This is a genomic window from Streptomyces sp. ISL-43, assembly GCF_018614195.1.
GTDB lineage: Bacteria > Actinomycetota > Actinomycetes > Streptomycetales > Streptomycetaceae > Streptomyces.
This window is the reverse complement of record NZ_JAGGOT010000069.1, coordinates 1-40,689: the sequence shown is the minus strand read 5'-3', so window position 1 is coordinate 40,689 and position 40,689 is coordinate 1. Positions and strand designations below refer to the sequence as shown.

The following is a 40,689-nucleotide window of genomic DNA, read 5'->3' as shown; positions in this document are numbered from 1 at the left end:
GCCAGGCGGCGGCCCAGGATCGACTCACCCGGTTTCCCGGGGCCGAACACCGCGTCGATCACCGCCCGTGTCCCGCAGGCCACCAGAGCGACCAGCAGGACCTGCGGGTACCCCGAGGCGGCGGTGTACTGGTTGGACGCCTTGCCCAGCTTCGCACGGACCTCCTGGTCGTCAGCGACGTCCAGATGTGTCCCGTCGACCGCGACGACCAGCAGCCCCGCCCACCGGGCCCCGGCCGTGCGGACCGCCGAGGCCGGTCCGCGCAACAGGTCGAACAGGGCCCGCATCGGACGCACCCCGAGCCGGCAGCGTGCCTGCCACAGTGCCGTGGCGGTCACCCGCGGCACCGGCAGCCAGGACAAGGCGCCCGTCAGCTTGAGCCATACCGCGGGGTATCCGCACTCCTCGAACAGTCCCGCCGCAAGCAGGACATAGACCACGACCCGAGCGGGGAGCTTGCGTATCCGTTCCTGGACGGACCCACACTCGACGAGCACCGCATCGACCAACTCGAACGGCACGATCTGGGTCAGCTCACCCAGATGCCCCGGCGCGAACACCCCTGCGGCTACCGACATTTCACGGCTGATGACACACTGATCCGACAGCGGAGCCTCCGGTGACGTGAACGGCTGTCTTGGTCGACTGCCAGTTCTACCGGGGCTCCGCTTCCTACGTCTCGACGACCACCGAACTCCCCACCCAACCCCCTTGACTACGCCGATCAGCCCTTAACTTCACGGCCTTGGCCTAAAGGCCGGGATTCCCTGCGAAGATCAAAGGATGGACGCGCGCGAGGCAGCGCTCCGACAGGCACACGACCATGCCGTCCGCTGGCTGGCGAGCCTGAACGACCGCCGGGTTCCCGCCCGCGCTTCGGTCGACGAGATCGTGCGCGTGCTCGGCCACGAACTGCCCGCCGCTCCGAGCACTCCCGCCGATGTCGTCGACCTGCTCGCCACGGCCTGCGAGCCGGGGCTCACCGCGTTTCCCAGTGGCCGCTTCTACGGGTTCGTGGTCGGTGGCACCGAACCGGCCGCGCTCGCCACGGACTGGCTGGTCAGCGCCTGGGACCAGAACTGCGTCATGCGCGCCGCCTCGCCCGCGTACGCGGCGGTGGAGGAGGTCGCCGAGGCGTGGTTGCTGGATCTGCTCGGCCTGCCGGGCAACAGCGCCGTCGGCTGCACCACAGGTGCCACGATGGTACAGGTTCCGTAGTGCCAGCATGACCTCACTCCAGCCCGCGGAATGAACGAATGAATACGAGGTCGGATGGCAGCCCGTCACGAGGTCGGTCGATACGTCTACTGGTCAGATCGAGCAGTCCAACAAGTTGCCGAGGAGAACGGCATCGAGCTCACGGGACGACGAACCTGGACCCTCGGCCTTTCGCTCATTGGCCTCCAAGGAGGCATCGGGCCCCAACAGCGCGTGACGCGGAACCGGCTGGGGGAGGCACGCCGCATCGAGCGTCACTTGGGGACCGCGGTCACGGAAAGCCTGGACCTGGAACCCGTGGCCTCCTACGTCAAAGGTGTCGGCAAGGTCGAGTTCGCGGAGTTCGCCGCATGGCACACCCGGGACGCCGCAGTCATGCACGTGCAGCTCCGAAATGCGCACGGCCGGCGGGTCGACCTCTGTCTCTTCGGAAGCAAGGACAACGTACGCGGCTTCGGTCCGAGCGACGGCTTTGCCGACGGCTGGACATCCTCGGCGGCACCGGCGATCGAGGAGCTGCTGCGCACCAGGGGAAGGCAGAACACCTCCCAATGGGACGACCCACAGTCCCGGTCGGTGGAGGCATTGAAGATCGCTTTGGACCAGGGATTCTCCAGCACCACCGACCACAGGGGCCACCCTGAGACCCGCGGCTTCACCATCGGCCACGGCGGCGACTGCGAGTTCGTCGCCGAGATCTACACCGACGTCGTACTCGATCCCACGCGGTGGCACCTCGAAGGCGAGTCGGCCGGCGCCGAACGCATCATGGTCGGAAGGCCGCTGTGGATCCGGACGATGACCCCTGACGCGGTCGTCCGCTACGCCGAGCTGCGCAACGGACCGGGCTGGGCTCGCCGGCGCCGGCTGCGGGCGTTGCGCTCGCTGACGCGGCGGCCACAGGCCGAGATCACTCCGCCGGAGGTCTCAGCAGCAGCGCTTGAGACGACGGAGGCCGGCTCGCCCGACCCAGCTCGGCGGCGGAGGTTTTCCCAGGCCCAGGACTGATATCGCAGGGTCAGCGCGGGAGGTACCCGGTGGGCGCGCCTCTACTGTCGCCTCCACTGCCCGTCCACCTCCTGGGAGAGGCTGACCGGCTGCGGGTGTGCGCGACCGATCCTCAGGCGGGTACGGCGCCGATCAGGCCGCCGTCGATGACGAGGTCTTGGCCGTTGACGTAGGACGCGTCGGACGAGGCGAGGAATGCCACGGCCGATGCGATCTCCTCCGGGCGTCCGAAGCGGCCTGCGACGATTCCGTCGGTCAGCGCCTTCGCCTCCGTTGTGCTCAGTGCGGCGGAGGGGTACATCGGGGTGTCGATGTATCCGGGGCTGATGGAGTTGACGCGGATGCCGCGTGGGGCGAGTGCGGCGGCGAGGGTACGGGCCAGGTTGTGCGCGGCGGCTTTGGTCGCGGAGTACAGGGTGAGGACGCTGTTGCCCCGGTGCAGGGTCCAGGAGGCGTTGACGACGACGGAGCCTCCGTCGGCCAGGAGCGGCAGTGCCTTTTGGACGGTGAAGAACACCCCTTTGAAGTTGACGTCGACGCCGTGGTCGAAGTCCTTCTCGGTGATGTTCTCGAACGGCAGGAACGTGCCGGTGCCCGCGTTCGCGAAGAGGCTGTCGAGACGGCCGTGACGGTCGCGGACCGTCTCCATCAGCGCGTCCACCGCGTCGAGGTCGGTGGTGTCGGCGACGACTCCCGAGGCATGGGGGCCGAGTTCCTGGACGGCGGCGTCCACCCGTGCGCGGGTGCGGCCGGTGACGATGACGTGGGCGCCTTCGGTGATGAGGCGGTGTGCGGTCGCCAGGCCCATGCCGCTGGTTCCGCCGGTGACGAGGACGGTCTTGTCGGTGAAGCGGTTCATGCCTGTGCTCCCGTCAGGGTGTGCGTGATGTGGTCGGTGAGGTGGGGGAGCCAGTCGGGCCGTGCGTTGCCCAGGAGGTGATCGCCGTGTGGGACGGACAGGTAGGTGCCGTGCGGTGCCAGGCGGGCGAGTGGCTCGCCGTTCGTCACGCCGGGAATGACGTCCTGGCCTCCGTCCACGACCAGCAGCGGGGCCGCGATGCGCGGCGCCAGGGCGGCGAGGTCCACGTGGTGGGCGAACTCGCGGGCGGCGTCGGCCCCTCCGGTGCGTTGGGCCATGATGTCCCTCACCGGCGGGGGCAGTTCCTCCCAGTCGAGGCGGAAGGGGCCGCTGACGGTGGCGACCGCCGCCACCCGCGGCTCCAGCGCCGCGGTCCGGGCCGCGAAATAGCCGCCCAGGCTGAGGCCGACGAGCCCGATGCGTGCGATATCGAGGGCGTCGATGACCCGGCCCACGACCTGCTCGTAGTCCGGCCTGAAGGTCGTCGTGGCCGCGAGCACCCCCTGCCCTGGGCCGTCCATCGCGAACACCGCAAGCCCCCTGGCCAGCAGCGCGGACACCAGATCGAGGAACTCCTCCTTGGCCGAGTCCAGTCCGGGGACGACGACCACGGAGCCGGGGGCGTCGGCGGGGCCGCGCAGCCAGCCGGTGAACCCCTCGCCGCTCACGTGCCGCGCATCGGGTTCCAGCGCGGTGAGTGCTCGGCTCAGGGCGTGATCCGCCAGGACGGCGGCGCGGTGTGCCTCCGCGTACGGCGCGAGCGTGGCCACGTGGAACCACCGGGCCGCCATCAGCAGGTGCTCGCCCGCCGAGGCGGAGGATGCCGCCTTCTCCGCGCGCTGGAGGTAGGCGTCTCCGGTGTTCAGAAAGGCCGGCCCCCAGTCGGCGACGGAGGTGAGGCGGTCTGTGACGCGCCGGTATTCGTGGGGGTCGAGGCCCGCGCCGGTGGCCCGGGTCCATTGGGCGGCGGCGAACTCGGCGATGCTCATCGTGTTCCTCTCGTCAGCAGGACGGCCTTGCCGCGGATGCGGCGCTCTCGAAGGTCGACCAAAGTGTCGGCGGTCTCTGTCCAGTCCGTGATCCGGCCGATCTCCGGGTGCAGCCGCTCCTGTTGCACGAGGCCCACCAGCGCCGTGAGATCGGAACCGTACGGGGCGCCGGCGTAGTGGAAGTGCCGGATCGTGACGCGCTCGGGCCCGCCGAGGAGTTGGAAGAAGTCGAGGGTCACCGGGGTGCGGCTCGCCTGGCCGAACCAGACGAGCGTTCCACCCGGGCGAACCTTCGAGAGGGCGAGTGGAAGATCCGTCCCGCCCGTGGACTCCAGCACGACGTCGAACGGCCCTTGAGCCGCGGCGACCTCGTGCACCACCTGTGCACCCAGCTCCGCGAGCCGCTCACCGCGCGCCGCCGTGGCCGTCACCGCGCTCAGCTCGGCTCCGGCCCCGACGGCCAGCTCGGTGACGTAGTGGCCGACCCCGCCCGAGGCTCCGGTCAGCAGCACCCGCCGGCCGGCCACGGAACCGGCCGAACGCAGCAGGCGCAGGGCGGTGATCCCGGCCAGCGGCAGGGCCGCCGCCCGTACGCTGTCGATGCTGTCCGGGAGCACCGCGAGGGAGTGCGTGGGCACGGCCGCGTACTCGGCCCAGCCGCCCCACGCCGGATGCCCGACCACGCGGGTGCCGATACCAGGACCCGAGCCGTCCGCTGCGGCCTGCACGACGAGCCCCGCGATGTCCTTGCCGGGCAGAAACCCCGGCCGGGGGTTTTCGAGGAGGAACGTCTCGCCCCGGTTCGGTGCGAACGCCTCGACCTTGACCAATGCCTCACCGGGCTCCGGGACGGGCTGGGGGACCTCGGCGAAAGCGACCGGACGCGCCGCTTCCCCCGTGGGAATCAGTCTTTGCATGCCGACAATGCAACCCCTGCGGCCACCCCGTGATCCAACAACGAACAAGCAAGACCGACAACTTTCAGTTGTCACCTATGGTGAGAGCCATGGATCTCGACGTGGCGCAGGTACGTGCCTTCGTGCGCGCCGCCGAGGAACTGCACTTCGGCCGGGCGGCGGGGATGCTCGCCATCTCCCAGCAGGGGCTGTCCAAGCGGATCGCGCGGCTGGAATCCCTGCTCGGCATTGAGCTGTTCCAGCGCGATGGCAACGGGGTGCGCCTCACTGAGGCCGGGCTGCGTTTTCTCCCACCGGCCCGGCAGACCGTGGCCGCCGCCGACGCCGCGGTCGCAGCGGCGGTCGGGAAGGACCGTCCGCTGCGCGTAGACGTCTGGGGGCACCTCTACGCGCCGATGCGGACACTGGCCCAGGTCGCGGGCCGGAGCGGGGAGCTGGTGCTGGGGCACGGGCGCGATCTCCCGTCGGTGACGGATGCACTGCTGCACGGCGAGATCGACGCGGCCTTCGGCCGGGTCCACCCGCCTCTCCACACCGGACTGGTACACCGCCTCGTCCGCCTCGAACCGGTGGACGCCGTACTGAGCGCGGACCATCCGCTCGCAGCCGAGGCGGAACTGCGGCCCGACCAGCTGCGCGGCAGCCTGCTGTGGGCACCCGGTGCGCTGGAGCGGCTCGACTTCCTCCACCAGTTCGCCGACCGATTCGACATCCAGGACAGGGCCGCGAGCGTCAACCTGGGCCTTACCCACTTCTTTGCCGACGTGGCACAGGACCCGCGACGCTTCTCGCTGCTGCCCGCCGACGTGCCGCTGCCGGAGGTCCCCGGGCTGCGTTCCGTTCCCCTGGTCAACCCCACACCGCTGTACGCCTGGTCGCTGCTGTGGCGCAGAGGCAACGGACACCCGGGACTGGACGGACTCACCGCCGCCTGCGCGGGAGAAGCTCGGCAAAGGCGCTGGTTGGAGTACGACCCGGCGCGCGACTGGCTGCCCGAACCGCCAGCGAACGCACCTCGGGGCAAGCAGCCTTGAGGAGTACTGCCCCAAGCTGCCGCCCGAGACGCGGGCAACGACAGAAGCCGCGTCTCGGTACTTCTGTACGCCCCGTCGGGCAGCAGACGGATTCGAGGGGCCCTGCCCAGGGTGGGGGCCGGGCATCAACGGCTTCGGTCAACTGCGTCCGGGCGCAACGACCCTCGGCAGCCGCCGGATGAGCATCTTCGACCACAAGGTCGTCGATGGCCCCGTCCCAGACCATGGAACGCAACGGCACCCCGAAAGTTCGCTGACCTTGCATCCCGGAAACGACCAGCCGAAGAGAGCCCGGCACTTCGGCGGAGAACGTTCCTAACGGAGGTAGCGACGGGAGCTCCTGGCCGCTGCCGGCGGCAGAGGAGGCCGATCCTGGCGGATCGGGGTGCAGGGCGCGCAGGTGGGTCCGCGGCCGCCTTCGGCGCTCCCTCCGAATCACCTGAGGCCTACACCCCGCGAAATCGTCGCGCCAGTCGGGCGCCCTGCCGCCTATAACCGCGCAGCCGTGAACGAAACCCCCGACCGTCCGACGAAGACATCACATTCAAGTGGAAAAATGAGACAGAGCAAAGACGTTACCTGCTCGTTACGAAATCGAGGGTGGGGTGGAAATATCAGCATTCTTCATAGCCTTACGGGCACATTACTAGCGCTTCACGGTCCCGGGAAGGCGTCGGCAAGTATCACGAGCCATGCCAGTTCCGTAACCCCTTAGGGCCATGCAATTTGCTCCAGCCCTGGGTAACTTCGGCCCGCATGACTGCTCATGCGGAACTGACCCGTTACAGGAAGACCCTGCCGTCCACTCCGACCACCTCGACGACGCACATCGACCGCCCCCGCCCAGGTGACGGCCCCCTGCTGTGGCGCCTCGCTCGCGACTCCAGGACGCTGGACCTCAACTCGGCCTACAGCTATCTCCTCTGGTGCCGTGACTTCGCCGGCACGTCTGCGGTGGCCCGCGACCCGTCCGGGCGTGCCATCGGATTCGTCAACGGATACCTGCGGCCCGACAGCCCCGGAACCCTGCTCGTCTGGCAGATCGCCGTCGACGAATCCGTCCGCGGCCTGGGAATCGCCGGGTCCCTGCTCGACGGCCTCTCCGCCCGTGTGGCGGCAGAACACGGATTGAGCTCCCTGGAGACCACCATCTCTCCCGGAAACCTCGCGTCGGAGCGACTGTTCGCCTCGTACGCCGCGCGGCACAACGCCACGCTCACGCGCGAAGTGGTTTTCACCGCAGAGGAGTTCCCGGACGGCGGGCACGCCCCGGAGGTCCTGCACCGCATCGGGCCGCTCCACTTCTGATCGCGGTTCCGCCCGGCAGCCCGCCGGCCGCGAGCCGCGAGCCGCGCCGGCAGCCGTCCGGGCTACCACCCCGAACACCCCGTACAGAACACCCCCACGTTCATCGGAGAGTTGCCTTGACCATGACCGAGCCGGTCCTGTCCGTCTTCGAGACCGTGGAGTCCGAGGTGCGAAGCTACTGCCGCGCCTGGCCCGTCGTCTTCGAGCGCGCCACGGGAAGCCGGCTGTACGACGAACACGGCCGCGGCTACCTGGACTTCTTCGCGGGCGCCGGGTCCCTGAACTACGGCCACAACAACCCCGTCCTGAAGCGGGCCCTTCTCGACTACCTGGAGCGGGACGGCATCACGCACGCGCTCGACATGTCGACGACCGCCAAGAGGGCCTTCCTCGAGACCTTCCGATCCCACGTCCTCGAACCCCGCGCACTGCCCTACAAGGTGATGTTCCCGGGGCCCACCGGGACCAACGCCGTCGAAGCGGCGCTCAAGCTGGCGCGGAAGGCCAAGGGCCGCGAGTCGGTCGTCTCCTTCACCAACGCCTTCCACGGCATGTCGCTCGGCTCGCTCGCCGTCACGGGCAACGCCTTCAAACGGGCCGGCGCCGGCGTCCCCCTGGTCCACGGCACCCCGATGCCCTTCGACAACTACCTCGGCGGCAGGACTCCCGACTTCCTCTGGTTCGAGCGCCTGCTGGAGGACCAGGGCTCCGGCCTCAACCATCCGGCGGCGGTCATCGTCGAGACGATCCAGGGCGAGGGCGGGATCAACGTGGCCCGCGCGGAATGGCTCCGCGCCCTCGCGGACCTGTGCCGCCGCCGCGACATGCTGCTGATCGTCGACGACATCCAGATGGGCTGCGGCCGGACCGGCGACTTCTTCTCCTTCGAGGAGGCGGGCATCACGCCCGACATCGTCACGCTGTCCAAGTCCATCAGCGGCTACGGACTCCCCATGTCCCTGTGCCTGTTCAAACCCGAACTGGACCTGTGGGAGCCGGGCGAGCACAACGGCACCTTCCGCGGCAACAACCCGGCCTTCGTCACGGCGACCGCGGCCCTGGAGACGTACTGGGGCGACAGCGTCCTGCGCGAGCGGACCCTCGTCCAGGGCGGCCGCATCGAGAGCGCGCTGCGCGAGCTGTGCGGCGAACACGCCCGGCTGGGCGCGACGTACCGGGGCCGCGGACTGGTCTGGGGCGTCGAGTTCACCCACAAGGAGCGCGCCGCGGAGGTGTGCCGGAGGGCCTTCGAGCACGGCCTCCTCGTCGAGACCTCGGGCCCCGAGGGCCAGGTCGTGAAGCTGCTCCCGCCGCTCACCGTCACCGGCGACGAACTCGACGAGGGCCTTGTCATCCTCGCCCGCTCCGTCCGCGAAGCCGCCTGACCAGCACCCCCACACCACGAAGGGCACCACCGTGATCGTCCGCTCGTTCCGGGACATCGAGGGAACCGACCGCCACGTCAGGGCGGCATCCGGCACCTGGGAAAGCAAGCGCATCGTCCTGGCCAAGGAACGCGTCGGCTTCTCCCTCCACGAGACCGTCCTGTACGCCGGCACCGAGACGTCCATGTGGTACGCGAACCACGTGGAGGCCGTGGTCTGCACGGCGGGGGAGGCCGAACTCACGGACGAGGAGACGGGGCGGACCTACACGATCACGCCGGGAACCATGTACCTCCTCGACGACCACGAGCGGCACACCCTGCGCGTGAAGCACGACTTCCGCTGCCTGTGCGTCTTCAACCCGCCCGTGACCGGCCGGGAGGACCACGACGAGAACGGCGTGTACCCGCTGCTCACCGAACCCGACCACAGCTGACGTACGGAACGCACAGAGAGGAGAGGCAGGCAACACCATGACCCACGCATCCACCCGCACTGTGAACGACCTGTATCCGACCCGGGGCTCCGAGGAGGTGTTCACCGGCCGCACGGACCCCGTCGTGTGGTCCGAGCCCGGCACGCCGGGCCCTTTCTGGGCCCACGAGCTGGAGAGCTTCGAGCGCGACGGCTACCTGTCCGTCGACGAACTCATCGCGCCCGACGAGGTGGGCGCCTACCGGGCCGAGCTGGACCGGCTGCTCCGTGACCCCTCGACGCTGGCCGACGAGCGGTCCATCGTGGATCCGAAGTCCCGGAAAGTACGCTCCGTCTTCGAGGTCCACCGGATCAGCGAGGTGTTCGCGGCCCTCGCCGCCGATCCGCGCGTCGTGGGACGCGCGCGACAGATCCTGGGCTCCGAGGTGTACGTGCACCAGTCCCGGATCAACGTCAAGCCCGGTTTCGGCGCCAGCGGCTTCTACTGGCACTCCGACTTCGAGACCTGGCATGCCGAGGACGGCCTGCCGCACATGCGCACCGTGTCGGTGTCCATTGCCCTGACGGCAAACCACACCACCAACGGCGGCCTGATGATCATGCCCGGTTCCCACCGGAGCTTCCTGGGCTGTGCCGGTGCGACGCCGAAGGACAACTACAAGAAGTCCCTCCAGATGCAGGATGCGGGCACCCCGTCGGACGAGGCGCTGACCAAGTTCGCCTCGGCCTGCGGCATCAAGCTCTTCACCGGCACGGCGGGCTCGGCCACCTGGTTCGACTGCAACGCGATGCACGGCTCGGGTGACAACATCACGCCCTACCCGCGCAGCAACGTGTTCCTCGTCTTCAACAGCGTCGAGAACCGCCCGTCGAAGCCCTTCGCCGCCCCGGTGCGCCGCCCCGGATACATCGCCTCGCAGGACTTCACCCCCGTGCGCTGACGCGTCCGGCCGACCTCATCCGATCCGCCGTAACCCTTGTTCAGCGCACCCGACCTCGCGGTTTCAGGGGAACCGGCGGGAGGGCCGGGGCGGGGATCGGGGGGCCGTCGTAGCCCTTCACCTCTCCGTAGCGGGTGCCCTCCATCCAGTCCTGGCGGGCCGCCACGATCTCCTCGTCAGTGCGGCCGATCCAGTTCCAGAACAAGGCACTCGCCCGAGGTATGGGCACGTATGACAAGGACTGCGATCACCCTGCATCCCGTTGGACAAGGTGCCCGCACTTCTACAAGGTCCGCTACAGGGGGCCCGGCGGCAATCAGGTCGAGGAGTCGGGTTTCCTGGACCGAGACGCTGCCATCGACCGACTGACGTGTCACGCCTTTAGCGCCGCAGTGTCAGCAGACCCGGCCGGTAGGGCCATTGGCCGTACTCACCGCCGGAGTTGGGGTCGCGTCCCTGGTAGAGGAACTGCAGGTTGCAGGGATCGACGGTGAAGGTCTGATCGGCGGTGGTGCGGATCAGTTCGCCGTGGCTGATGTCGTTGGTCCAGGTGGCGCCGCTGTTGGCCTTGCCGGCGAAGGAGTTGCTCTCGGACGCGGCCTGGGGTGTCCAAGAGCCGTTCAGACTGGTGGCCGTGAACGAGCGGAAGTAGCGGCCCTGCGAGCCGTCCGCCTCGACGATCATGAGGTAGCGGTCCTGGCCCTGGAGCTTGTAGACCTGGGGGGCTTCGAACAGGTTCTTCGTCGTGTCGCTCATGACCACGGTCGAGGTCGAGCCGAAACTGCCCGGGAAGTTCCCGATCGGCATACTGGCGCGGTAGATCTTGCCGTTGTCACCGGCGAAGAACAGGTACATGTTCGTGCCGTCACCGATGAGCGTCTGGTCGATGGGTCCTGTTCCGGAGTCGGCGATGCTTCCGGAGAAGAGCACCTGCTGTGATGACCAGCCATTGGGGTTGGCGGGGTCGCTCGACGTCCGGTAGGAGAAGGCGCTTCCACCCCCCCACTGGTAGGCGAGCACCCAGATGTTCTTCGGCGCGAAGTAGAAGAGCGTGGGCGCGACGACGGAGTTCGACATCGTGTTCTGGCTGGCCGAGGCCATCTCCGACCAGTTGCCGAACAGGCCGAAGTTCATCGAACCCCAGCCCGTTCCCGGTCCCGCGCCGTGCGTCGTCGCATAGACGAGATGCTTGCCGTTGTAGGGGGCGACGGTGAAGTCCTTGAGCGACGCCCACCCGGACTTGGGCTGCGCCAGCGCGCCCGTCGAGGTCCAGCGGTAGGTCGACGGAAGAACGCACGCGCCGGGGTTGCCGGCACCGACCTTGACGAACTGCCACTGCTGGTTGGTGCCGCCCCAGTCTTCGTACTGGACGATGTTCGCGTTGTCGGCGGTGGAGCCGCCTTGCACTTCGAGGGCCTTGTCGCTGTGGCGCGCGATGAGCCTCACGTAGCCGTCCGAGCTGTCGGCCAGCCGCCACTGCTGGTTGGTGGCGTTCAGGTCGGCCCACTGGACGATCGAGCCGCCGTTGGCGGTGGATCCGTTGTGGACGTCCAGCACCTTGCCGGAGTGGCGGGACTTGATGCGGTAGTTACCGCCGCCGGAGTCGACGAACTGCCACTGCTGCTGGTTCTGATCGTTCCGGGTCCACTGGGTGATGCGGGCGCCGTCGCCGGTCGCCAGGTTGTAGACGTCCAGGGCCTTGCCGCTGTTGCGGTTGACCAGCACGTAGTAGGCGTTGGGGTCGACGGTCGCCGCGCTGGCGGGCTGGACGCTGAGGAAGGTGGCCAGGAGCAGCAAGGGCGCGAGGACGGCGAGCAGCCGTCTCACGTGCACCGGGGACGGATGGCGAAACCACATCAGGAGAGCTCCTTTGAGGGGTGGGGGTGAGGTGACCCCGACGGACCGCGCGGCGGCCGCGTTGTTGGGGGGTCGGGGACGGGATAGGTGTGAAGGCGGCCGCACATGCCGAAGCTCTGGCGCTCCGGGCGCTCCAGGCGTGACACTTCGCCGTGGCCGAGGTGGGCGAGGTCTGCGGCCTTCAGCCGTTCCAGCTGACGGCCGGTCGTGAGGGCCGCGGCCAGGGGGCCGTCACGCCAGCGGGTCCACCAGGCATCCAGCAGCTCGCTTTTCAAGCGGTGGGCCGCGATGTGGAACTGCGGCAGCCCGCCTTCGCGCAAGGCCAGGAAACCCTCGACCGCCAGGTCGCGGCGGCGGCGCGCTGCCGCGGAATGGTCGCCGGTCAAGGTGGCCGCTGCCTGGTAGGCGCCCGGATCGGCCAGCACCGGAGGGGGGAAGGTGAAGACGGCGTCGCCCGCCTCGGGGAGTCCGCCGTTCTGCATGAGCACCACGAGGCGCAGGCCGCCGTCGTTGACGAGGCGGTGGATCGTGCCGGGGGTGAACCAGACGACGTCGCCGGGGTGCAGCGGGGTGTCGGCGAAGCCGGAGGTGGTGAGCGTCTGGACGCTGCCCGCGCCGCCGGTGACTACGTAGGCTTCGGAGCAGACGAGGTGCATGTGGGGGGTGCCGCCGCACAGCCCGTCGGCGGCCTCCCAGTCGTACACGGTCAGCCCGGAGATCCCCACGCCGCCGGGGAACGGGGTCACCACGGGTGTTCCGCGATGTGGCGGGACAGGCGCCCGGGGGTCCATGCGCCGTCGGCCACGACGATCCGGTAGCGGCGCGACAGGGTCTCGCCCGGGGCCAGCGGCAGTTCCTCGTCGAACGCCAGGGACGGGTTGACGGCGGGGAAGGGCTCGCTGCGGACGAACCAGTCGCAGGGGGCGTCCGGATCGTCCAGGAACAGGAGCGTGGAGGAGCGGTCGACCTCGTCGTGCGTGCCGATGAAGGCCAGCCAGTCGCCCTGCTCACCCATCGCGGGGCCGATCACGTCGCCGCCGGTGAAATCGCGCGGGCCGCGCCAGAACAGGCCGGAGTACCCGGCGAGCTTTCTGCCCTGTGTGCCGGGGCTGCCGAACAGCAGACCGGTGCCCCGGACGTTGGTCAGTGCGGTGGCGACGTCCAGGGTCCAGGAGTCGGCCTCGACGGCGTGTGCGGTCAGCGTGCGGCGCTCGTCGATCCAGTGCTCCCCCGCCATCGTGTACCAGGCCAGGTCCTCGGTGATCACGGCGCGGCCGTGGCCCGTTTCGGCGGACACGGCGAGGCTGCGCATGGTGCCGAGGTTCGGCAGGTCCACGTAGCCCTGGCCGCGCAGGTAGGTGCCGCCGCCCCAGAAGTTCTGCCCCGACACCCACGACGCCGTGATCTGGACGCCCTTGTGCCAGCGGTGGTCGTGCGGCCGGTACCCGGTGACCACGTCGCCGGCGAGCGTGCGCACCGGATGCAGGTAGGGCTTCGGCGCCTCGAAGGGGTCCATGACCGGCCGGTGCACGTACCGGAAGAGGTCGACGCCGCGAGCTCGGACGGTCAGCGAGTCCTCGTCCTCCAGGAGTTCGAAGGTCATCGGAACACCTCCGGGCGGCCTCCGTTGAGCGAGCCGTAGAACGGGTCGGCCGCGTCGATCTCTCCGCGCCGGACCGGCAGCCCGGTGATCGCGGCCTTGTACAGGGCGGTGACCAGTTCCATGGTGGATCTGCCGAGGTCGGGCCGGATGCCCGCTTCGTAGCCGTCCAGGAAGGCCGCGAGCTGGGCGGTGTGCGAGCTGGGCAGGTCGTCCGGCGGCTCCCACTTCACGCTGGTCGATCCGGTGGTGAACGTCCAGTCCGCGTTGGAGTAGCCGTACAGATGCCGCAGTTCGACCGTGGCGTCGGTGAGGTCGAACCGCAGGTAGCTCTCCTCGCGCGGGGAAAGGACGCTGTTGACGACCGTCGCGATGGCTCCGTTCTCGAACCGGACCAGGGCCGCGGACACATCCTCGGTCTGGACGTCGCGTTCGAGGCGGCCGGCCATCGCGCGTACCTCGGCCCATTCGCCGAGCACCGCGAGCATCAGGTCCATCTGGTGGATGCCGTGCCCTAGCGTCGGGCCACCGCCCTCGCTCTCCCAGGTGCCGCGCCAGGGCATGTCGTAGTAGGCGTCGTCGCGGTACCAGGCCGTGACGCACTGCGCGACCAGGGGACGGCCCAGCGTCCCGGCGGCGATCCGGTCGCGCAGGTACCGGGCCCCCGAGCCGTACCGGTGCTGGAACACCGCGCCCGCGACGGCGGGCCCCTCGGCGGCGCGGATCCGGTCGAGCTCGGCCAGCGACAGCGCCACCGGCTTCTCGCACCACACCCACGCCTGCGACTCCAGACAGGCCACGGCCTGGTCGGCGTGCAGGAACGGAGGCGTGCACAGGTGCACGAGGTCCGGACTCTGCTCCTGGAGCATCGTGTGCAGGTCGGTGTAGACCGCGGGAATGCCGTGTTCGGCCGCGAACTCCTCGGCGCGCGCGGCGTCCACGTCGACGGCCGCCACGATCACGGCCCGGTGCGCCTGCGCCCGGAGGGCGGGTACGTGGCAGATGCCCGCGATCCCGCCCGTTCCGACGATCGCCGTCCTGATCATCCGCCCAGCACCTTCCTGATCGAGTGATAGGCGGGCTTGGGCATCAGGTTCTCGTCGTAGGGCAGGGCCGCACCCTCACCGGGGAAGACGGAGGGGATCCACGAGTACTTGTCCGTGTAGTCCCAGATGGTGATGCCTACGCATTTCCGGACCGCGAGGCAGGCCTTGACGTAGTCGGCGTACCAGGTGGCCTGCGTGGCGAGCTTCTCGGGGGTCGCGGGGAGGTTCATCCTGATGTCGAGCTCGGTGATCGCGACCTCGACCCCGAGGTCGGCGAAACGCTCCATGTTCTGCTGGACGTCGGCGGGGAAGCCGTACTGGAGCGCCAGATGGCCCTGGATGCCGAAGCCCTCCACCGGGACGCCGTCGGCCTTCAACTGCTTGATCAGGGTGTAATAGGCGTCGCTCTTGGGGCCGATCCAGTCGACGTTGTAGTCGTTGAGGTACAGCTTGGCGTGCCGGTCGGCCTCGTGGGCCCAGCGCAGGGCGTCGGCGATGTAGCCGGGGCCGAGCGTCTTGTAGAAGAGCGTCTCGCGGTAGGTGCCGTCTTCGTTGAAGGCCTCGTTGACGACGTCCCAGTGGATCACCTGGCCCTTGAAGTGCCGGACCACCGTCTGTATGTGGTGCTTGAGGATGGCGCGCAGCTCGTCGGCGGTCCAGGTGCCCTCGGTGAGCCAGGCGGGGAGCTGGTTGTGCCAGATGAGGGTGTGGCCGCGGACCTTCTGGTGGTGGGCCTGGGCGAACGCGACGACCTCGTCGGCGGCGGCGAAGTCGAAGACGCCGCGTTCGGGCTCGGTGGCGTACCACTTCATGGCGTTGCCGGGGGTGGTCTGCCCGAATTCGCTGCCGAGGAGCTTCAGATAGGCGGCGTCGGTGAACTCGGGGTTGTCGGTGGCGGAGCCGAAGTACTTGTGGTGCTTCTTGGCCAGTTCGCCGAGCGTCCGGGGACGGGGCTCGGCGGCTGCGGGCGCGGCGGCGAGGCCGGCCGACAGGCAGACGGCGACGGACAGAGCGGTGAGAATCCGGGACATGGACATGACGGACTACTCCTCCAGTGATGGGCGGTTCAGTCGAGGACGATCGTGGTCAGCGCGCGTGGGGCGAGCGTCGCCCTGAGGGTCGTGCCGTGCGTGGAGACGATGTCGGCCGGGGTGATCGAGCGGGTCTCGTCGGTGACGTAGGCGTCGGGGCGGCGGTCGTGCCCGCCGCGGAGTGAGAACTCGGTGGAGCTTTCGGTGGTCGCGGTGTTGAGGATCTCGATCACGCGGCTGCCGTCGGTGTTGCGGAAGGCCGTGATCCGCAGTGCCGGGTCGGCGTTCGTGACCGGCACGCGGACGGCGCCGGGGCGGATGAACCGGCTGAAGGCGGCCAGCGCCCAGTACCGCTTGGACACGCGGTAGTCGTCACCGGGGTTGGCGAGCTGGATGAGCCCTCGGGTCGCGCCGAGGGACGCGCCGGTCCAGTAGACGTAGGCATTGGCGTTGCCGACGGTCAGGGTGTTCTGGATGTCGGCCGCGACGGTGAGACCGTCGTAGCCGCTGCCGTCGTCCCAGTTCTCGTTCCAGGTGGCGCCGTCCGGCGACCATTCCGACATCCACACGTGCTTGTCGGTCGGCTGCGCCACCTCGGTCGGACCGCTGTAGCGGTGGCCCGTGATGGTCCGCACGGCCTTGCCGGCCGCGGGGTCCGCCTCGATGGCCTCGGTGTAGGCAACCTGCCGGTCCCAGCCCGCGGCGTCGCAGCAGACCACCCCGGTCTTCAGCCCGGACGCGCGGACGGTCGGCCCGAGCACCTTGAGGAAGTCGACGGCCTGCTGCGGGGTGAACCGCATCGAGGCGTAGGTCGCCGTCCAGTCGGGTTCGTTGGTGAACCCGAGGTCGGTGATCCCGATGCCCTCCTGCCGGTAGAACTTCGCGTACTGGACGAGGTAGTTCGCATAGGCCTGACGCCATTCGGGCCGCAGCTCGCCGCCGTCGTTCTCGCTTCCGTTGGTCTTCATGAAGGCCGGGGCGCTCCAGGCGTCGGCGAAGAACCGTTTGACGCCGTACTCCTTGGCCTCCTTGGCGAGCCAGACCTGACCGCCGTCCCAGCCGTCCCAGACGTACTTCGGCGTGGCCTGCGGCCCGCCGGGATCGGCCGGCAGGATCGTCGGCATGTGGTCGTAGACCCTCTCGGTCGACGACCCGATGCCCAGACGCAGGATCGAAAGGCCCGCGCCCTTGTCCTTACTGAGCAGCAGGTCGAGCACCTCGCGCTGCTTGGCCGGGCTGAGGCCGCGTGCGCCGTGCAGCAGGTCGGCCCGCTGGAAGGCCATCGAGAAGCCGAATCCGTCTATGGGCTGGAGCTCGGCGCGGAAGTCGATGACGGGTCGCGCGGGGGCGGCCACGGCCTGTGTTGTTAGCGCTAACAATATTGCGGTCAATGCGACCAGGCGTTTCACGGCGTCTCCTCGGGGGTGGAGGTCAGGCGGGACGGGTCAGCCCTTGGTGGCGCCCGCGGTGAGTCCGCCGATCAGCTGCCGCTCGGCGACGGCGTAGAAGGCGAGGGCGGGGACCATGGCGAGCACGATGTAGGCGAGGACGAGCGCGTAGTCGGTCGAGTACTGGCCCTGGAACTGCTGGACGCCGACCGGGATCGTCTGCCATCGGGGGTCGTTGAACACCAGCAGCGGCAGGAAGAAGTTGTTCCAGCTCGCGACGATCGCGAGCACCGAGACCGTGCCGAGCGCCGGACGCGCCATCGGCAGCAGGATCTTCCAGAAGAAGCGGAACTTGCCGCAGCCGTCCATGACGGCCGCCTCCTCGACCTCTGCCGGGATGGTCCGGAAGAAGCCGCGCAGAATGATGATCGTCATGGGGAGCCCGAAGGCCGCCTGCGGGAGGATCACTCCGAGCGGGTTGTCGAGCAGGTCGAAGTTGCGCAGCAGCAGGAACAGCGGCAGGACGGCCACCGCGAACGGGAACATCAGCCCGATCGTGAACAGCGTGTAGAACAGCTCCCTGCCCCGGAAGGCGTAGCGGGCCAGGACGAACGCCGCCATCGCAGCGACCGCCACCGTGCAGCATGCCGTGCCGATCGCGATTCCCGCACTGTTGGCGATCTGCCGCCAGAACATTCCGTCGCTGAGGATGCCGGTGTAATTGCCGGTCTTCCAGTGCTCCGGCAGCCCGAACGGGTTGGTCGTCAGCTCGCCGGTGCTCTTGAACCCGGAGATCACCGCGTAGACCAGCGGCACGACGACGAACGCGCCGATCAGCCAGACCACGGCGTGCAGCGACAGGCCGCGTGCCGTTCTGCGGGCGTTCATCGGCCACCTCCCGAGGTGACGGCCCCGCTCAGGTCACGGCGCAGTACGTAACGCTGGTAGAAGAGGGAGAAGACCAGACTGATCATGAACAGCACCACGCTGATCGCACTGGCGTAGCCGACCTGGTAGCGCTTGAACCCGAACTGGAACATCGAGATCGCCATCGTCTCGGAGGAGTGGTTGGGCCCGCCCGCGGTCATGACCCAGACGAGGTCGAAGAGCTGGATGGCACCGATGACCGAAAGGAAGACGCTGATCCGGATCGTCGGGCCGAGCAACGGCAGCGTCACGTGCCGGAAGCGCTGCCAGGCGCCGGCGCCGTCGATGGAGGCGGCCTCGAGGATCTCGCCCGGGATGCTTTGCAGCCCGGCGAGGAAGAGCATCATGTGGAACCCGAAGTACTTCCAGGTCATGACCACGAACAGGGTCGGCATGACCGTCGAGGGATCGGCGAGCCACTTGCCCTGCAGCCCCTCCAGGCCGAGGGCGCCCGCGAGATGGTCGGCCATGCCGCCACCGGGAAGGAAGATCATCGTGAAGAGGACCGCCGTGACCACTTCGGACAGGATGTACGGCGCGAAGAACAGCATCCGGTAGACGGCCCGGCCGCGCAGCCTCTGGTTGAGCAGGACGGCGGTGAACAGCGCGAACGGCAACTGCACCGTGATCGACAGCGTGATCAGGTACAGCCCGCGCTCCAGATCGCCGAGGAAGACCTGATCCCCGAAGAGGGTGGCGTAGTTCTCGAAGCCGACGAAGTCCTCCAGGGGGCCGACCCCGCCCCACTTGAAGAAGCCGGTGTAGACGGCGACCGCGATCGGGGCGAGGACGAAGACGAGGAAGAGGACCAGAGCCGGGACGAGGAACCAGGCGACCGACGCCCAGCTTCCCAACCGGCGCAGGAGCGGCCGTGCCGGGGCGGGCGGGCGCACCGGTCCGGTGTCCTGCGTCCGCTCCTTGGTCAGGGTGGACACGGAGCTAGGCACCCTTCGCAGCCTCGGTTATCGACTTGGTGACCTGCTCGGGCGTCTTCTTGCCCGCGATGAGGTCGGCGACGCTGTCGTTGACCTCCTGGCCGACCGCCGGCGGGTAGGCCTGGTCGAGGAAGAGCTGGAAGCCCGTCGCCTTGACCAGGCTGTCGGCCACCACCTTCCTGTTGGGGTCGGCGAGCTGGCTCTCCGCGCCCTTGACCACCGGGAGGTAGCCGTTGGAGGCCAGCAGCTTGGACTGGTTCTCCAGAACGAAGAACTTCAGGAAGTCCAGCGCCTCCTTCGGGGCGCCCTTGCGCAGCGCGAAGCCGCCGCCGCCTCCGAACACCTCGGTGACCTGGCCGACGCCGCCGTCGACCGTAGGGAAGGGGAAGAAGCCGAGGTCCGCTCCCAGGTCGGCGCCCGCGTCCTTCTGCACCGACGGCCCCCACTGCCCCATCAGCTCCATGGCGGCCTTGCCGTTGCCCATGGTCGCGGCCTGGCCGCCGGGGGTGGCGTAGCCGGCGCCGAGGAAGGCCGTCTGGAACGGCTGGAGGTCGACCAGCTCCTTGAGGTGGGCGCCTGCCTGGACGAAGCCCGCGCCGGTGAAGTCCTTGGTGGTCGCGGCCTGCTGCAGCGCGGGGAGGCCCGCGACGCGCATCGCGAGGTAGGCCCAGTAGTAGTGGCCGGGCCATTTCTCCTTGCCCGCGAGGGCGATCGGAGTGATGCCCGCCGCCTTGAGCTTCCTGACGTCTTCCAGGAGCTCGGCCCAGGTGGCCGGCGGAGCGGTGATCCCGGCCTTGGCGAAGAGCTTCTTGTTGTACCAGAAGCCGACCATGCCGACGTCGTAGGGCACCCCGTAGGTCCGGCCCTCGAACTGGTAGGCCTGCAGCGAGACCGGGGTGAGGTCGGACGACCAGCCGAACGCGTCGGTGAGGTCCTCCACCAGCCCCGCGTCGACCTGCTGCTGCAGCACGCCGCCGCCCCAGGTCTGGAAGACGTCGGGGAGCTTGCCCGAAGAGGTGGTGGCGGTCAGCTTGGACTTGAACGCCTCGTTCTCCAACGAGGTCGTCTTGATCGTGATGTCCGGGTGGGCGGCCGTGAACGCCGAGGAGATCTGCGGGAAGAGGGACTTGCCCGGTTCCGTCGTGGCGATGTTCCACCACGCGAAGGTCACCTTGCCGCCGGCCGCCGGCTTGCCGCCCGAGTCGTCACCGCCGCAGGCCGCGGTCAGCGAGACGGACAGAGCGGTCAGACCCGAGAGCGCCAGGAAGCTTCGTCGGCTCGGGGGGGGTGCTGGCCATGGGACCTCCGGGTTAGGAATGCCGGTTCAGGCGCGAAAACTTTTCGAAACAACCTCGAATTCGGTGCTGCCATAAACTAGGAAGGTGGGGCCCCTCGGTCAAGACCTGTCACCGATTTATCCGCCACAGCAGCACTCTTTGAGCTTGACAAGCAGGTCGCGCCGACCGGAAACTCTTCGAAAGTTTGCGATACATGTCGCCAGCCCATGGTCTGCGCAGAGGAGAGAAGTTGAGCGAGCAGCGTCCGACCCTGGCCGTCATCGCCGCGGAGGCAGGCGTCTCGCAGGCCACCGTGTCCAAGGTGATCAACGGCCGCTCCGACGTCGCACCCTCGACGCGCGAACGCATCGAGAGCCTGCTGCGATCTCACAACTACCTCCACCCCGGCCGGCAGGGCAGGGCCCGCAGGTCGGGCCTGGTCGACCTGATCATCGGCGGTCTGGACAGCGCGTGGGCGGTGGAGATACTGCGCGGCGTCGAGGCCGAGTGCGCCCAGCGGAGCGTCGGCACCGTCGTGTCCCTCCTCCCACCGGGCGAGGCCACGCCGTCGAGCTGGGCCGCACTGCCGGTCCTGCACCACAGCGACGGCGTCATCCTCGTCACCGCCTCGGTCACCCAGGCCCAGCGCGCCCAGGTCGAACAGGCCGGGGTGGCGCTGGTCGTCATCGACCCGATCGACCTGCCGGGCAACGGTGTGCCGAGCATCGGCGCGACCAACTGGGCGGGCGGCCTCGCCGCCACGGAGCACCTGCTGGAGCTGGGGCACCGCCGGATCGCCGCGATCGGCGGGCGCAAGGAGATGCTCTGCAGCCAGGCCCGCATCGACGGGTACCGGGCCGCGCTGGAGCGGGCCGGGATCGAGGTCGACCGCGACCTGATCCGGTTCGGCGACTTCCGGCACGAGGGCGGGTTTCAGCGCGCCAGGGAACTGCTCGCCCTCCCCGAGCCGCCGACCGCCGTCTTCGCCGGCAGCGACCAGCAGGCGATGGGCGTCTACGAAGCCGCCCGGCAGGGCGGGCTGAGCATCCCGCAGGACCTCAGCGTGGTCGGCTTCGACGACCTGCCGATGTGCGAATGGCTGTCACCGCCGCTGACGACGGTGCGTCAGCCGCTGGAGGAGATGGGCCGGCTCGCCGCACGCACGCTCTTCCAGCTCCTGGACGGCCAAAACCTGGTCAGTCCCCGGATGGAGCTCTCGACCGAGCTCAAGGTCCGGCTCTCCACCGCCCCGCCCCGTCTCTAGGAGAACTCCTTGACCGAGCCCTGGCGTGACCCCCTCCTGCCCGTGTCCATACGGGTCGCCGATCTGCTGAAACGGATGACGCTGGAAGAGAAGGCGGGTCAGCTCGCCGGCTTCTGGGCGCTGCCCTCGGATCCGGGGACGCCGGTCGCGCCGATGGAGGACGACTCCGGCGAGTCCGCGCCCGGCCTCGACGACATCGTCGCCCACGGGCTCGGCCAGCTCACCCGGGTGTACGGCACCGCGCCGATCACCGTGGAAGCCGGGATGGAGCGGCTCGCCTCGCTCCAGCGGCAGGTGACCGGAGCCGGCCGGTTCGGGATCCCGGCGGTCGCTCACGAGGAGTGCCTGACCGGGTTCATGACGTTCGGGGCGACGGTCTTCCCCGGGCCGCTGGCCTGGGGTGCGTCCTTCGATCCCGGGCTCGTGCGCCAGATGGCCGCCGCCATCGGCACGGGGATGCGGCGGGTCGGCGTCCACCAAGGGCTGGCCCCGGTGCTCGACGTGGTCCGCGACTACCGGTGGGGCAGGACCGAGGAGTGCATCGGCGAGGATCCCTATCTCGTCGGAGCGATCGGCACCGCTTATGTGCAGGGCTTGGAGGGCGCCGGGATCGTGGCGACGCTCAAGCACTTCGCCGGGTACTCGGCCTCGCGCGGCGGCCGGAACATGGCCCCCGTCGCCTCGGGGCCGCGCGAGTTCGCCGACGTGCTGGTGGAGCCTTTCGTACGGGCACTGCGCGAGGGAGGCGCCCGGTCGGTGATGAACAGTTACACCGACGTGGATGGCGTCCCGGTGGCCGCCGACGAACGGCTGCTGACCGAACTGCTCAGGGGTGAGCTCGGTTTCAGCGGTGTGGTCGTCGCCGACTACTACGCCATCTCCTTCCTGGAGACCCGGCACGGCGTCACCGGATCGCGCGGCGCGGCCGGCGCGCTGGCACTGACCGCCGGAATCGACGTCGAGCTGCCCACGGCCCGTTGCTACGGCGAGCCGCTGACCGCACTCGTGCGGTCAGGAAGCGTACCCGAGGAGCTCATCGACCGGGCCGCGGAACGGGTCCTGCTGCAGAAGGCCGAGCTCGGCCTCCTCGACCCCGACTGGGAACCCGCCGACCCCGGGCCGGTCGACCTCGATCCGCCGGAAAACCGGGCACTGGCCAGGCTCCTGGCCGAACGGTCCACCATCCTGCTCGCCAACGACGGCACCCTGCCGCTGCGGCCGTGCCGGGTGTCGGTCAGCGGGCCGTACGCCGACGACCCCCGGTCCTTCCTCGGCTGCTATTCCTTCCCCAACCACGTCGCGCTGCCCGGCGACCTCGGGCTGGAGATCCCGACGCTCGGCGAGGCGCTCACCGCTGCCGGATTCACGGTCACCGCGGACGATCCGGACGTGAACGTGCTGGTGCTCGGGGACCGGGCGGGCATGTTCGGCCGGGGCACCTCCGGAGAGGGCTGCGACGCCGAGACCCTCGACCTGCCCGGCGATCAGGCCGCGCTCGCCTCCGCCGTTCTGGACTCCGAGGTGCCGACCATCCTGGTCCTCGTCTCCGGACGGCCCTACGCGCTCGGCACGCTGGCCGAGCGCGCATCGGCCGTGGTGCAGGTCTTCTTCCCCGGCGAGGAGGGCGGGACGGCGCTGGCCCGGGTCATCAGCGGGGCCGCGGAACCGTCCGGGCGGCTGCCCGTCTCCATCCCCCGTCAGGTCGGCGGCCAGCCCGGCACCTACCTGCACGGCAGGCTCGGCGGGCACACCGACTGGAGCTCGGTGGACCCGACGCCTCTGTTCCCCTTCGGACACGGGCTGAGCTGGACCAGCTTCACCTGCTCGGAGCTCTCGGTGGATCCCGTCGCCGCGACGGACGGGGCCGTCGCCGTTTCGGTCACGGCACGCAACGTCGGCGAGGTGACCGGGACCGAGGTGGTCCAGCTGTACCTCTCCGACCCCGTGGCGTCCGTCGTCCGGCCGCAGCGGTGGCTCGCCGGATTCGCCAGGGTCGAGCTGCAGCCGGGCGCGGCCGCCCGGATCACGTTCTCCGTCCATGCCGACCGGACCTCTTTCACCGGACTCGACCTGCGCAGAAGAGTGGAGCCCGGGGAGATCGGCGTGGCCGTCGGACGGTCCAGCGGCGATCTTCCGCTCCGGGGCTCCTTCACTCTGGAGGGCCCCGTACGCCACCCGGCGGCCGACCGGGTGCTGTCCGTGCCGGTCGAGATCGTCCCGGTTCCGTGACCGGGTTCTTCGGTGATCCCGTGCTGCCCGGGTTCCGGCCCGACCCGTCCGTCTGCCGGGTGGGAGCTGACTACTACCTGGTGACGTCGAGCTTCGAATGGTTCCCGGGCCTTCCCGTGTTCCACAGCCGCGATCTCGTGAACTGGCGGCGCATCGGCTCCGCGCTCGACCGGGCGTCCCAGCTCGACCTCGACGGGTGCGAGCCCTCACGGGGTTTGTTCGCACCGACGATCCGGCACCATGACGGCGTCTTCCACCTCGTCTGCACGCTGATGGACGGCCCCGGCCATTTCGTCGTCACGGCGACCGACCCGGCGGGGCCGTGGTCGCAGCCGCACTGGCTGGACGGCGAGGGCTTCGACCCGTCGCTGTTCTTCGACGACGGGCCGGACGGCGGCGACGGCCGGGCCTGGTTCACCGCCGCCCGCGTGCTGGACGAGGCCGCCGGCCGCACCGAGATCTGGATGCGCGAATACCTTCCCCGTGAACGACGGCTCACGGGACCCGAGCATGCCCTGTGGTCGGGAAGCCACCCGGATGCCCGGTGGTCGGAAGCCCCGCACCTCTACAAGATCGACGGCACCTATGTCCTGCTCACCGCCGAGGGCGGCACCGACGTGGACCACAGCGTGGTGGCCGCCCGCGCCGACCGCGTGACCGGCCCCTACGAGGGCGCCCCCGGCAACCCGGTGCTCCCACCCGCCAAGGGCCCTGTCACCTGCACCGGGCACGCCGACCTCGTCCAAACCCCGTACGGCGACTGGCGGGCCGTCCTCCTGGGCGTCCGTCCCGGCTCCGCCCTCGGCCGCGAGACCTTCCTCAGCCGGATCACCTGGGAAGAGGGCTGGCCGGTCTTCTCCCCCGTCGTCCACACCGGCCTTCGCCGCCCCCTCCACGACGGCTTCGCCACCCTCTCCGCCGACTGGAGCACCCTGCGCACCCCGGCCGCGCCGTTCTGGACCACCGGCGACGGGCTCCGCCTCCGGCTCCGCCCCGACCGCCTCGGCGAACGCACCACCCCGTCCCTCCTGGCCCGCCCCCAGGAACAGCCCGACTGCGACGTCTCCACCGAACTGCACTTCGCCCCCGCCGCACCGGACGAACAGGCAGGCCTCGCCGTGGTCCTCGACGACGACACCCACCTCCTCTTCCTGCGCACCACGGAAGGACTCAGCCTCCATCACGGGCCCGAGGTCCTGGCCGGCGTTGCCGTCCCCCCGGGCCCCGTTCGCCTGGGAGTCCGCATCCGCGGCTTCAGCCACACCTTCGCCCACGCGGCACCCGACGGTGCCTGGCAGGACCTGACCACCGTCGAAGCCACCTTCCTCACCCCGCTGTTCACCAGCATCCAGCTCGGCCTCTACGCCACCTCCCACGGCCGCCCCTCCACCAACCAAGCCCGCTTCGCCTGGTTCGACATCACGTACCCGGGCCGGCAGGAACCGCCTGGACACCAGGGAGTGTCGTCAAAGTAGCTCCGGCCGCCCGAAGGGCGGGGCCGGTGGGGCCTGGTGCGTGCGATCGCAAGGCGGAGGAGAGAGTCGACGCGGAGCGTCGGCGACCGACGACAACGCGGCCGGGGGTCCCCCCGGACGGAGTCTGGGGGAGTGCGTGCCAGGCCCCACCGGCCAGGAGGGACTTTGACGACACGACCTGGGGCTCTCGTCGCCGATGCGCGCGGGCGTCTGCACACGCGCCGGTCGACCAGGCCCTGGGCCCCGGTACGGGGCCGTGCGCGACCCTGCCGGAAGCGACCGCCGATCAGGCCGACGCGGGCAGGCCGGGGGCGGACTCGCGCACGGTCAGGCGGGTAGGGAGGATCAGCGGGCTGGGACGGTGGCCTTCGATGGCGCTGACCAGCATCCTGGCCATCTCCTGCCCCAGCGCCCGCACCGGCTGATGGACCGTGGTCAGCGGCGGGCTGGTGTGCCGGGCGCTCGCCAGGTCGTTGAAGCCGATCACCGCGACGTCCTCGGGCACCCGGAGCCCCCGTTCCCGCAGGGTGCGCAGAGCGCCGATGGCCATCGCGTCGGAGGCCGCGAACACCGCGTCGGGATCGGTGTGCGCCCGGAGCAGTCGCTCCATCGCCTCGGCGCCGCCCTCCTCGGTGAACTGCCCGGGCTCGACCCCGAGCAGCGGCAAGCCGGACAACGTCAGACCGTCGGTGAACCCCTGCTCCCGCGCGACGGAGGCCCTGGTGTCCACCTGCCCGGTGATCATCACGGGGCGTCGGCGGCCCGTGCGCGCGAAGTGCTCGGCGGCCAGGCGGGCACCGCCCCGGTTGTCGGCGTCCACGTACCACGTGGGCTCCCCGATGAGCGGGAGTCCGCCGAAGACGACGGGGAGATCGACCTCCTCGCCCAGGCGTCCCAGGGGATCGTCGCCACGCAGCGCCATCAGCATGACGCCGTCGGCCCGGCGGGAGCGCAGCAACCGCTCGAACCTCTCCCGGCCGCGGGGGGTGTTGGCCAGCAGCAGGATCAGTTCCAGTTCGGTCTGCTCCAGCGCCGCGCTGACGCCGACGATGACCTCCGCGAAGAACGGGTCCGCGAACAGCCCCGGCTCGTCGCTGGAGAGCGCCAGCACCACCGCTCCGACCCTGCGGGTCGCCAGGGCCTGCGCGGACGGATTGGGCACGAAATCCAGCTCGCGCACCGCCCGTTGGACCGCCTCCCGCTTGGCGCGGCTGACGTGCGGGGCGTTGTTGATCACCCGGGAGGCCGCCGTGCGCGACACACCGGCTCGTGCGGCCACCTCGTCGAGGGTCGGCATGCGCTTGGGTGACGGCTCCATGGAAGAACTGCTCCTCGGGCTCACGCGGTCGGCGAACAGCGGCCATGATTCCACGCACCGTCCCGACTTCGGACCTGCACGCGGATGATGCCCTTGGTTCGATTTGGTAGCGCTTCCAACCTATCGCGCCCTACCGGCCACCGCGGTACTTCTGTGTTCAACCTCTTGACACGCCCTGGCGGCCGACCCAATCATCCCATCAGTGCTGTCCGACCCCCATCAAAACTGGAAGCGCTTCCACTTCCCCACCCCAGCGGAGGAAGAACCATGCGCAAGCCCGTCCGAGCCGCATCCGCCCTGCTGGCCGGTGTCCTCGCCACCGGCCTCGCCGTGATCAACGCCGGCCCGGCGCACGCCGCCGACCCGACCACCATGACCAGCGGCTTCTACGCCGACCCCGACAACTCCGCCCTGCGGTGGACCAACGCGAACCCCGGCGACGGGCGGGCGGCGGCGATCCGGACGTCCATCGCCAACACCCCGGCTGCCCGCTGGTTCGGTAACTGGAGCGGCGACATCGCCGCGGCCACCGGCGCCTACGTCGGCCGCGCGGACGCCTACGACAAGCTGCCGATCCTGGTCGCGTACAACATCCCCAACCGGGACATCTGCGCCGGTCACTCCGGCGGTGGCGCGGGGAGCCGCGCCGCGTACGACGCCTGGATCGCCGCCTTCGCCAGTGGCATCGGCAGCCGCCCGGCCGTGGTCGTCCTCGAACCCGACGCGCTCGGTCACGAGAGCTGCATGACGGCCGGCCAGATCGCCGAGCGCAACGCCATGCTGAAGAACGCCATCGCCCAGTTCAAGGCCAAGGCACCCAATGCCTGGGTCTACCTCGACGCCGGGAATCCCGGCTGGATCGACGCCTCGACCATGGCGCGGCAGCTCGCCGCCGCCGGTGTCAGCGGGGCACGCGGCTTCGCACTGAACGTCTCCAACTACTTCACCGCCGACCAGAACACCTCCTACGGCAACGCGGTCAACTCCGCCCTGAGCTCCTACGGCTACACCAAGCCGTTCGTCGTCGACACCAGCCGCAACGGCAGCGGTTCCAACGGCCAGTGGTGCAACCCCGCCGGCCGCCGGATCGGTACTCCCAGTCAGCGCGGCGGCGGTGCCGAGATGCTGCTGTGGATCAAGATCCCCGGTGAGTCCGACGGCAACTGCGGCGTCGGGTCCGGCTCCTCGGCCGGGCAGTTCCTGCCGGAGGTCGCCTACAAGATGATCTACGGCTACTGAGCCCTTCCCTCACCGGAGGCCGGGCCCTGGCGCCGGGCCGACCCCCACGCGGTCCGACGCCCGGGCCCGCGACCCCAACACCCCCACCGAAGGAACCCCGTGCGTATCCCCCTGCACCGATTAGTCCTGGCAGCGAGCGCACTCACGCTGCTCCTCGGCGCCGTCGCCCCGGCCTCAGCCGAGGCGAGCTCCGCGCCGGCCTCCCACACGCTTCCCACGAACACCCGCTTCTACGTCGATCCCGGCAGCGACGCGGCCCACCAGGCCGTCACCGACCTCGTCCGCGGGGACTTCGAGGGCGCCAAGTCCATGGCGAAGCTGGCCAGTTGGCCGGAGGCCGTCTGGTTCACCGACGGCACCCCGGAGCAGGTCGAATCCCGCGTACGCGACCTGGTGCGCCGCGCCGAACGAACCCGGACGGTTCCCGCCCTGGTGGCCTACAACATCCCGCTGCGCGACTGCTCCCAGTACTCCTCCGGGGGTGCGCAGTCGGACGCCGAGTACCAGGCCTGGATCAGCGCCTTCGCCCGGGGGCTCGGCCGCAGCAAGGCCGTCGTCATCCTCGAACCGGACGGGCTGGCCAACCTCCCCTCCGACTGCGGTCCCGGCAGCGACCCCACCGGCGCGATCACCACCGGACGCTTCGCCGACCTCAACCACGCGATCGACGTCCTGGGGCAGCAGCCGAACAGCGTCGTCTACCTCGACGCCGGCAACAGCCACTGGCGCAGCGTCGGCGACATCGCGCAACGCCTCCTCCAGGCCGGTGTCACCCATGCCCAGGGCTTCTCGCTGAACGTCTCCAACCATCTGGCCACCGACCTGTCCACCCACTACGGCACCTGGGTCTCCCAGTGCCTGTGGTTCGCCACCAAGGGCCCGGACTGGGCCAGGGGGCACGCCGACTGGTGCGCGAGCCAGTACTACTCCCCCGCAGCACCGAACGACGGGCAGCCTGGAAACTCCGTGAACGTGGACGACCCGTCCACTTGGCACTGGACCGACCGCTGGTTCCAGCAGAACGTCGGTACCCCGCCCGCGCAAGAGCTCACCCACCTGGTCGTCGACACGAGCCGCAACGGCCGGGGCGCCTGGACCCCGCCCGCGGGCAAGTACAGCGGCGACCCGCAAACCTGGTGCAACGCTCCCGGTCGCGGCATCGGCGACCGGCCGACCGCGAACACCGGCGTCCCGCTCGTCGACGCCTATCTGTGGATCAAGACCGTCGGCCAGTCCGACGGCCAGTGCAACCGCGGCATCCCGGGCGGCACCATCGACCCGGAGTACGGCATCGTCGATCCCGCGGCCGGCGTGTGGTGGCCTGAGCAGGCCAAGTCCCTCGTCCGGAACGCCAACCCGGCACTGGAGTTCAACACGGTTCTGCGCTGACCGAGGCAGGGAAATATCCGATATGGCCTGAGCTTTCGGCGACAGCCCACCTTGGGCGATCCTCATCGAAATACTTTCGATGAGGATCGCCCAATTGAAAGGGGCTACCAGGTCACTTCAATGGGGCGAATTCTCGAAATCCTTTCGAAACTCTTGACTTGTTTCGGCGGGGTTTCCAGACTGATGCCCGAGGTGGTGCGGCCCGTCTGTGTCCGGGTTCCGGGTGCCGTCCTCGGATCTTTACGCCCTGGTGGTGAGCGTCCTTTCTCAATGGACGCGGGCGTCGTTCACGCGGATTCACTCTGCCGCGCTCCAATCCTTCCGTGATTTCTTTCCTGGAGGCCAATTCATGGGCTCACATGCCATTCCCTCACCCACCGTCCGCCGGAAGATCGGCGGCCTTTATATGGCCCTGGTCGTCGGCGTCCTCGGTTCGGCCGTCGCGCTGGTGGCGCCGCTGACCTCACACGCCGCCGAGAGCACGCTCGGCAGCGCGGCGACGCAGAGCGGCCGTTACTTCGGCACCGCCATCGCCTCGGGCAGGCTGGGCGACTCGGCGTACACGACGATCGCGGGCCGCGAGTTCAACTCCGTGACGGCCGAGAACGAGATGAAGATCGACGCCACCGAACCCCAGCGGGGCCAGTTCAACTTCACCGCCGGTGACCGCGTCTACAACTGGGCGGTGCAGAACGGCAAACAGGTGCGCGGCCACACCCTGGCCTGGCACTCCCAGCAGCCCGGCTGGATGCAGAGCCTCAGCGGCAGCACGCTGCGCCAGGCGATGACCAGCCACATCAACGGCGTGATGGCCCACTACAAGGGCAAGATCGGCCAGTGGGACGTCGTGAACGAGGCCTTCGAGGACGGCAGTTCGGGAGCCCGGCGCGACTCCAACCTCCAGCGCACCGGCAACGACTGGATCGAGGTCGCCTTCCGCACCGCGCGCGCCGCCGACCCGGCCGCCAAGCTCTGCTACAACGACTACAACGTCGAGAACTGGACCTGGGCCAAAACCCAGGCCATGTACACCATGGTCCGGGACTTCAAGCAGCGCGGCGTGCCGATCGACTGCGTCGGCTTCCAGTCCCACTTCAACAGCGACAGCCCCTACAACAGCAACTTCCGCACCACCCTGCAGAGCTTCGCCGCCCTCGGCGTCGATGTCGCCGTCACCGAACTCGACATCCAGGGCGCGTCGGCCACGACCTACGCCAACGTGACCAACGACTGCCTGGCCGTCCCGCGCTGCCTCGGCATCACCGTCTGGGGAGTGCGCGACACCGACTCCTGGCGGTCGGAGCAATCGCCGCTGCTGTTCGACGGCAACGGCAACAAGAAGCCCGCCTACACCTCCGTGCTCAACGCGCTCAACGCCGGCTCCTCCACCCCCACTCCGACGCCCACGCCCGGTTCCGGACAGGTCAAGGGCGTCGGTTCGGGCCGCTGCCTGGACGTGCCCGGTTCCAGCACCACCGACGGCACCCAGCTCAACCTGTGGGACTGCAACAACCGCACCAACCAGCAGTGGTCGTACACCGCCGGGGGCGAGCTCAAGGTCTACGGCGACAAGTGCCTGGACGCCGCCGGCACCGGCAACGGCACCAAGGTCCAGATCTACAGCTGCTGGGGCGGCGACAACCAGAAGTGGCGCCTCAACTCCGACGGATCCATCGTCGGAATCCAGTCCGGCCTCTGCCTGGACGCCGTCGGCACCGGCACCGCCAACGGCACCCTGATCCAGCTCTACTCCTGCTCGGGCGGCAGCAACCAGCGCTGGACCCGCACGTGACCTGCCGCAGTGAAGGGGTGAGCCGATGAAGACCTACGGCGCGGCTTCCCCCGCCCCTCCACACCGAAACCGGTGGTCCCGGTTGGCCGCCGTAGTGGCGGCGACCCTTGCGATCGGCATGCTCGTCGCGGTGAATCCGGCGCCCGCCCGAGCGGCGATGGTGGACGGCAATGCCTGGTACGTCCTGGTCAATCGCAACAGCGGCAAGGCACTGGACGTCTATGGCGTGTCCACCGCCGACGGCGCGCGGGTCAGCCAGTGGACGCGCAGCGACGGAGCCAACCAGCAGTGGCAGTTCGTGGACTCCGGCGGCGGCTTCTACCGGCTCAAGGCGCGGCATTCGGGCAAGGTCCTCGACGTGGCCGGCGCCTCGACCGCCGATGGCGCCGCGATCACGCAGTGGGCCGACGGCAACGGGTCCAACCAGCAGTTCCGCCTGGCGGACTCCGACGCCGGCCACGTCCGGCTGATCAACCGCAACAGCGGCAAGGCCGTCGAGGTGCAGGGCGGCTCCACCGCCGACGGCGGCAACGTCGTCCAGTACACCGACTGGGGCGGCGCCAACCAGCAATGGCAGATGGTCAAGCTGTCGTCCGGAGGCGGCGGATGCGGCAGCGCCCCGACCCTGGCAAGCGGTACGCACACGATTCAGAGCAGCGGCAAGAGCCGCAGTTTCATCCTCAGAATTCCCGACAACTACACCAGCAGCCAGCCCTACCGGCTGATCTTCGCGTTCCACTGGCGGGGCGGAACCGCCGGCGAAGTCGCTTCGGGCGGAACGAGCGGAAACGCCTGGTCCTACTACGGCCAACAGGAACAGTCGAGCAACAGCGCGATCCTCGTCGCGCCCCAGGGCCTCGGCAACGGCTGGGCCAATTCGGGCGGTGAGGACATCACCTTCGTCGACGACATGATCCGGCGAATCGAGGGCGGCCTCTGCGTCAACACGGCGCAGCGTTTCGCCACGGGTTTCAGCTGGGGCGGCGGCATGAGCTACGCACTCGCATGCACCCGGGCGAACGTCTTCAGGGCTGTCGCGGTCATTTCCGGCGCACAGATCAGCGGGTGCGGTGACGGCACCCGGCCCATCGCCTACTTCGGAATCCACGGCATCAGCGACTCCGTCCTCAGCATCGCGCAAGGACGGTCCCTGCGCGACAGGTTCGTCAGCAACAACGGCTGCACTCCCCAGAGCCCGCGCGAGCCCGCGCCGGGCAGCCGCACGCACATCACCACCACCTACTCGGGCTGCCGCGCCGGGTACCCGGTCCAGTGGGCCGCGTTCGACGGCGGCCACCTGCCCGGTCCGGTCGACGGCTCCCCCAACGAGAGCGGCGTCGCGACCTGGACCAAGACGGAGATCTGGAGGTTCTTCGCACAGTTCCAGTGACACACCCGCACCAGGTGAGTGGAGCCAGGATGATCCTGGCTCCACTCCGTCGTCGTCCCTCTCAGGTCCGGCGGCGGTGCGCATGACGCGCTTCCCGCAAGACACCTTCGATAGTACGGTCGCCCGCATCACCTGCGACCGCCGGAGGTTTCCGCATGTCCGCCCGCTATTTCGAGGACTACGCACCCGGCCACGGCAGGGCCGCACCGCGCGCGGCCCTGGACTCCGATGCCCCCAAAATCGACCTCAACGGGGACTGGGCGTTCCGGTTCTCACCTGCCCTGCGCCCGGAACCGGACGGATTCGAAGCCCCGGACTTCGACGACGGCTCCTGGGACGCCCTTCGCGTCCCCTCGCACTGGCAGCTGAGGGGCCACGGTCGGCCCGTCTACGTCAACAACGCCTACCCGATACCGGTCGACCCTCCCTTCGTCCCGGACGAGAACGAGACCGGGGACTACCGCCGGATCTTCGACCTGCCCCGCACCTGGGCGGGCACGCCGGCCGTGCTGCGCTTCGAGGGCGTGGACTCGTGCGCCCGGGTCTGGCTGGGCGGCCGCGAGCTGGGCGTCACCTACGGCAGCCGCCTGCCGACCGAGTTCGACGTGACCGGGCTGCTGCGGCCCGGCCGCAACGTGCTGGCGGTCCGGGTGCACCAGTTCTCCGCCGGCACCTACCTCGAGGACCAGGACACCTGGCGCCTGTCGGGCATCTTCCGCGACGTGTCCCTGCTGGCCCGCCCCGCGGGCGGCATCCGGGACGTCTTCGTACACGCCGGCTACGACGCGGACACCGGCGCGGGCCGGCTCCGGGTGGAGGCCGACGCCGACGCGCCGGTGCGGATCGACATCCCGGCCCTCGGGATCCACGACCAGCCGGCCGGAGCCGAGTTCGCCTTCCCGGCGGTACGGCCCTGGAGCGCGGAGGATCCTCAGCTCTACAACGCGTACCTGGCCACCGCCGCCGAGCGGGTCCAGATCCGGGTGGGCTTCCGCAGCATCGCCGTCGACGAGGCCGGAGTACTCCGGGCGAACGGCCGCCGGGTGGTGCTGCGCGGGGTGAACCGGCACGAGTTCGACCCTGACCACGGCCGTGCGCTCTCGCTCGGAACCATGCGCCGCGACGTGGAGTTGATGAAGCAGCACAACATCAACGCCGTGCGCACCGCGCACTACCCGCCGCACCCCGCGTTCCTCGACCTGTGCGACGAGCTCGGCCTGTGGGTCATGGTCGAATGCGACCTGGAGACCCACGGCTTCGAGCACGCCGACCCGGAGCGCTGGCAGCGCAACCCCTCCGACGATCCCCGCTGGCGCGACGCCTACCTGGACCGCATCGAGCGGACCGTGGAACGGGACAAGAACCACCCGAGCGTCATCCTGTGGTCGCTGGGCAACGAGGCCGGGGACGGAGGCAACCTTCGGGCCATGGCCCAATGGGTCCGGCGGCGCGACCCGTCCCGACCGATCCACTACGAGGGCGACCGGCTCGGCGAGTACACCGACGTACACGGCGAGATGTACCGCCCGCCCGCCGCCGTCGCCCGGATCGGCCGGGGAGAGCTACTGCCGGGCGAGGTCTCCTACCCGGCCCGCGCCGGCTCCGGCGACCCGGCGGACGACGCGCGCAACCGCAAGCCCTTCCTGCTCACCGAGTTCGCCCACGCCATGGGGAACGGGCCCGGTGGGCTCACCGAATACCTCCGGCTGTGCGGCGAGTACCCCCGGGTCCAGGGTGGCTACGTCTGGGAGTGGATGGACCAGGGGCTGCGCACCCGTGACGCCCAGGGGCGCGAGTTCTTCGGCTACGGCGGCGACTTCGGCGAGGACCTGCACGACGGCAACTTCATCTGCGACGGCCTGGTCCTTCCCGACCGCACCCCCTCCCCCGGTCTCCTGGAGTACGCCAAGGTGATCGCCCCCGTCCGGATCGGCCCCGGCCCGGAAGCGGACACCCTCGCGGTGGAGAACCGCTACGAGGTGCTGGACCTGTCCCATCTGCGGTTCACCTGGTCGCTGGCCCGCGAAGGGGTCGAGCTGGCCCACGGCGTACTGCCCACACCGGAGCTCGCCGCCGGGGAGCACGGACGGCTGCCGCTGCCCCGGCTGGACCCTCCGGGCGGGCAGGACGACGGGGGCGAGCTCTGGCTCACCGTCCAGGCGGAGCTGGGCAAGCTCGCGGACTGGGCCCCCGAAGGTCACGTGGTCGCCTGGGGGCAGCTCCAGCTCTCCTCGACGCGCCGCCGCCGGCCGGCCCGCCCGCCGGGGCCGGCCCGTAGCGAGGGCGAGCACATCCTGCTCGGCCCCGGCCGCTTCGACCGGACCACCGGAGCTCTGCTCGGCATCGGCGGACTTCCCCTGCGCGGACCACGGCTGAACCTGTGGCGCGCCCCCACCGACAACGACCGCGGCTGGTCCCAGCGCGACGCCGCCTACTGGAAGGACCGCGGGCTGGACCGACTGCGGCAGCGCACCGTCTCCGTCACCCCTGACGCACACGGCATGGCCGTCGTCGTCCGCAGTGGCGCCGCCGCGGGCAACTCCGGCTACCTCACCACCTACCGCTGGGACAGCGACGGTGACAGCCTGCGCCTGCGGGTGCGTGCCGAACCCGTCGGCCACTGGCCGGAGCGGGGCGACGACTTCCACGACACCATGGTGGACCCGGCACTCCCGCCGGAGGAACATCAGGAGCTGGCCCGCAGGAACAGGTCCCGCTCACTGGCCCGCATCGGACTCGCCTGGGAGGTTCCCGCCGACTGGTCCCAGGTGGAGTGGTTCGGTACGGGCCCGGGCGAGGCCTACCCCGACTCGCGTCAGGCAGTGCGCGTCGGACGTTTCCGCGCGACCGTGGAGGAGCTGCAGACGCCCTACGTGCGCCCCCAGGAGAACGGCAACCGTGCGGACGTCCGCTGGGCCACCTTCACCGACGGAGCAGGGAACGGACTGCGCGTCGGCGGTGAGGAGCCGTTCCATTTCGCCGCGCGCCGCTGGACCGACCGACAGCTCGACGCCGCACGGCACCACAGCGATCTCGTCCCGGGCCCGGTGATCCACCTCCACACCGACCATGCCGTCCAGGGCCTCGGCAGCGCCGCCGTGGGACCCGGTGTCCTGCCTCAGTACCGGCTCGAACTCGCTTCGGCGGACTTCACGTTCCTCCTGACTCCCCTGCCACGGAGCTGAGACAGCCGAGCAGCCCGCCGCACCAGGTTTCCTGGTGCGGCGGGCCGCTGCGTGCCTGGTCAGTCGGCGGGCGGACAGGGCGTGCTGATCGTTCAGGAGCAGAGTGCACCGTTGAGCGTGTAGCGCGCCGGGACCGCGTTGGTACCCGAATACGTCGCCTGGAAGCCGAAGCTCACGCTGCCGCCGGGCGCCACCGTACCGTTCCACCCGGAGTCCCGGGCGGTGACCGTGCTGCCCGACTGACTCACCGTGGCGTTCCAGGCGTTGCTGATCCGCTGATCACCCGCGAAGCTCCAGCCGAGGGTCCACCCGGAGATCGCCGACGTTCCGGTGTTCCTCACGGTCACCGTCGCGGTGAAGCCGTTGTCCCAAGCGTTGTCGATCCGGTACGCCACCGTGCAGGCGGCCACCGACGCGTCGTCGTCCGCCTCCGTCGCCGTGAGCGTCGCCGGCTGCACGCCGGAACCACCGACCGTGAACGTCGCGCTACCCGGCAGCGCGTCGGCATCCTGCGCGGCGAAGACCGAAACCTGCTGCGTCGTGGCCCAGTTGGCCGGGGTGAACACCAGGGTCGCGGCTGCCGACAGGTCCTGGTCGCCGGAGTCGCGGGCGACCGTCAGCGTGACGTTCTGCGCGGGCGCGGCCGACAACCGCACGCCCACCGGCGCCGAACCGCCCTCCGGGACCGTCAGCACCGCCGGTGACACCTGGACCGCGGGCACCGCCGGGGCGCCGCGCCGCTCGGCCGCGAAGGCCGCCAGCCAGGCCAGCGAGGCGTTCCAGTTGATGGCCACCTCGTTGGTGGCGTACGAGCCGATGTCATCCACGTAGCACGCCGCCGGCGCGCAGCCCGCGAGCTTCTCCTTGGCCACCGGGTCCTCCAGCCCCGCGTTCGGCCCGCCCGCGAAGGAACCGGCCGGCGGGTGCGGCAGCGAGGCGTCGTTCTGGTGCGCCCAGAACCTGTGGTGCTGGTTCTCGGAGTAGCGATCGCCGTAGCCGGTGACGTAGGAGAGGCCGAGCGCGTTCCGGCCGAGCAGGTAGTCCAGGGACTCCAGCGCTCCGGCTCGGTAGCGTTGCTGACCGGTGAGCTCGTAGGCAACGGCCAGCACCATCGCGTTGTTGGTGACGGAGCTGTTGGAGCCCCACACGTATCCGGTGGTGGCGAGTGGCACCGCGTAGCCCTGTCCGGCCATGGTGGACAGGTGGCCGTCGGCGGCCGAGGTCAGCAGTCCCCGCAGCCGGGCCGTGTCGTCGGCGGGCAGGGCCACGCCGACGCCGGTGGCGAGAGTGATCCGGCCGAGCGTCGCGGTACCGCCCCACCAGAACCCGTCGACGGGCTTGGTGTGGTGCGCAGAGGAGGTGACGGCGTCCCGGTACTGCGACTCACCGGTGGTGGCCAGGAGTTCCGCTGCCGCCCAGTAGAACTCGTCGGAGACGTCGGCGTCCTCGTACGCGCCGCCGCCGGTGTTGTCGGTCGCCGGGGCGAGCACGTTCGGGTTGCCCTTGGCAGCCGTCCAGGCGCGGCGGGACGCGTCCAGGCAGCGCGCGGCGAACGCGGCGTCGTACGGCGCGTACACCCGGGCACACTGCGCGGCCGAGGCCGCCAGATTCAGCGTCGCCGCGGTCGATGGCTTGTGCAACTCACGTTGCTCGGCATCGAGTTCGGGACGCGTCGGCAGAGCGGTCCACTTGGTGTCGTGCATCTTGTGGAAGGCCATCCCGGCCATCGGCTTCCCGGCCGGGACCTGCATCCGCAGCAGGAACTCCAGCTCCCAGCGGGCCTCGTCCAGCACGTCCGGCGTCCCGTTGCCACGCTCCGGCACCCGCAGCGTCGCGTCGCCGAGCGCCGCGTCGCCGCCCGAACGGCGTGCCCGCTCGTAGGAGTTGACCATTTCCCAGACGGAGATGCCGCCGTTGACCACGTACTTGCCGTGGTCGCCCGCGTCGTACCAGCCGCCGCGCACGTCCTGTTGGTAGTCGCACACCCCGGCCTGGCAGGGGACGCTGGTGTCGCCCTTGTTCGGGGCGATGCCCAGGTGCCCGGCGGGGCGGGCGTAGGCACTGCCGCCCGCCAGGGCCGCGTCGATCGCGGTACCGCTGCGCTGCTGGTAGAAGAACGACATGCTGTCGGCGCGCAGTCCGTCGTACAGCGATGCGGAGATGTCGAAGGGGTGGCTGGTCTGGCCGCCGACGCCCAGGGTGTAGCCGGTGCCGGTGCCGGTGTACGCGCCGAAGTCCACCAGGTGCGTGGACTGGCCGGACGCCTGGTCGGCGCCGCGCACCGTGGTGGTGCCCGAGGCAGCCACCGTGCCGGAGGCGTCGCGCAGTTGCCAGGCGAGCGGGGCGGTCGCGGAGCTGACCACGGTGGCCCGCTTGGGGCCGTCGGGCAGGTAGCCGAGCTGGTTGACCCGGACGGGTGTGTCGGCAGCGGCGGCCACGGTGGCGGCAGCCGCGACCGGAACGGTCAGGGCGGTCGTGGACAGGGCGCCGACGGCCAGCGCGAAGCCGGCGAGCACGGCGGCCGCGCGACGCGGCACACGGCGGGCGGGGGTGACAGGAGGCACGGGTGGAGCCTTCCTTGGGGGGTGGGGGACAAAAGTGGGAGCGCTCCCAATCAAGCCAGCCGTCGGATGGTCCGTCAAGACAACTGTCTGGCCCGGTAGTTGACTTGCCTTTGACTGTCGATCCGCCAGTAGACGGTGTAGTCGAAGCCCTGGGCGTCGTGGAACGGGGTGAGGTCGACCTCCGTGCCGTTGGCGAGGGCGGTGAAGGCGAGGGCGGTGCTGCCGGTTCGGGTGATCGATGAGGGGTCCAGGGCCGGGAGGGAGGACAGCGTGGTGCTGCCGTAGTTGCCGGCGAGGACGGCGGGGCCGTAGGTGATCGCCGCGACGCCGGGGTCGTCGGCGGCGGCCTGGAGGACCACGCGCATGGGGAGCTTCACGGTGACGGTGTCGCCGGAGGCCCAGGACCGGGTGAGGGTGGCGTAGGTGCCCGGGTCGGCCGTCACGGTCTGGGCGACGCCGTTGACGCTGATGGTGGCGCCCGAGGTCCATGCGGGGATGCGAACGCGCATCGACCAGGTCCCGCCGACGCTGCCGGTGACCTTGAGCGCCGTGGTGTCGTCGGCCGGGTAGGAGGTCGTCTGGGTGACCGCGATGCCCCGCTGGGTCCAGTTCAGGACGGAGGGGAGGAACAGGTTCACCGTGAGGGTGGCGCCGTCGGGCCGTATGCCGGTCCCGGTCGTCCAGACGCCGTCGGGTACATGGCTCGTGACCGAGCCCGCCCCGCAGGCTGCGGGACGGGTCGTGGCGTACTGTCGTGTCTCGTCCGGTGACCAGAAAACGGATCTGGAGCGCCAGGTCGCCCGGACCGTGCAGGGCGCAACGGCCCAGGGTCTCGCGGTCGCTGGTGTGGTGACGGAGGTCGGCTCCGGCTTGAACGGGCGCCGCCGCAAGCTGCACCGACTGCTCGCCGACCCGGGTGTGGGCACGATCGTGGTCGAGCAGCGAGAGCGCCTCGCCCGGTTCGGTGTCGAGCACCTTGAAGCCGCCCTCTCGGCCTCGGGGCGACGCTTGGTCGTCCTTGACCCGGCGGAGACCGCAGACGACCTCGTACGGGACATCACCGAGGTCCTGACCTCGATGTGCGCCCGCTTGTACGGCCGCCGCTCCGCGAGGAATCGCGCCGCCCAGGCCGTCGCCGTCGCCACCGGCCCGGAGGTGGCCGGATGAAGAAGTTCAAGCCACGGCCGGGCTTCACCGTCCTCGCGCACAAGCTCGCGCTGGACCCGAATGCCACGACCAACCGCCACCTGCATTCGCACGCAGGTGCCGCGCGGGCATCGTACAACTGGGCGGTCGCGTACATCACCGCCGTGTGGTGGCAGCGTAAGGCCGAGCAGTCGTACGGCATCCCCGAGGGCGAGTTGACTCCGTGGCGGTCGTGGTCGCTGTCCTCGCTGCGGAAGGCGTTCAACGAGGACAAGCGCATCAACCCGCGCTTCGCCGACTGGTGGGAGGAGAACTCCAAGGAGGCATACAACACCGGCCTTGCCAACGCGTCGGCCGCGTTCGACAACTATGCGAAGTCGAAGAGCGGCAAGCGCAAGGGCCGCAAGATGGGCATTCCCCGCTTCAAGTCGAAGGGGAAAGCGTGCCTGGCCTGCCGGTTCACCACGGGGACGATCCGTATCGAGCCTGACGGGCGGCATGTCACCCTGCCCAGGGTCGGCACGGTCCGCGTCCACGAGGACGCCTCCCATCTGCGGACTCTCCTCGACGCCGGGCATATGCGGATCCTGTCCGCGACCGCATCTCTGGACCGGGGCCGCTGGTTCGTGTCGCTCCAGGTCGAGGAGAAGCGTCAACTGGTGAGAGTGACCCGTCCGGACGCGGCGGTCGGCATCGACCTCGGCATCAAGGCGCTGGCCGTCCTCGCGGACAGCGACGGTGTCCTCGGCGAGGAACCCAACCCACGCCACCTCGACCGCGCCCAGAAACAGCTGCGCCGCGCCAGCCGTGCCGTCTCCCGCCGCCGCGGCCCCGACCGGCGCACCGGGCAGCAGGCGTCGAAGCGCTGGGAGAAGGCCAACCAGGCGCGGAACAAGATCCATCACCGGGTAGCGAACCTCCGTGAGGACACTCTTCACAAGATGACGACCCGCCTCGCCCGCGAGTACGGCACGATCGTCGTCGAAGACCTCAACGTCGCCGGCATGGGCCGCAACCGGCGCCTGTCCCGCCGCATAGCGGATGCCGCGTTCGGCGAGATCCGACGCCAGCTCACCTACAAGACCCGCCGGCACGGCACGCGACTCATCGTCGCCGACCGCTGGTACCCCTCCTCGAAGACCTGCTCCCGCTGCGGTGTGGTGAAAGCCAAGCTGCCCCTCAGCATGCGCGTCTTCGAGTGCGACAACTGCGGCCTGGTCCTCGACCGGGACGCCAACGCCGGACACAACCTGGTCGCCCTCGCGGCCCGCACGACAGGTACCGCAGTGGCCGGAGACCTGGACCCCGCCAAGGCGGAGTCGAAGCCCCGTGGAGCCGACCGGAAGACCCGAACCACCCGCCCGCGCCGCAAGGCAGGGACGGGGCGGGCAGGTGGCGAAATCCCCAGCCCCCGGGCCGGGAAGGAAACGGGAGACCGTCAACAGGACACCGGCGCGCAACTCGCGCCCCGGTGAGACCGTTACGGACCATTCCAGTGGAAACACCGGGATTGCTGAGATCACTTGATGATCAAAGCAACGGT

32 protein-coding genes and 2 pseudogenes are annotated in these 40,689 nt (G+C 69.9%); 17 read left to right on the top strand and 17 right to left on the bottom strand.

The genetic code is table 11. From position 1 onward, the window contains the following. On the bottom strand, positions 1-578 hold a 578-nt coding region (locus J7F03_RS33595; RefSeq protein ID WP_214956243.1), incomplete at its 3' end, for a transposase domain-containing protein. Positions 579-783: 205 nt separating this feature from the next. On the opposite strand from J7F03_RS33595, the gene J7F03_RS33590 reads away from it, so the two are divergent. Both J7F03_RS33590 and J7F03_RS33585 read left to right on the top strand, forming a co-directional pair. Beyond that, complete coding sequence (locus J7F03_RS33590) at positions 784-1,218, top strand: pyridoxal-dependent decarboxylase (protein WP_251072887.1); 435 nt, start codon at positions 784-786, stop codon at positions 1,216-1,218. A gap of 54 nt (positions 1,219-1,272) precedes the next feature. After that, positions 1,273-2,226: a hypothetical protein gene (locus J7F03_RS33585; RefSeq protein ID WP_214956241.1), complete on the top strand. Its 954-nt coding sequence runs from the start codon at positions 1,273-1,275 to the stop codon at positions 2,224-2,226. A 112-nt stretch (positions 2,227-2,338) separates the two neighbouring features. Here J7F03_RS33585 and J7F03_RS33580 read toward each other — a convergent pair whose 3' ends face one another. Genes J7F03_RS33580 through J7F03_RS33570 form a run of 3 tightly spaced genes read right to left on the bottom strand, consistent with a single transcriptional unit; the run spans position 2,339 to position 4,991 of the window. Continuing rightward, the gene (locus J7F03_RS33580; RefSeq protein ID WP_214956239.1) at positions 2,339-3,085 is read right to left on the bottom strand and encodes a glucose 1-dehydrogenase; all 747 of its coding nucleotides are present in this window, start codon (positions 3,083-3,085) and stop codon (positions 2,339-2,341) included. After that, positions 3,082-4,074 carry a S9 family peptidase gene (locus tag J7F03_RS33575; protein ID WP_214956237.1) on the bottom strand — a complete coding sequence of 331 codons (993 nt, stop codon included), beginning with the start codon at positions 4,072-4,074 and terminating at the stop codon, positions 3,082-3,084. The genes J7F03_RS33580 and J7F03_RS33575 overlap by 4 nt, the downstream gene beginning before the upstream one ends. Next, a complete protein-coding gene (locus tag J7F03_RS33570; protein WP_214956235.1) occupies positions 4,071-4,991 on the bottom strand; it encodes a zinc-binding dehydrogenase in 921 nt (306 codons plus the stop codon). The genes J7F03_RS33575 and J7F03_RS33570 overlap by 4 nt, the downstream gene beginning before the upstream one ends. An 89-nt stretch (positions 4,992-5,080) precedes the next feature. Here J7F03_RS33570 and J7F03_RS33565 point away from each other — a divergent pair, with 89 nt between their 5' ends. The 5 genes from J7F03_RS33565 (at position 5,081) to thpD (ending at position 10,094) form a co-directional block, all read left to right on the top strand. Further along, complete coding sequence (locus J7F03_RS33565) at positions 5,081-6,025, top strand: LysR family transcriptional regulator (protein ID WP_214956233.1); 945 nt, start codon at positions 5,081-5,083, stop codon at positions 6,023-6,025. A gap of 756 nt (positions 6,026-6,781) precedes the next feature. Beyond that, positions 6,782-7,333 (top strand): diaminobutyrate acetyltransferase, encoded by a 552-nt coding sequence (gene ectA, locus J7F03_RS33560; RefSeq protein ID WP_214956231.1) that lies wholly within the window; start codon positions 6,782-6,784, stop codon positions 7,331-7,333. A gap of 116 nt (positions 7,334-7,449) precedes the next feature. Next, on the top strand, positions 7,450-8,718 hold the full coding sequence (gene ectB / locus J7F03_RS33555; RefSeq protein ID WP_214956229.1) for a diaminobutyrate--2-oxoglutarate transaminase: 1,269 nt from the start codon (positions 7,450-7,452) through the stop codon (positions 8,716-8,718). Between the two features lie 31 nt (positions 8,719-8,749). Then, positions 8,750-9,154: an ectoine synthase gene (locus J7F03_RS33550; RefSeq protein ID WP_214956227.1), complete on the top strand. Its 405-nt coding sequence runs from the start codon at positions 8,750-8,752 to the stop codon at positions 9,152-9,154. Between the two features lie 37 nt (positions 9,155-9,191). Beyond that, positions 9,192-10,094 (top strand): ectoine hydroxylase, encoded by a 903-nt coding sequence (thpD, locus tag J7F03_RS33545; protein WP_214956225.1) that lies wholly within the window; start codon positions 9,192-9,194, stop codon positions 10,092-10,094. Between the two features lie 40 nt (positions 10,095-10,134). On the opposite strand, the pseudogene J7F03_RS33540 reads toward thpD, so the two are convergent. From J7F03_RS33540 to J7F03_RS33495, 10 genes and pseudogenes are all read right to left on the bottom strand, one after another. Beyond that, positions 10,135-10,299 (bottom strand): annotated as a pseudogene (locus J7F03_RS33540) (pirin family protein); the annotation flags it as partial. Between the two features lie 176 nt (positions 10,300-10,475). Then, positions 10,476-11,951, bottom strand: a complete 1,476-nt coding sequence (locus J7F03_RS33535) for a non-reducing end alpha-L-arabinofuranosidase family hydrolase (RefSeq protein WP_214956223.1) — start codon at positions 11,949-11,951, stop codon at positions 10,476-10,478. Next, on the bottom strand, positions 11,951-12,742 hold the full coding sequence (locus J7F03_RS33530; RefSeq protein WP_214956221.1) for a cupin domain-containing protein: 792 nt from the start codon (positions 12,740-12,742) through the stop codon (positions 11,951-11,953). Before J7F03_RS33530 ends, J7F03_RS33535 begins: the two co-directional genes overlap by 1 nt. Beyond that, a complete protein-coding gene (locus tag J7F03_RS33525) occupies positions 12,694-13,554 on the bottom strand; it encodes a PmoA family protein (RefSeq protein WP_214956219.1) in 861 nt (286 codons plus the stop codon). Before J7F03_RS33525 ends, J7F03_RS33530 begins: the two co-directional genes overlap by 49 nt. Continuing rightward, positions 13,551-14,597, bottom strand: a complete 1,047-nt coding sequence (locus J7F03_RS33520) for a Gfo/Idh/MocA family protein (RefSeq protein ID WP_214956217.1) — start codon at positions 14,595-14,597, stop codon at positions 13,551-13,553. The genes J7F03_RS33525 and J7F03_RS33520 overlap by 4 nt, the downstream gene beginning before the upstream one ends. Further along, the gene (locus J7F03_RS33515; RefSeq protein ID WP_214956215.1) at positions 14,594-15,634 is read right to left on the bottom strand and encodes an endo-1,4-beta-xylanase; all 1,041 of its coding nucleotides are present in this window, start codon (positions 15,632-15,634) and stop codon (positions 14,594-14,596) included. The genes J7F03_RS33520 and J7F03_RS33515 overlap by 4 nt, the downstream gene beginning before the upstream one ends. Before the next feature lie 29 nt (positions 15,635-15,663). Continuing rightward, positions 15,664-16,983, bottom strand: coding sequence for a glycoside hydrolase (locus tag J7F03_RS33510; protein WP_308380065.1), 1,320 nt, complete (start codon positions 16,981-16,983; stop codon positions 15,664-15,666). A gap of 90 nt (positions 16,984-17,073) precedes the next feature. Continuing rightward, positions 17,074-17,904 (bottom strand): carbohydrate ABC transporter permease, encoded by an 831-nt coding sequence (locus J7F03_RS33505; protein ID WP_214956209.1) that lies wholly within the window; start codon positions 17,902-17,904, stop codon positions 17,074-17,076. Next, positions 17,901-18,890 (bottom strand): carbohydrate ABC transporter permease, encoded by a 990-nt coding sequence (locus J7F03_RS33500; RefSeq protein ID WP_214956207.1) that lies wholly within the window; start codon positions 18,888-18,890, stop codon positions 17,901-17,903. The genes J7F03_RS33505 and J7F03_RS33500 overlap by 4 nt, the downstream gene beginning before the upstream one ends. Then, the gene (locus J7F03_RS33495; protein ID WP_214956253.1) at positions 18,883-20,196 is read right to left on the bottom strand and encodes an extracellular solute-binding protein; all 1,314 of its coding nucleotides are present in this window, start codon (positions 20,194-20,196) and stop codon (positions 18,883-18,885) included. Before J7F03_RS33495 ends, J7F03_RS33500 begins: the two co-directional genes overlap by 8 nt. A 209-nt stretch (positions 20,197-20,405) precedes the next feature. Between J7F03_RS33495 and J7F03_RS33490 the strand changes: the two genes are divergently transcribed. From J7F03_RS33490 to J7F03_RS33480, 3 genes are read left to right on the top strand one after another with little or no spacing between them, the layout of a single operon-like run. Then, on the top strand, positions 20,406-21,419 hold the full coding sequence (locus tag J7F03_RS33490) for a LacI family DNA-binding transcriptional regulator (protein WP_214956205.1): 1,014 nt from the start codon (positions 20,406-20,408) through the stop codon (positions 21,417-21,419). A gap of 9 nt (positions 21,420-21,428) precedes the next feature. Further along, entirely contained in the window at positions 21,429-23,648 is a 2,220-nt protein-coding gene (locus tag J7F03_RS33485; RefSeq protein ID WP_214956203.1) for a glycoside hydrolase family 3 N-terminal domain-containing protein, read from the top strand. Then, positions 23,645-25,123 (top strand): glycoside hydrolase family 43 protein, encoded by a 1,479-nt coding sequence (locus J7F03_RS33480; RefSeq protein WP_214956202.1) that lies wholly within the window; start codon positions 23,645-23,647, stop codon positions 25,121-25,123. The genes J7F03_RS33485 and J7F03_RS33480 overlap by 4 nt, the downstream gene beginning before the upstream one ends. Before the next feature lie 286 nt (positions 25,124-25,409). Here J7F03_RS33480 and J7F03_RS33475 read toward each other — a convergent pair whose 3' ends face one another. Continuing rightward, on the bottom strand, positions 25,410-26,441 hold the full coding sequence (locus tag J7F03_RS33475; protein WP_214956201.1) for a LacI family DNA-binding transcriptional regulator: 1,032 nt from the start codon (positions 26,439-26,441) through the stop codon (positions 25,410-25,412). A gap of 267 nt (positions 26,442-26,708) precedes the next feature. Between J7F03_RS33475 and J7F03_RS33470 the strand changes: the two genes are divergently transcribed. From J7F03_RS33470 to J7F03_RS33450, 5 genes are all read left to right on the top strand, one after another. After that, positions 26,709-27,680, top strand: a complete 972-nt coding sequence (locus tag J7F03_RS33470; RefSeq protein WP_214956200.1) for a glycoside hydrolase family 6 protein — start codon at positions 26,709-26,711, stop codon at positions 27,678-27,680. Between the two features lie 99 nt (positions 27,681-27,779). Further along, on the top strand, positions 27,780-29,069 hold the full coding sequence (locus J7F03_RS33465; protein WP_374104427.1) for a glycoside hydrolase family 6 protein: 1,290 nt from the start codon (positions 27,780-27,782) through the stop codon (positions 29,067-29,069). A 349-nt stretch (positions 29,070-29,418) separates the two neighbouring features. Beyond that, the gene (locus tag J7F03_RS33460) at positions 29,419-30,861 is read left to right on the top strand and encodes an endo-1,4-beta-xylanase (protein ID WP_214956199.1); all 1,443 of its coding nucleotides are present in this window, start codon (positions 29,419-29,421) and stop codon (positions 30,859-30,861) included. 25 nt (positions 30,862-30,886) lie between these two features. Continuing rightward, a complete protein-coding gene (locus tag J7F03_RS33455; protein ID WP_374104426.1) occupies positions 30,887-32,251 on the top strand; it encodes an RICIN domain-containing protein in 1,365 nt (454 codons plus the stop codon). A gap of 155 nt (positions 32,252-32,406) precedes the next feature. Further along, positions 32,407-35,436, top strand: a complete 3,030-nt coding sequence (locus tag J7F03_RS33450; RefSeq protein ID WP_214956198.1) for a glycoside hydrolase family 2 TIM barrel-domain containing protein — start codon at positions 32,407-32,409, stop codon at positions 35,434-35,436. A 92-nt stretch (positions 35,437-35,528) separates the two neighbouring features. Here J7F03_RS33450 and J7F03_RS33445 read toward each other — a convergent pair whose 3' ends face one another. Together J7F03_RS33445 and J7F03_RS33440 are read right to left on the bottom strand one after the other, a co-directional pair. Next, positions 35,529-38,000: a glycoside hydrolase family 9 protein gene (locus tag J7F03_RS33445; RefSeq protein WP_214956196.1), complete on the bottom strand. Its 2,472-nt coding sequence runs from the start codon at positions 37,998-38,000 to the stop codon at positions 35,529-35,531. Between the two features lie 125 nt (positions 38,001-38,125). Further along, positions 38,126-38,647, bottom strand: a pseudogene (locus J7F03_RS33440) (hypothetical protein); the annotation flags it as partial. Here J7F03_RS33440 and J7F03_RS33435 point away from each other — a divergent pair. Beyond that, on the top strand, positions 38,592-39,167 hold the full coding sequence (locus tag J7F03_RS33435) for an IS607 family transposase (protein WP_214956245.1): 576 nt from the start codon (positions 38,592-38,594) through the stop codon (positions 39,165-39,167). The pseudogene J7F03_RS33440 and the gene J7F03_RS33435 sit on opposite strands and share 56 nt — an antisense overlap. After that, positions 39,164-40,621, top strand: coding sequence for an IS607 family element RNA-guided endonuclease TnpB (gene tnpB, locus J7F03_RS33430; RefSeq protein WP_251072885.1), 1,458 nt, complete (start codon positions 39,164-39,166; stop codon positions 40,619-40,621). Before J7F03_RS33435 ends, tnpB begins: the two co-directional genes overlap by 4 nt. The last annotated feature ends 68 nt before the right edge of the window (positions 40,622-40,689 follow it).

Excerpts from the sequence above, each read along its gene's own strand:
- J7F03_RS33475 (WP_214956201.1), bottom strand. The coding sequence starts at position 26,441 with ATGGAGCCGTCACCCAAGCGCATGCCGACCCTCGACGAGGTGGCCGCA.
- J7F03_RS33450 (WP_214956198.1), top strand. The coding sequence starts at position 32,407 with ATGTCCGCCCGCTATTTCGAGGACTACGCACCCGGCCACGGCAGGGCC.
- J7F03_RS33460 (WP_214956199.1), top strand. The coding sequence starts at position 29,419 with ATGGGCTCACATGCCATTCCCTCACCCACCGTCCGCCGGAAGATCGGC.
- J7F03_RS33515 (WP_214956215.1), bottom strand. The coding sequence starts at position 15,634 with ATGTCCATGTCCCGGATTCTCACCGCTCTGTCCGTCGCCGTCTGCCTG.
- tnpB (WP_251072885.1), top strand. The coding sequence starts at position 39,164 with ATGAAGAAGTTCAAGCCACGGCCGGGCTTCACCGTCCTCGCGCACAAG.
- J7F03_RS33435 (WP_214956245.1), top strand. The coding sequence starts at position 38,592 with ATGCCCCGCTGGGTCCAGTTCAGGACGGAGGGGAGGAACAGGTTCACC.
- J7F03_RS33455 (WP_374104426.1), top strand. The coding sequence starts at position 30,887 with ATGAAGACCTACGGCGCGGCTTCCCCCGCCCCTCCACACCGAAACCGG.
- ectA (WP_214956231.1), top strand. The coding sequence starts at position 6,782 with ATGACTGCTCATGCGGAACTGACCCGTTACAGGAAGACCCTGCCGTCC.
- J7F03_RS33535 (WP_214956223.1), bottom strand. The coding sequence starts at position 11,951 with ATGTGGTTTCGCCATCCGTCCCCGGTGCACGTGAGACGGCTGCTCGCC.
- J7F03_RS33505 (WP_214956209.1), bottom strand. The coding sequence starts at position 17,904 with ATGAACGCCCGCAGAACGGCACGCGGCCTGTCGCTGCACGCCGTGGTC.
- J7F03_RS33530 (WP_214956221.1), bottom strand. The coding sequence starts at position 12,742 with ATGGACCCCCGGGCGCCTGTCCCGCCACATCGCGGAACACCCGTGGTG.
- J7F03_RS33570 (WP_214956235.1), bottom strand. The coding sequence starts at position 4,991 with ATGCAAAGACTGATTCCCACGGGGGAAGCGGCGCGTCCGGTCGCTTTC.
- J7F03_RS33575 (WP_214956237.1), bottom strand. The coding sequence starts at position 4,074 with ATGAGCATCGCCGAGTTCGCCGCCGCCCAATGGACCCGGGCCACCGGC.
- J7F03_RS33525 (WP_214956219.1), bottom strand. The coding sequence starts at position 13,554 with ATGACCTTCGAACTCCTGGAGGACGAGGACTCGCTGACCGTCCGAGCT.
- J7F03_RS33590 (WP_251072887.1), top strand. The coding sequence starts at position 784 with ATGGACGCGCGCGAGGCAGCGCTCCGACAGGCACACGACCATGCCGTC.
- J7F03_RS33585 (WP_214956241.1), top strand. The coding sequence starts at position 1,273 with ATGGCAGCCCGTCACGAGGTCGGTCGATACGTCTACTGGTCAGATCGA.
- J7F03_RS33470 (WP_214956200.1), top strand. The coding sequence starts at position 26,709 with ATGCGCAAGCCCGTCCGAGCCGCATCCGCCCTGCTGGCCGGTGTCCTC.
- J7F03_RS33580 (WP_214956239.1), bottom strand. The coding sequence starts at position 3,085 with ATGAACCGCTTCACCGACAAGACCGTCCTCGTCACCGGCGGAACCAGC.
- J7F03_RS33565 (WP_214956233.1), top strand. The coding sequence starts at position 5,081 with ATGGATCTCGACGTGGCGCAGGTACGTGCCTTCGTGCGCGCCGCCGAG.
- J7F03_RS33520 (WP_214956217.1), bottom strand. The coding sequence starts at position 14,597 with ATGATCAGGACGGCGATCGTCGGAACGGGCGGGATCGCGGGCATCTGC.
- thpD (WP_214956225.1), top strand. The coding sequence starts at position 9,192 with ATGACCCACGCATCCACCCGCACTGTGAACGACCTGTATCCGACCCGG.